50 protein-coding genes and 1 pseudogene (2 of these 51 cut by a window edge) are annotated in these 57,671 nt (G+C 58.3%); 22 read left to right on the top strand and 29 right to left on the bottom strand.

From position 1 onward, the window contains the following. Window positions 1-448 carry the 3' portion of an ISKra4 family transposase gene (locus tag IEX85_RS14570; RefSeq protein ID WP_188861351.1) on the top strand. Its footprint begins 1,004 nt before the window's first position, so only the last 448 of its 1,452 coding nucleotides appear in the window; the start codon falls outside the window, past its left edge; it ends in the stop codon at window positions 446-448. Here IEX85_RS14570 and IEX85_RS14565 read toward each other — a convergent pair. The 4 genes from IEX85_RS14565 to IEX85_RS14550 form a co-directional block, all read right to left on the bottom strand. Continuing rightward, window positions 445-669 (bottom strand): AbrB/MazE/SpoVT family DNA-binding domain-containing protein, encoded by a 225-nt coding sequence (locus IEX85_RS14565; protein ID WP_188861350.1) that lies wholly within the window; start codon window positions 667-669, stop codon window positions 445-447. The two genes, IEX85_RS14570 and IEX85_RS14565, sit on opposite strands and share 4 nt — an antisense overlap. A gap of 170 nt (window positions 670-839) precedes the next feature. Further along, complete coding sequence (locus IEX85_RS14560) at window positions 840-1,283, bottom strand: YybH family protein (RefSeq protein ID WP_188861349.1); 444 nt, start codon at window positions 1,281-1,283, stop codon at window positions 840-842. 29 nt (window positions 1,284-1,312) lie between these two features. After that, complete coding sequence (locus IEX85_RS14555; RefSeq protein WP_188861348.1) at window positions 1,313-1,696, bottom strand: c-type cytochrome; 384 nt, start codon at window positions 1,694-1,696, stop codon at window positions 1,313-1,315. Next, window positions 1,693-3,252: a flavin monoamine oxidase family protein gene (locus IEX85_RS14550; protein WP_188861347.1), complete on the bottom strand. Its 1,560-nt coding sequence runs from the start codon at window positions 3,250-3,252 to the stop codon at window positions 1,693-1,695. Before IEX85_RS14550 ends, IEX85_RS14555 begins: the two co-directional genes overlap by 4 nt. A gap of 87 nt (window positions 3,253-3,339) precedes the next feature. Here IEX85_RS14550 and IEX85_RS14545 point away from each other — a divergent pair, with 87 nt between their 5' ends. After that, window positions 3,340-3,954, top strand: coding sequence for a TetR/AcrR family transcriptional regulator (locus tag IEX85_RS14545; RefSeq protein ID WP_188861346.1), 615 nt, complete (start codon window positions 3,340-3,342; stop codon window positions 3,952-3,954). Window positions 3,955-4,164: 210 nt separating this feature from the next. On the opposite strand, the gene IEX85_RS14540 is transcribed toward IEX85_RS14545, so the two are convergent. From IEX85_RS14540 to IEX85_RS14530, 3 genes are all read right to left on the bottom strand, one after another. Next, window positions 4,165-5,580 carry an aldehyde dehydrogenase family protein gene (locus IEX85_RS14540; protein WP_188861345.1) on the bottom strand — a complete coding sequence of 472 codons (1,416 nt, stop codon included), beginning with the start codon at window positions 5,578-5,580 and terminating at the stop codon, window positions 4,165-4,167. Between the two features lie 55 nt (window positions 5,581-5,635). Then, window positions 5,636-6,976, bottom strand: a complete 1,341-nt coding sequence (locus IEX85_RS14535) for an alginate export family protein (RefSeq protein ID WP_188861344.1) — start codon at window positions 6,974-6,976, stop codon at window positions 5,636-5,638. Between the two features lie 755 nt (window positions 6,977-7,731). Next, window positions 7,732-8,013, bottom strand: coding sequence for a ParC-related protein (locus IEX85_RS14530; RefSeq protein ID WP_188861343.1), 282 nt, complete (start codon window positions 8,011-8,013; stop codon window positions 7,732-7,734). 256 nt (window positions 8,014-8,269) lie between these two features. Here IEX85_RS14530 and dhiT point away from each other — a divergent pair, with 256 nt between their 5' ends. Together dhiT and dhiA are read left to right on the top strand one after the other, a co-directional pair. Then, window positions 8,270-8,530, top strand: coding sequence for a type II toxin-antitoxin system toxin DhiT (dhiT, locus tag IEX85_RS14525; RefSeq protein WP_188861342.1), 261 nt, complete (start codon window positions 8,270-8,272; stop codon window positions 8,528-8,530). Continuing rightward, a complete protein-coding gene (gene dhiA, locus IEX85_RS14520) occupies window positions 8,527-9,057 on the top strand; it encodes a type II toxin-antitoxin system antitoxin DhiA (RefSeq protein ID WP_188861341.1) in 531 nt (176 codons plus the stop codon). The genes dhiT and dhiA overlap by 4 nt, the downstream gene beginning before the upstream one ends. 71 nt (window positions 9,058-9,128) lie before the next feature. Here dhiA and IEX85_RS14515 read toward each other — a convergent pair whose 3' ends face one another. Next, the gene (locus tag IEX85_RS14515; RefSeq protein ID WP_188861340.1) at window positions 9,129-9,875 is read right to left on the bottom strand and encodes a GntR family transcriptional regulator; all 747 of its coding nucleotides are present in this window, start codon (window positions 9,873-9,875) and stop codon (window positions 9,129-9,131) included. 163 nt (window positions 9,876-10,038) lie between these two features. Between IEX85_RS14515 and IEX85_RS14510 the strand changes: the two genes are divergently transcribed. Genes IEX85_RS14510 through pcaB form a run of 3 tightly spaced genes read left to right on the top strand, consistent with a single transcriptional unit; the run spans window position 10,039 to window position 14,514 of the window. After that, a complete protein-coding gene (locus IEX85_RS14510) occupies window positions 10,039-11,022 on the top strand; it encodes a TAXI family TRAP transporter solute-binding subunit (RefSeq protein WP_188861339.1) in 984 nt (327 codons plus the stop codon). A gap of 13 nt (window positions 11,023-11,035) precedes the next feature. Then, window positions 11,036-13,171 (top strand): TRAP transporter permease, encoded by a 2,136-nt coding sequence (locus IEX85_RS14505; RefSeq protein WP_229721938.1) that lies wholly within the window; start codon window positions 11,036-11,038, stop codon window positions 13,169-13,171. Continuing rightward, window positions 13,168-14,514: a 3-carboxy-cis,cis-muconate cycloisomerase gene (gene pcaB, locus IEX85_RS14500; protein ID WP_188861337.1), complete on the top strand. Its 1,347-nt coding sequence runs from the start codon at window positions 13,168-13,170 to the stop codon at window positions 14,512-14,514. Before IEX85_RS14505 ends, pcaB begins: the two co-directional genes overlap by 4 nt. A gap of 511 nt (window positions 14,515-15,025) precedes the next feature. Here pcaB and IEX85_RS14495 read toward each other — a convergent pair. Both IEX85_RS14495 and IEX85_RS14490 read right to left on the bottom strand, forming a co-directional pair. Continuing rightward, window positions 15,026-18,391 carry an adenylate/guanylate cyclase domain-containing protein gene (locus IEX85_RS14495; protein ID WP_188861336.1) on the bottom strand — a complete coding sequence of 1,122 codons (3,366 nt, stop codon included), beginning with the start codon at window positions 18,389-18,391 and terminating at the stop codon, window positions 15,026-15,028. A gap of 123 nt (window positions 18,392-18,514) precedes the next feature. After that, window positions 18,515-19,684 carry a dihydrodipicolinate synthase family protein gene (locus IEX85_RS14490; protein ID WP_229721936.1) on the bottom strand — a complete coding sequence of 390 codons (1,170 nt, stop codon included), beginning with the start codon at window positions 19,682-19,684 and terminating at the stop codon, window positions 18,515-18,517. A gap of 254 nt (window positions 19,685-19,938) precedes the next feature. Between IEX85_RS14490 and IEX85_RS14485 the strand changes: the two genes are divergently transcribed. From IEX85_RS14485 to IEX85_RS14470, 4 genes are all read left to right on the top strand, one after another. Further along, the gene (locus IEX85_RS14485; RefSeq protein WP_229721935.1) at window positions 19,939-21,063 is read left to right on the top strand and encodes an acyl-CoA dehydrogenase family protein; all 1,125 of its coding nucleotides are present in this window, start codon (window positions 19,939-19,941) and stop codon (window positions 21,061-21,063) included. A gap of 18 nt (window positions 21,064-21,081) precedes the next feature. Beyond that, entirely contained in the window at window positions 21,082-21,849 is a 768-nt protein-coding gene (locus IEX85_RS14480; RefSeq protein WP_188861334.1) for a 3-ketoacyl-ACP reductase, read from the top strand. A 22-nt stretch (window positions 21,850-21,871) separates the two neighbouring features. Next, a complete protein-coding gene (locus IEX85_RS14475) occupies window positions 21,872-22,717 on the top strand; it encodes a sugar phosphate isomerase/epimerase family protein (protein ID WP_188861333.1) in 846 nt (281 codons plus the stop codon). Window positions 22,718-22,913: 196 nt separating this feature from the next. Continuing rightward, entirely contained in the window at window positions 22,914-23,558 is a 645-nt protein-coding gene (locus IEX85_RS14470; protein WP_229721934.1) for a TetR/AcrR family transcriptional regulator, read from the top strand. Between the two features lie 74 nt (window positions 23,559-23,632). On the opposite strand, the gene IEX85_RS14465 is transcribed toward IEX85_RS14470, so the two are convergent. The 7 genes from IEX85_RS14465 to IEX85_RS14435 form a co-directional block, all read right to left on the bottom strand. Beyond that, window positions 23,633-24,472, bottom strand: coding sequence for an aldo/keto reductase (locus IEX85_RS14465; RefSeq protein ID WP_188861331.1), 840 nt, complete (start codon window positions 24,470-24,472; stop codon window positions 23,633-23,635). Between the two features lie 100 nt (window positions 24,473-24,572). Beyond that, the gene (locus IEX85_RS14460; RefSeq protein ID WP_188861330.1) at window positions 24,573-26,246 is read right to left on the bottom strand and encodes an electron transfer flavoprotein-ubiquinone oxidoreductase; all 1,674 of its coding nucleotides are present in this window, start codon (window positions 26,244-26,246) and stop codon (window positions 24,573-24,575) included. A 121-nt stretch (window positions 26,247-26,367) separates the two neighbouring features. Further along, on the bottom strand, window positions 26,368-27,297 hold the full coding sequence (locus tag IEX85_RS14455) for an electron transfer flavoprotein subunit alpha/FixB family protein (RefSeq protein ID WP_188861329.1): 930 nt from the start codon (window positions 27,295-27,297) through the stop codon (window positions 26,368-26,370). A gap of 1 nt (window position 27,298) precedes the next feature. Continuing rightward, the gene (locus tag IEX85_RS14450) at window positions 27,299-28,048 is read right to left on the bottom strand and encodes an electron transfer flavoprotein subunit beta/FixA family protein (RefSeq protein ID WP_188861328.1); all 750 of its coding nucleotides are present in this window, start codon (window positions 28,046-28,048) and stop codon (window positions 27,299-27,301) included. A gap of 205 nt (window positions 28,049-28,253) precedes the next feature. Continuing rightward, on the bottom strand, window positions 28,254-29,840 hold the full coding sequence (locus tag IEX85_RS14445; RefSeq protein ID WP_188861327.1) for a GMC family oxidoreductase: 1,587 nt from the start codon (window positions 29,838-29,840) through the stop codon (window positions 28,254-28,256). A gap of 22 nt (window positions 29,841-29,862) precedes the next feature. Continuing rightward, window positions 29,863-31,380: an aldehyde dehydrogenase family protein gene (locus tag IEX85_RS14440; protein ID WP_188861326.1), complete on the bottom strand. Its 1,518-nt coding sequence runs from the start codon at window positions 31,378-31,380 to the stop codon at window positions 29,863-29,865. 22 nt (window positions 31,381-31,402) lie between these two features. Further along, a complete protein-coding gene (locus IEX85_RS14435; RefSeq protein ID WP_188861325.1) occupies window positions 31,403-32,164 on the bottom strand; it encodes an enoyl-CoA hydratase/isomerase family protein in 762 nt (253 codons plus the stop codon). A 165-nt stretch (window positions 32,165-32,329) separates the two neighbouring features. Here IEX85_RS14435 and IEX85_RS14430 point away from each other — a divergent pair, with 165 nt between their 5' ends. After that, the gene (locus IEX85_RS14430; RefSeq protein WP_188861324.1) at window positions 32,330-32,977 is read left to right on the top strand and encodes a TetR/AcrR family transcriptional regulator; all 648 of its coding nucleotides are present in this window, start codon (window positions 32,330-32,332) and stop codon (window positions 32,975-32,977) included. Between the two features lie 10 nt (window positions 32,978-32,987). Here IEX85_RS14430 and IEX85_RS14425 read toward each other — a convergent pair whose 3' ends face one another. Continuing rightward, window positions 32,988-34,505, bottom strand: coding sequence for a CoA-transferase (locus tag IEX85_RS14425; protein ID WP_188861323.1), 1,518 nt, complete (start codon window positions 34,503-34,505; stop codon window positions 32,988-32,990). 284 nt (window positions 34,506-34,789) lie between these two features. Between IEX85_RS14425 and IEX85_RS14420 the strand changes: the two genes are divergently transcribed. Both IEX85_RS14420 and IEX85_RS14415 read left to right on the top strand, forming a co-directional pair. Further along, window positions 34,790-35,809, top strand: a complete 1,020-nt coding sequence (locus IEX85_RS14420; protein WP_188861322.1) for an aldo/keto reductase — start codon at window positions 34,790-34,792, stop codon at window positions 35,807-35,809. Window positions 35,810-35,905: 96 nt separating this feature from the next. Then, on the top strand, window positions 35,906-36,349 hold the full coding sequence (locus tag IEX85_RS14415; protein ID WP_188861321.1) for a GlcG/HbpS family heme-binding protein: 444 nt from the start codon (window positions 35,906-35,908) through the stop codon (window positions 36,347-36,349). Between the two features lie 117 nt (window positions 36,350-36,466). On the opposite strand, the gene IEX85_RS14410 is transcribed toward IEX85_RS14415, so the two are convergent. The 4 genes from IEX85_RS14410 to IEX85_RS14395 all read right to left on the bottom strand — a co-directional run bounded on the left by IEX85_RS14410 (window position 36,467) and on the right by IEX85_RS14395 (window position 41,178). Further along, a complete protein-coding gene (locus tag IEX85_RS14410; RefSeq protein WP_229721933.1) occupies window positions 36,467-37,486 on the bottom strand; it encodes an ABC transporter permease in 1,020 nt (339 codons plus the stop codon). Window positions 37,487-37,501: 15 nt separating this feature from the next. Then, window positions 37,502-39,007, bottom strand: a complete 1,506-nt coding sequence (locus IEX85_RS14405; protein WP_188861320.1) for a sugar ABC transporter ATP-binding protein — start codon at window positions 39,005-39,007, stop codon at window positions 37,502-37,504. Window positions 39,008-39,014: 7 nt separating this feature from the next. Next, window positions 39,015-39,977 (bottom strand): ABC transporter permease, encoded by a 963-nt coding sequence (locus IEX85_RS14400; protein ID WP_188861319.1) that lies wholly within the window; start codon window positions 39,975-39,977, stop codon window positions 39,015-39,017. Between the two features lie 91 nt (window positions 39,978-40,068). Further along, window positions 40,069-41,178, bottom strand: a complete 1,110-nt coding sequence (locus tag IEX85_RS14395) for a sugar ABC transporter substrate-binding protein (protein ID WP_188861318.1) — start codon at window positions 41,176-41,178, stop codon at window positions 40,069-40,071. A 305-nt stretch (window positions 41,179-41,483) separates the two neighbouring features. Between IEX85_RS14395 and IEX85_RS14390 the strand changes: the two genes are divergently transcribed. The 5 genes from IEX85_RS14390 (at window position 41,484) to IEX85_RS14370 (ending at window position 46,234) form a co-directional block, all read left to right on the top strand. Then, entirely contained in the window at window positions 41,484-42,266 is a 783-nt protein-coding gene (locus IEX85_RS14390; protein ID WP_188861317.1) for a 3-ketoacyl-ACP reductase, read from the top strand. Between the two features lie 37 nt (window positions 42,267-42,303). Next, a complete protein-coding gene (locus IEX85_RS14385) occupies window positions 42,304-43,131 on the top strand; it encodes a shikimate dehydrogenase family protein (RefSeq protein ID WP_188861316.1) in 828 nt (275 codons plus the stop codon). A 259-nt stretch (window positions 43,132-43,390) separates the two neighbouring features. Beyond that, window positions 43,391-44,362 carry a TRAP transporter substrate-binding protein gene (locus IEX85_RS14380; RefSeq protein ID WP_188861315.1) on the top strand — a complete coding sequence of 324 codons (972 nt, stop codon included), beginning with the start codon at window positions 43,391-43,393 and terminating at the stop codon, window positions 44,360-44,362. A 63-nt stretch (window positions 44,363-44,425) separates the two neighbouring features. Beyond that, window positions 44,426-44,926, top strand: a complete 501-nt coding sequence (locus IEX85_RS14375) for a TRAP transporter small permease (protein WP_188861314.1) — start codon at window positions 44,426-44,428, stop codon at window positions 44,924-44,926. Between the two features lie 27 nt (window positions 44,927-44,953). Continuing rightward, window positions 44,954-46,234 carry a TRAP transporter large permease gene (locus IEX85_RS14370; protein ID WP_188861313.1) on the top strand — a complete coding sequence of 427 codons (1,281 nt, stop codon included), beginning with the start codon at window positions 44,954-44,956 and terminating at the stop codon, window positions 46,232-46,234. 652 nt (window positions 46,235-46,886) lie between these two features. Here IEX85_RS14370 and IEX85_RS14365 read toward each other — a convergent pair. The 4 genes from IEX85_RS14365 to IEX85_RS14350 all read right to left on the bottom strand — a co-directional run bounded on the left by IEX85_RS14365 (window position 46,887) and on the right by IEX85_RS14350 (window position 51,738). Beyond that, window positions 46,887-47,855, bottom strand: coding sequence for a porin (locus IEX85_RS14365; protein ID WP_188861312.1), 969 nt, complete (start codon window positions 47,853-47,855; stop codon window positions 46,887-46,889). Between the two features lie 774 nt (window positions 47,856-48,629). Continuing rightward, a complete protein-coding gene (locus tag IEX85_RS14360) occupies window positions 48,630-50,141 on the bottom strand; it encodes a tripartite tricarboxylate transporter permease (protein ID WP_188861311.1) in 1,512 nt (503 codons plus the stop codon). 14 nt (window positions 50,142-50,155) lie between these two features. Then, window positions 50,156-50,662, bottom strand: a complete 507-nt coding sequence (locus IEX85_RS14355; protein WP_188861310.1) for a tripartite tricarboxylate transporter TctB family protein — start codon at window positions 50,660-50,662, stop codon at window positions 50,156-50,158. 56 nt (window positions 50,663-50,718) lie between these two features. Continuing rightward, window positions 50,719-51,738 (bottom strand): Bug family tripartite tricarboxylate transporter substrate binding protein, encoded by a 1,020-nt coding sequence (locus tag IEX85_RS14350; protein WP_188861309.1) that lies wholly within the window; start codon window positions 51,736-51,738, stop codon window positions 50,719-50,721. Window positions 51,739-52,556: 818 nt separating this feature from the next. Between IEX85_RS14350 and IEX85_RS14345 the strand changes: the two genes are divergently transcribed. Next, window positions 52,557-54,092 (top strand): sulfatase-like hydrolase/transferase, encoded by a 1,536-nt coding sequence (locus IEX85_RS14345; protein WP_188861308.1) that lies wholly within the window; start codon window positions 52,557-52,559, stop codon window positions 54,090-54,092. Between the two features lie 153 nt (window positions 54,093-54,245). Here IEX85_RS14345 and IEX85_RS14340 read toward each other — a convergent pair whose 3' ends face one another. Continuing rightward, window positions 54,246-54,686 (bottom strand): acyl-CoA thioesterase, encoded by a 441-nt coding sequence (locus IEX85_RS14340; RefSeq protein WP_188861307.1) that lies wholly within the window; start codon window positions 54,684-54,686, stop codon window positions 54,246-54,248. A 356-nt stretch (window positions 54,687-55,042) separates the two neighbouring features. On the opposite strand from IEX85_RS14340, the pseudogene IEX85_RS24025 reads away from it, so the two are divergent. Together IEX85_RS24025 and IEX85_RS14335 are read left to right on the top strand one after the other, a co-directional pair. Then, window positions 55,043-55,484 (top strand): annotated as a pseudogene (locus IEX85_RS24025) (transposase); the annotation flags it as partial. A 32-nt stretch (window positions 55,485-55,516) separates the two neighbouring features. Then, window positions 55,517-56,131: a tyrosine-type recombinase/integrase gene (locus tag IEX85_RS14335; protein ID WP_188861506.1), complete on the top strand. Its 615-nt coding sequence runs from the start codon at window positions 55,517-55,519 to the stop codon at window positions 56,129-56,131. Window positions 56,132-56,274: 143 nt separating this feature from the next. Here the strand turns inward: IEX85_RS14335 and IEX85_RS14330 are convergent, their stop codons facing one another. Further along, window positions 56,275-57,042, bottom strand: coding sequence for a DUF5677 domain-containing protein (locus IEX85_RS14330; RefSeq protein WP_188861306.1), 768 nt, complete (start codon window positions 57,040-57,042; stop codon window positions 56,275-56,277). Window positions 57,043-57,313: 271 nt separating this feature from the next. Continuing rightward, window positions 57,314-57,671: the 3' portion of an ETEC_3214 domain-containing protein gene (locus IEX85_RS14325; protein ID WP_188861305.1), read on the bottom strand. The gene runs 272 nt beyond the window's last position; only the last 358 of its 630 coding nucleotides appear in the window; its start codon lies off the right edge, out of view; the stop codon is at window positions 57,314-57,316.

Below are 57,671 nucleotides of genomic sequence, written 5' to 3'. Positions count from 1 at the left end.
CGCGCTCGAGAGTATCAAGTGGTATCTCTGGCACGGCCACGTGTTCCGAGCGCTGCAAGAGATCCAATCAGTCGAAATGGACCTGGAAGCGGCGACGTTTGAAAGCCAAACCGATGCCGCGCGCAAGCTGCTGAAAATGGTCGAGGCATTCCACACCTACATCCAGAACAACCGCCCGTTCATCCCCAATTACGGGGAACGCTTTCGCCAGGGCGAGACGATCTCCACCGCGTTCGTCGAATCGACGGTCAATCAGGTGGTCAGTAAGCGGATGGTGAAGAAGCAGCAGATGCAGTGGAGCGAACGCGGTGCCCATCTGCTGCTGCAGGTTCGCACCCGCGTGCTGGATGACGACCTCGAGGACGTCTTCCGTGACTGGTATCCGGGATTCCGGCCGCCAGACTCACGCCAATCGCCGCCACAGGAGATCAGACCCCCCGCTTTTTAGCGCTCTCCGGTATCAGCAGTTAATCCTTTGAGTAACTGAGCTTCACTGAACGGCAACTGCAAGCGTTTCTTAGTCTTTTCGGGCGCCGCCTCAATTACGATTTTCCCCTCTTGTACCGTCAGCGAGAGTTCGCTGCTTACATCCAGGTGGGCGGCAGCTAGAAGCTTGGACGGGATTCTGACGGCGGCGCTGTCACCCCAGCGTTTAATTTCGGTTCTCATAGCGAGCAACCAAGGGTAGATACAATTAGTATCTACAATAGAGAGGCACACTGAGGTATCAACATCTGTATCTACATGCAGTGCCGTTATCTCTCAAGTGACCACCTGTGCTTCCTTTTCCGCAACTAGCTGCCAGACCAAAGTATACCGACTCTGAAATTCCTGAATTTTTACATGTTCCCCATACCATACATTTCGGCGATTACCCGCCAACCAACTTTCTGCTGCTCCCAAACATAGAGGGCACGAACCTGGTAGGGTTCGCCTTCCACAGGCGTGCAGCTCCAAGTAGCAAAGGTCGAGGCCTGCTCCGCGCCGACAACGGCATCGTTCATTTCGATCGAGCAGGATTGCGCGCCGGCCACTATCTCTTCCATCACCGGCAACAGTGCGGCCAAACCTCGAATCGGCTGCTGGCTGCCCTCCCCTACGACGACGACGTTATCAGCGTACATCGCCTCGGCCCAAGCCTTCGCGTCCTTGGCATTGACGGCATTCTCGGTTGCTTCGAATCGCTGCGCCAGTACCGAAGCGTCGCCTGCGATCGCCATTTCCGTGCCCAAAATAAGGGTTGCAGCCACAGCCAGGCCACGCAGGGTCTTTACGTTTATCATGGATTCTCTCCCATTACAGAAAGTGGAAATCAGTTGAGTTGTTGCAGGAAGCAGATCAGATCCTGTCGTTGCTGTTCATCCTTAATACCGCCGAATGCCATGAAGGTACCCGGAACTCGCTCCGCAGGGCTCTTCAAAAAGGCGTCGAGCTCTGCAATAGTCCAGTCGTGGGTCAGCTCCTCGAACGCCGGCGAATAAAAGAATCCTTCGGCACTGCCTGCTTCACGGCCGACCACGCCCCACAGGTTCGGGCCGACCATGTGACTTCCTGCCGCGTCTGCTGTATGGCAGGTCTTACAGGTGGCGAAGGACTTCTCGCCTGCAACCGGATTGCAATCCGCCGCTAATACGACACTGCTGAAAATAAGTGAAATCAGGGTCCCGCCTACTCCCTGGAGATAGCGGTGTTTCATGCCGTCACCTTTTCATTCTTAAGCGATTCGGTTACCAGCTCGGCGGCACGGGCCCCGGACTCGATGGCGCCGTCGATAAAGCCGCGCCAGCCATTGGCGATATCCGACGTGGCGAAGTAGACATGACCTTCGGGGCGCTGCAGCTCCTCCAGCGCGCCGGTCAGCACGCCCGGGCGATACATGCACCAGGTGCCGAGCGCAAAGGGGTCGGCGTTCCAGTTGTAGCTGGCCGATTCCAGCACCTCCGCGTCGGGTAGAAATTGCTTGAGGGCGTCAGCAACAGCGTCCGGATCGGCGGTATCGAGTAGCTCCGGCGACGCCCCGAACCCGACCAGGATCTGGCTGTCGTCGTCGTCGTATTCGGTCCAGAGGAAGGTAAAGGGCATTTTTTGCGTCCCCTGACCGAACATCAGCGGCTGCTTGCCTTTGATACGGGCATAGGCCTTGACGCCGGATCCGGTATGACGCTCGCGGCTGACTTCGGTCTTGGTCTGCGAAATGGCCGGGGCGAACTCAATTTTGTGGATCACGTTCAGCGGCACCGCCAGTATCACTTTTTTGCCGACGAAGGTCTCTTTGCGGGCGGTCGTGACCTGAACCCTGTCACCATTCTGTTCGACACGGGTCACCGGCTGACCGCGTTTGAACTCGGCCTTGCTGTCTTCGTGGATTTTAGTCAATAGCGATTGAGTACCGCCCTCGAAACGGAAGCGCCCGAGGTTGTCCCACATGAAGGACTGGCTGAAGCCCCCCAACGCGATCCAGCGCAGCTGATCAAGATAGCTGCTCTGGTCGGAGAAGCTATGCCCATTAATGGCCGCGAAGGCATGTAGCAGGCTCTTCTGCTCAGCTGTAACGTCCAACGCCTCGATCGCTGCAGCCGCACTCATCTTGTCGAGGTTCTTGTCGTCCGCAACTAAAAGCGGGTCATAGGGTCGCGGAAAAGCATCGCGCGCCGGCCCGTAAAAGACATCGTTGGCAGGTCCCATGATGCTCCAAAAGTCGTCCGGCGTGCCTTCCTTGCGGGCGCCATTCTCGTCGAACCAGACGTAGTGCGAAGCCGAGTAGGCAGCGCTTTCAACGACCGGCACGTCGTAACGCATTTTTTCGGCCCAGACATGCGGCTGCCCCCAGCCGATCCAGGTGCCGCCCAGGTCGACATCGTGATGCCCGAACTTGCTGGTGAAGGTACGCCCGCCGAGGCGGCCGCTGGCTTCTAGATGCAGCACTTTGAGACCGGCTAGGCTGCTGTCGCGCGCAGCGGTGACGCCGGCGAAGCCGCTACCAACGACAATGACATCATATTCATCATCCTCGGCCTGCGCAGCCATCGCCTTCGCGCCCAGGCCCAGAGACAGACCGGTTCCGGCTACCGCACCGGCCACACCGACGGAACGCAGAAATTGGCGGCGGGAGTTAGGGGTAGTATCCGTTTTCTTGTTTTTTGACATGGAGTCACCTCTTCGCGACTGTGTGTTTTTAGTATTGCAAGCGTTGTCGTCTAGACGGCGAGGACACTCGCTATAGGTCGTTTGACCGATAGCGAGTATCGACACTATCGGTCTATCGACCTACAATGTCAATAGTCTATTTGCACGATTGATGATAAGGGTTTCATTTTGTCATAAGGATGCTTCAACCTGATGAGTACAGATAAAACTGCGCCGAAACGTATTCGAAAATCTCCTGATGAACGGCGCGCGGAAATAATTGAGGCCGCTACATATATTTTCATCCACGAAGGGTATGCTGAGCTTACTCTTCGCAGAGTCGCCCGGGAGGTCAATATTCGCCTGAGTACAGTCCAACATTATTTCAACTCTCGCGATGCCCTGATTAATGCACTGCTTGAAAAGCGAATCCTTTTCTACACAGACCAGTACGCTGCCCTGACATCGACGCTTGACGGAAGTGCCGAGGATCAAGCGCGCGCCATTCTCTGTTTCCTGCTGGATGACAGCCGCAGCCAGGATACCTGCGGTTTCTTCACTCAGCTGTGGGCCATGGGCTTTCAGTCCGAAGAATGTCGATCACAACTATTTGAAATGTATAGAGTTCACCGCCAGGACCTTGCTGACATCGTCGCCATGCTGCGCCCCGAACTCGATGAAACGGAGTGCCTTCAGCGCGCCACCATGATCTCGTCGATGATAGAGGGCTCTCTGGTGCATCTCGGCCATGGACTGCCGATTGATAACCGACTCTCCGATCTTCGTGAACGGATATGCGACCACTTGATTGCATTGATAAAGTCCTGAATGGCAGTAAACCCTGACTAGACCCAGTTGAAAATGGGGTTCTTTGCGAGCCCCAAATAACCGCACCCCTATTCCGTGTGAAATCAACAGTGCCATGTGCTCTGGAAAATCAAGCAAACGTTCGCCCAGCCAATCTATTCAAAAACTTTTTACCTGATAACAATCATTTAGAAATCACCAGTACGTTGGCTTTTAATAGTGCTACTCCCTCTAGCCCTTGCTGATATTTAACAGCTGAACCTGAGTATATTCCAACAGGCCGTCGGTGCCGAACTCGGTACCAATACCGGACATCTTGGCACCGCCGAACGGGCAGTGCGGTAGCACTTCGGAGTGATTGTTGATCCAGACCGTTCCGCACTCCAGGCGTGACGCCACGGCTTTCGCCTGCTCGATATCGCTACCCCAGACCGAGCCGCCAAGGCCATTGGGGTTGTCGTTGGCGCGGCGGATGGCGTCCTCGACATCGCTGTAGCGGACCACCGGCAGCGCGGGGCCAAACTGCTCCTCGTCAACCAGGCGGGTGCCGTCGGTGATATCGGCGACGATGGTCGGGGCATAGAAATAGCCCTTGTCGCCGACGCGCTCGCCGCCGGTGACAACGCTGGCGCCGTTTTGGCGCGCATCCTCGACCAGCTCGGCGACCAGATCGAACTGGTCGCGGTTCTGCACCGGGCCGAAGTTCACGCCCGGCGTCATGCCGGACCCGACCTTCTGAGCCCGCGCCTGCTCGGCCAGCTTTTCGACCAGGGCATCGTACTGGGAATCGTGCACGTAAAGACGCTTCAACGCCGCGCAGGTCTGACCCATGTTGATGAAGGCGGTCTGGAAGATCGCCGGCGCCAGCGTGTCGATGTCGGCGTCCGGCAGCACGATGCCGGCGTCATTACCGCCCAGCTCCAGTGTCAGGCGCTTCAGGTTGTCGGCAGCACTACGCATGATGGTCTGACCGGTCGGTGTGGAGCCGGTGAAGACGATCTTGCGGATACCCTCGTGTTTGACCATCCTGCTGCCGATACCGCCCTCGCCGGTGACCACGTTGATCACGCCGGCCGGCAGCACTTCGTTCATCAGCTCGACCATACGCAGGGTGTTGAAGGGCGTCATCGACGAGGGTTTGACCACCACGGTGTTACCGGTGCGAAGCGCCGGCATGACGTGCCAGATGGCGATCATCAGCGGCCAGTTCCAGGGCGTGATGGAGCCGACTACGCCCAAAGGCTTCCTGTGCAGCTCGGCGCGGCGCACATCGCTGTCCTCGACCACCTCGACCGGGATCTCCAGTGACGCCGTGTAGCGCGTCCAGGCGATCGCGCCACCAACCTCGAAGCGAGCCAGATCCAGCGGCTTGCCCTGCTCCAAGGTGATGAACTCGGCCAGCTCTTCGGCGTGCACCTCGAATTTGTCGGCGATGGCATTCAACGCCGCAACACGCGTCTCGTCGGAGCTGTACTGCCAGCTATTGAAGGCTTCTTCCGCGGTTTTCACCGCTTGATCCACCTGCTCCGGCGATGCAAAGGGACACTCGGCGACTACTTCCTCAGTGGCCGGGTTAAGCACCTTGAAGGTACCGCGCTCGCCGGCCAGGGACTGGCCGCCGATGGTAAGGAAAAACTGTGTATTCATTGTTCAGACTCCTCAAATAGCGCTAAATCGCCTGAAGCTCTGGCTATCAAAGTGCTTAGAACAGCACGATTGCCAGTAGCTGAGTGTAAACATTGGTGTTGTCGTTATCGAACTGGGTCCCGCCCGTGGCCGCACTGTTCTCCGGCTTGTAAAAGCCGATAAGTGGACTAACAATCAGGTTGTCGTTCACCACCCACTCGGCATAGAGATCCAGCTCCTGGGCATCGACTGCGCCGGAGCCCCCGGCAGTATCGGAGAAGTCGAACAAGAGCGCGCCCAATTTCCATGTCTCGCTCGGAGCGACCCTCAGCGCCAGTTGCTGAATATCGGCATCGCTATTGAACGGGCTCGCATAGCTGCCGGCGACCTCCCCCTGGAACCAGGTGCCATAGCCGCGGTTGAATCCGTAGAACAGTGGATCGAAGCCTTCATCAAAATTCGCGTAGCGGTAGCTGATACTGGGCGCCCAGGGCAGAGCGGCAAAGGTCCATCCGGCTTCCAGATACCAGGCATCCGCATCCGGCCGGCTGTTGTCCCCCTGGTGCTGGTTCACCAACTCGCCGGAAAGAAACAGGTTCTCAATGCCAGCGTTGCCCTGGTAACGAAAACTCAGGGTCTCCTGCCCATTGCGATTGGTCAGTCCCAGGGCATTGGCGTAACGATCATTGACATCCAGCCCCTCGAGGTACATCAGGCCGAATGTCCCGGTGTCGCCGACATACTCGGCATTGAGTCCACCCAGCTCGGTTTCCGCCTGCCCCTTGTTATCCGATTTCAGCCAGAACAGGTCCGCGCGCAGCCCGTCTTGACCACCAATACGGGCAACAGCCGTGCGATCGAACGACTTGCGCGCCGCAATCCAGTAGACGCCTCCACGGTCAAAGTGGAGGACACCGTCATTGAAAGTGTCCCCCAGATTCAGTGCATCGCCATTGATCAGGAAGCCATCACCAATGGTGACATTCTGTCGGCCAAACGACAGTTCCAGGCCGTTTTCACCGAGAGCCGGCAGCAGCTTCCCCGAACGCCATGCAAGATAGGCATCCTCGAGGTCGGTTTCGCGCTCGTCTCCTGAAGTGAAGCCACCTGAATCGCCATCGCCCCAGGTCGCCGACGACAGCAGGTTGACGGCCCCGAACAGAGCGGAATCGGACGCCAGGCCGTAATGTCCCGAGAAACCGTACTTAATGTACCCCTCCTGCCAGGAGGCGCCGTTACGATCGTTGTCGAAAAGATAATTTTCTTGGCTGTGAAAGGTGCCAGCGATCGCCTCGAGATCGAAGTTCAGTTCATGCCCACTATCGGCATAGAGGTTGTACCCGAAGGCAGGGCTAGCGAGCGCCGCCGCAAAGGCGGCGCCGAGTAGAGAGCGGGAAAGCGTATTGTTCTTTTTCATGCGCTTGATTCCGGATTTGACTTGATAATGCCACCGATATTTATCGGTCATATGACCTATAGTGCAGCAACATCTGTAACCGGATTCGCACTTTATGTATTTAATCGTTCGAATTTGTAACAGCTTGTAAGAATGGGAGACGTCACTACGAACCAGGGACAACATGCTCAGAATTGTCCAACGGCGGATTCACCCAAGCATGTCGCTAAGGAAATGGGATTGACTCCGCCCCCTTGTGGGGGTCTGGTCGGGACTACCTCGAATTCAACAGTTGTGCGGCATTACAGCAGGCTCCCTTACCGTCTACATGGGGTAAAACAAGCAGCCGTGTCACCAGTCGCCATCGGGTGACACCACCCCATCATTCGGCGTCATCTAGATCCATGCAGGACAGACTCTCGGGGACAACGCCGTCATCCGCATTCTTCTAGCTGCTCATCATGTAGGGCACCTGCTGGTCTCGGTCGCCTTCCAGCTCGAACAGGTCGAATACTTGGCTGAGCGAATCCTCATTGATGACCGCCATCGCCCGTTGATGCGGCTTCAGCCGGTCGGGATGAAGGTGGGATGCATGGCTTATTCCCCGTCAGTAAGATCGGCGTGCCGTGCGGCCTCGATCGACAGCTCGCAGCCGCGAATGCGTCGTGAAATTCTCGGGGGACAGCGTGTCCCACGCGTCATTGGCGATGCATGGCAGCCCTGTTTCGGCGCGTAGCTCGCCCGTACTGTGCGGCTACGTGGCGGCTGGATCCGCTTCAGCTGAGCAGCGGCGCGGTGCCCGGCGCGAACTCGTTCATGTGCAGCGCGATCCGGCTGATACCCATCGATCGCAGCAGCTGGGCGGGCGCATCGAGGCTCTTAAACGTCCTCGAGCCACCACGCTTGAGCTTGAGGCGGTGATCGACGCCGCCGGTCGAGCGGCAGACGATGTGGAAGCGGCCATCGCCGTCCTCGATGATGTAAGCGGTGAGGATGGCCCCGGCCGCGACCAGGTCCGCCAGGGTGGATTCAAAAACGTAACGTGTCTCTCGAGCCATTTGCGGGAACCCAAAAAAGGATTTTGGGCATCATAGGCCGTCCGGCGGGGGACCGCCACCCGGGCCCTGGGCGCGGCGATTGAACATAACAGGGATTATCACTAGCGCCACGACCAAACTTCCCAAGCAAACCGAACCACCCCATCCTTGCAGATAAGCCCAGGTCGAATGACACTATGGTATCCCACAGGATACAAGCCGCTTGTATCCTGTGGGATACAAGTCTAAGATTAACCGAAGTTAATAAGGTACACGGATGCCCCATATCAGCGACTACTTGGGCTTGGTTTTCTACATCTACTTTCACGATCACAAACCGCCCCATGTCCATGTGCGCTTCGGGGAGTTCAATCTGGTAGTAGAGATACAGACAGCTGCGATCCGAGAGGGCTACCTGCCTAGCAAGAAGCGGAAGCTAGCTCAACAGATCGTCGAGCGCTACCGAGATGAGTTACTGGAAAAGTGGAACCAGGCTCAAGCGGGCCAACACCCTGGGAAACTGGAGATTACATTATGATACGTGTTGTCGATGTCGATTACATTGATGGTTTCCGCCTCCACCTGGTATTCAGTGACGGGTTTGCCGGAGAGGTCGACCTAGCTGACGAGTTCAGCAAATCACCTTTTGACGCCTTTGCGCATGACTTCAAGCGCTTTGCGCTTGCCGATGGGACGTTGTGTTGGGGTGATGACGGGCACATCGCGCCGGAGTACCTCCGCGAGGTTGCTAGGGGAGATTTCACTGACGCGGAACTGATCAACCCCACAGACCCTGCTTCCGTGCTGAGCGCCGCCTTTCGTGACAGCATTGAAGAAGGTGACATAACCATTCTCCAGGCCGCCATTCGAGGCTTCTCGGATGAGCTAGGTATGGCTCGAATTGTCGAGGAGGCCGGAATCAAAAGCCGTCCGAGCGCCTATAAGACGATCAGCAGCAGCTCGCCGAAGCTGGAGACCATCGTTAAGATGTGCCATGCAATTCTGAAGATCGACGGCCACGAAGAGCGCCATGTTCACAGGGCAAACGCAGGCAATCACGTATAGTGATTGCCTACATGTTGATCACCTGAGACCTCTCTTGATCTGTCGGTGTTACATCCTGACTGTCTCTGAGACTAACGCTTCATCCGCATCTGATATTCGAACAGGCTGGACGGGAACACCGTTTCACTGGCCTCGAACACCTTCCCCTCGGTGTTGTAGAACTTGCGCCGCAGTCGAAGCGCCGCCTGCCCCGGCTCGACATCGAGCTGGGCGGCTACCGAATCGGGGATGATGACCGCGGCGATGGATTGCTGGACTTCCGCAGTCTGCTTACCGAACCGGTTTTCCAAAATGCCTATGATGGACCCGTGCACCTCACCTAGTAGCTCCCGTATCGCCATAAAGTCTTCGTGTATCCAGACATCCAGGGTACAAAGCGGTCGCTCCTGGGCCTCCCCTGGCGGGGTAAAATAGCGCAGAGCCCGTACCTGCAACAGTCGCTGTCCGGCAGCAAAACCCGTTTTGGCAGCAATGTCTTCGTCGGCCAGGACTTCTGCTGACGATTCGATGCGCACGCGTACCTGTTCGGCATGCTCCAGCAGCTCGTCGACCGTGGACCAGGCGCTTCTGAATACGGACGGTCTGGCGTTCAGAACCACGCTGCCGCGCCCCTGCTGGCGTTCGATCAGACCTTTATCTTCCAGGATCTTGAGCGCCGACCGCGCGGTAAAGCGGCTGACGTCGTAGTCCTGACACAGCACGGCTTCCGTTGGCAGCAGACTGCCGGCCGCGTACTGCCCTTCGGCGATTTGACGTTCGAGATCCTGCGCGACTTCGGCGTAACGCGTCGTTCGTGTGCCCAACAGCTGTTCCTTCATGGCTCATTTCGGCTTTACCCCAATGCTATCGGAAAGCCCCCACCCAGGACAGAAATATTTGTCTGGACAAATAGAAGTCCTTCCGCTAGATTTGTCCAGACAAGTCAAGTTGTCCGGACAAATGACCTGCTTGTGCGCCGATAACAACAACCGGAGATAACCGATGAAATTCCGTCTTACTGCCATCGCAACGCTCTTCACCGCCGCCGTCGGCCTGGCGACCTCTGCCCAGGCGGAGGACCGCAGCGGCTGGCCGTCAAGTATCAAGATCGGTACCGCTTCCCAGGGGGGCACCTATTTCATCTACGGCAGCGGTATCGCCAAACTGATCCAGGAGAAGCTCTCGATTCCTTCCAGCGCCGAAGTCTCGGGCGGGCCGATCCAGAACCTCGCGCTTGTCGATGCCGGTCGCCTCAACCTCGGGCTGACCAGCACCGGCCCGGCACAGCAGAGCGTCGAGGGGCGCAATCCCCTGATCCCGGGCGCCAAAATCGACAATGTGCGGGCGCTGTTCCCGATGTACCAGTCGGCATTCCAGATTGCGGTGCTTAAGAGCACCGGCATCAACAACCTGCAAGGGCTGAACGGGAAATCCATGGGGGTCGGACCCAAGGCCGGCACCACCGCCACCTATCTGCCGGAAATCCTTTCGGAGGTCGGCGTCAAGATCGATGCGCGCTTTGGCGGTGCCGGGGATCAAGCCGGCCAGTTACAGGACGGGATGATCGACGCCCTCGGCCTGGCCGCGGGTATCCCGGTCACTGCCTTCACCCAGATCGAGGCGCAGAATGCCATCACCCCGCTGGGCTTCAGCGACGACGAGATTCAAACGTTGACGCAGAAATATCCCTCGCTGTCGCGGCTGGTCATCAAGGATGGCACCTACAAAGACCAGCAGGGCGACCTACAGACGGTTTCGATGTGGAACTTCGTCGTCGCCAGCAAGAGCATGCCCGACGATCTTGCCTACGCCATCACCAAGGCGGTGCTCGAAAGTAATGAAGAAATGAAGCAGGTCCACCGTGCTGCCGCCGAATCGCTGGCGCAGAACGTGCTCTATAACGCCGTTCTGCCGCTGCATCCCGGCGCAATTCGCTACTACAAGGAAGTCGGCATCGAGCTGCCCGCCAACGCAATGCCCAACTGAACAGGTGTGAATGATGAAATCCTCATCCGAACATCCATCCATGGATAAATCCGGTGTCACCGAGCCGGCGGCGATCGATATCGACGCGGCCGACACTGCGCATGAAACCATGGGAGGGCCGAAGCTGATCGTTGCCGCCAGCGCGCTCTACGTGCTGCTGCAACTGCTGGCGCTGAACCTCTATCCGATGGAGGCCTGGAGCCAGCGTATTCTGCATATGACCGGCGGCCTGGCGCTTGGCGCGCTGATCTTTTCCGGCGCCAGCTACCGCGTGCGTGGCGGCTCCCGAACGGGGACCGCACTGGGTGCAGTGGCGTTGCTGATGTCCGTCGCGACCGCCGCGAGCTACCTGCTGGTCGACCGGACACTGCTGGATCAGCCGGGCATGAATCCGTTCTCCTGGCTGCTGATCTTCACCACCTTGACCACCATCCCCGCGACCTGGCTGGCCAATCGCGGCCAGTCCTGGCGTCCGGCGGATATCGCCGTGGCGATCCTGTGCCTGACGGTGGGCGGTTATCTGATCGAATATCTCGATATGCTGCAGTTCCGGGCCGGTGCTTTCCCGACCACCACTGATGCCATGGTCTCGGCGGCGGCCATAGCTCTACTGCTGGAGATCACCCGCCGCACCACCGGCATGGCCATGGTCATCATCGCCGCGGTATTCGTGGTCTACGCCTTTGTCGGCCCCTGGATGCCCGGCATCCTGCAACACGAAGGCTATGACTTTGCCCGTCTGATTTCGTATCTGCTGACCGATAACGGCGTACTGGGACCGACGCTCGGTGTTTCGGCTACCTACCTGATTCTGTTTATTGTCTTCGCGGCCTTTCTTCAGGCCTCGGGCGCTGGCGACTATTTCGTCAAGCTCGCCTTTGCCGTTGCCGGCCACAAGCGCGGCGGCCCGGCGAAGGTCGCGGTACTGGCGTCCGGGTTGATGGGCACGATCAATGGCTCCTCGGCGGGCAACGTAGTCTCGACCGGTGCCTTTACCATCCCGCTGATGAAAAAGGTGGGGTACAAGCCGAGTGTTGCGGGTGCCATCGAGGCCGCCGCTTCGTCCGGCGGTCAGATACTGCCGCCGATCATGGGCGCCGGCGCCTTCATCATGGCCGACGTCACCGGCATCCCCTACACCGATATCGTCATGGCCGCCGTAATCCCGGGCATTCTTTATTTCCTGTCGGTCTACTTCATGGTCGACTTCGAGGCGTCCAAGACCGGCATGACGGGCTTGGCGAAAGATCAGTTGCCGGATCGTGCGAAGCTGATGCGACAGCTGTATCTGTTCTCGCCCATCATCATCCTGATCACTTGCCTGGTGATGGGCTACTCAGTGATCCGGGCCGGCACCTTGTCGGGACTTTCGGTCATCGTGGTGAGCTGGCTTGGCGCCAATGCCATGGGACCGAAGCGGATCTTCCACGCCCTGGCGCTTGCCGGAAAAATGGCGATCCCGCTGATTTCGGTCTGCGCCACGGCGGGCATCATCGTCGGCGTCATCAGCATCACCGGCGTTGGCCTGCGTTTCTCGGCCATTCTGCTGGCGGTTGCTGATAGCAGCCAGTTACTCGCGCTGCTGTTCGCCATGGTGATCTCGGTCGTGCTGGGCATGGGCATGCCGACGACTGCGGCGTATGCCGTCGCCGCGGCGGTGATCGCACCGGGATTGACGCAGCTGGGTATCGAACCGCTGGTTGCACACTTTTTCGTGTTCTTCTTTGCGGTGATGTCGGCGATCACGCCGCCGGTCGCACTGGCGGCCTTTGCCGGCGCGGCGATTTCGGGCGCGAACTCGATGCAGACCGGCGTGCAGGCGTTCAAGATCGGCATCTCGGCGTTCCTGGTGCCGTTCATCTTCTGCTTCAACCCGGCGCTGCTGATGCAGGGAACCCTGATCGAAATCGTAATGGCTGCCATTACCGCCACCATCGGCATCTACCTGCTGAGCGCCGCGGTGCAGGGCTGGTTCTTTGACCGGGCCGGCCCCCTGACACGTCTGCTGCTGCTCTTGACCTCGATCCTGATGATCATGGGCGGTTGGGAAACCGACCTCGCGGGTGCAGTACTGACTGTCGCTCTCTTTGTTTGGAAAAAAGGCGGTTCCTACCGCGACCGTTTCACTGCCAAGGTAATTTCAAAATGACCGCATCTATTCTGGACTCCCGTCTCTTCGCACCGCTGTTCCACTCCGACACCATGCGCAGTCTGTTCGACGATGGCGCGCGGGTGCAAAGCTATATCGATGTCGAAGCGGCGCTGGCCCGCGCTCAGGCCAGAATCGAGATGATTCCGGCCGAGGCGGCACAGCAGATCAACCAGGCCGCCCAGACGGTGGCCATTGACATGGAGCGCCTGGCGCAGGATACCGGTACCGTCGGTTACCCGATTCTCGGCCTGGTAAGGCAACTGGCACAGGCCGCGGGCAAAGACGCCGGCGGGTATGTGCACTGGGGTGCGACCACCCAGGACATCATGGACACCGGCAGCGTCCTACAGGTACGCGCGGGCCTTGATCTGATCAATCAGGACCTGGCGCGCGTCGAGCGGGCGCTGGAGTCCTTGGCGCGCGAACATCGCGATACCGTGATGGCGGGACGCACCCATATGCAGCACGCGTTGCCCGTCACCTTCGGTTACAAGGCCGCGGTCTGGCTCGATTCGCTGCGCCGGGCACAGCAACGGCTGAACGAACTGCGCCCGCGTGTGCTGGTCGCGCAGCTCGGCGGTGCAGCCGGCACCCTCGCGTCCATGGGGCCTGGTGCCGAAAAAGCGACCGCGTTGCTGGCGGAAGAGCTGGATCTGCGTGCCCCCGACATCCCCTGGCACTCGACCCGGGACACCCTGGCCGAAGCCGGCTGCGCGCTGGCGATCATGACGGGCACGCTGGCTAAAATCGCTTTCGATATCATGATCATGTCGATGACGGAGCTGGGCGAAGTGGCCGAGCCCTTCGTCAAGGACCGCGGCGCTTCCTCCACCATGCCGCAGAAACGCAATCCCATCTCCTGCGAGGTCATTCGCGGCTGCCACAAGGCCGTCAGCGAGTCGGCGCACCTGCTGCTGGGCGCCCAGGAAGCCGACCTGGAACGGGCCACGGGTCCCTGGCATGCGGAGTGGATCGCCCTGCCCCAGTGCTTCGTGCTGTCCCACTGTGCAGTATCTCAGGCCGCCTTCCTCCTGGAAGGACTGGTCGTCAATGCCGAAAAGATGCGCGAAAACCTGCAAATCACTCAGGGCCTGATCGTCGCCGAGTCCGCCATGATGGCGCTTGCCCCACATCTCGGGCGCCAGGCAGCACACGACGTGGTATACGAGGCCTGCCGCACGGCAGAGCAACGCAACCGGACCCTGTTCGACGTGCTGGCAGAAGATGAGTGCGCAACCCGGCATCTGTCCCGTGAACAGCTGGAACAGGCGCTGGCACCGGAAAACTACCTCGGGCTCGCGCAGTACTACGTCGATCAGGTGCTGAGCGCTACGAAATGAGGTAACGAAAAGTCACATATCTGGCTTATTAGAACTAATTTTGGGGCTGGTATTTGAATAAATGCCAGCCCTTTTTTACCTGAATACGCTATATCAATCTGCCTTTATCGGCACAATACGTTTTCTTACACCTTTAAGGCCCTATAAATTCTACCGATTGCATCCACAGTCAGTTACCGGCACAGAGCGGTCATTAGAACTGGACAGGCAAAAGGCAAGACCTGGCCCTGCTTACTACTCTTCTTTACGATCGGTTGCTTCAACTTCCAATCGGGTCATAGCGGACATAGCGCTTCATTCCAGATGTTATAGCGCAATGGCGCTGCCGTACTGTGATTTGAAAGCCAGCCTCAGCCGAGGTGAACCGGTTCGTGGCAAAGGGCAGATGAAGAAAAACGTGTTGTCTCAGCTCCGTTCTCTCCATAAGCAACCGGAGCGCGTTCAGTCATACTTCGAGGCGGAAAAGATACGCTATGCGGCCGCCTGAAAATCACGGTATTAATCTGCCGGGTTAATAGTCGCCTCCTTTACCAGCTTTTTTATTTACTTGTTTAAACCGTCGAAATATCCGGTCAGCCTCCCGGATATCCGGATTGCCCTTACCTTCCGGTATTCTCTGAATCAGTTTTCCCAATCGTTCAAGAGAGTACCACATACGCTCGCCGTTTCGATCAAGATTCACCAGATCCCGCAAGGTCCGGAGCTCGATTATCAGCATGCCCTCCTGCCGGGCAAGCTCAATCGATTTGTCGAACGCCAGCTGTGCCGGCAAATTCCAGCCCCCATCCTCCCCGGCGATCAGCAGTTTTCCCTTGAGCCGGAACAGTTCAGCGGCGTAAAAGCCTTCCCCGGTGCCGTCGACCAGTTCCAGCGCTTCCCTGAGACTTGTGCGGGCTTCATTCAAGTGGCCGTTGTCGAGCAGCACTTCGGCGAGCAGGCCAAGAAAATAGGGCCGCAACACCCTCGCACCGGTTGCTCGGTAGTCGGCCAGCCCCTGCCGCATCAGACTGATCCCCTCGCCTTCGTCACCTTGGTTGGCCAGCGCCCAGCCGCGAATCACCATGCCACGCGCCTGCCAGTAGGGAAAGCCCTGCTCTGCGGCCAGTTCGATGGCCGCTTCAGCCCAGGTCCGGGCATCCGCGGGCTCATGTCGCAACTGATGCAGCTCGGCCCGGAATACCAGCGGGTCGGCCAGGCTGAAGGGGATTTTCGATGCCCGCGCGACGTCCAACACCCGGTCCGAAAAGCGCAACGCCTGCTCGGGAAAGCCCTGATACCATAGCCGCCAGACCTCGAACACCATCGCCAGCAGCCCCGGATCCACGCCATAAAGGAAGGCATGTTCCTGATGCACCTCCGGTTCGTAGAGCTCGATTGCACGCTGCAGGTGCGATCTGGCGGCTCGCAGCCGCCCCTGGAAGAACAGGGTGGCGCCCAGCGCACTGTGCGCCTGCAGCCGCATGTCGGAGTCCCGAGTACTCTCTGCCAGCTGCAGCATTTGCTGCGCCAGCTCCAGTGCGGTGGGATATTCCGCCTGCAGCACATAGTAACGACGCAGGCCCACCAGCACCGGAAACAGTTTCGAGGAGTCTGAAAGGCGACGACTGAGCGCAAGTGCCCTATTGTAGGTACGCTCCACTTCCGCCGAACCATAGCCCTTGACCGCCATCCAGGTCGGCCCCAGCAGACACTGCAGCTCCAGTTCACGCTGATCGCGCTGCAATGAGTCAGGGAGGGTCCCGAGCAGCTCGACCGCTCTGCCGAAATGCGCCAAGGCCTCCATGCTGGCACTGCGATGCATCGCCTGCTCGCCGGCGATACGCAGGAAATGTAAGGCTTTGTCAGTGTTGCCACTTTGGCTGAAGTGGTGCGCGAGCGCGTTGCAGTGCTCGTCGAGGTTTTCCCGAGACAGGGCCTCGATCGCCGTCGCCGTGGATTCATGCAACGCCCGTCGCTGAGCGGACAGCAACGAACCGTAGGCCACTTCCTGCGTCAGCGCATGCTTGAAGCAGAACTCGATCTCCGGATAGGCAGGCCGCTGATAGAGGAACTCGCCATCTTCGAGATGTGACAGCCATCGCCGCAGCTTGACTTCCGGCTGGCCGGACACCTGTTGTATCAGGCTCCAGGGCGCCTCCCGGCCGATCACCGCAACGGTTTGCAGCAGCGACTTCTCGGCGGGCCCAAGCCGGTCGATACGGGCGCTCAGAAGGCCCTGCACGCTGCTCGGAATCCGCAGCGTGGTCAGCGACTTCTGCAGCGACCGCCGTCCCGCCGGGCCGCTGAGAACCCCTTCCTCGATCAGTGACTGCACGACTTCCTCGATAAAGAACGGATTACCCTCTGTATCGGCCATGACCCTTGCCTTGAGTGCTACCAGGACAGGATCCAGCCCCAGCAACGCGTCCAGCAGCACGCCGGACTCGGCAGCCCCGAGCGGATCGAGCCGCAACAAACTGACGCCCGGCGACTCTGCCCAGCGAAAGTCGTACTCCGGCCGGAAGTTCACCAGCAGCAGTACCGGCGCCTGCCCGATGCTCTCGAGCAAGCATGCCAGAAAAGCTTCGCTTTCGCTGTCGAGCCACTGCAGATCCTCGAAGACGATCACCAGAGGCTGGCGCCGACATTCGGCCAGCAGCAACTGCACCACTGTCTCCAGAGTACGCTGGCGCCTAAGTGCCGGCGCCATCTGTTGGAGCCTCCGCCCCAGTTCGCCGATGCCCAGCAGAAAAAGCAGAAGCGGAAGCCGGTCTTCGAGCGCCGGCGCGACAGCAAGCACTTTATCGGCAATTTTTTCACGCCGGCGCCAGTCTTCATCGTGATTGCCGATCTGGAAATAGCCCTTCAGCAGCTCGATCAGCGGCAGATACGCAAATGCCTTGCCATGCGACAGCGAATAGGTTTCGAGCACCAGGCTCTGTGTGCGGGCGCTATGCTTGAACTCATGGAACAGGCGCGACTTGCCGACACCCGGCTCGCCGGCAACCGCGACCAGCTGGCCGTGACCTTGCTGTGACTTCAGCAGTGACTGCTCGAGCACCCGCAACTCGGGCTCTCGTCCGACAAAATGGGCCAGGCCACGGCTTTGGGCGACCTGCAGCCGCGTGTGCCAGGGACCTGGCCCGAGGAGTCGATGGACCCGCAGCGGCTCGGGGACACCCTTGACTGAGACCGCCCCCCGGGATTCAAAGCTGAAATACCCCTGCGCCAGGCGATAGGTGGCGTCGGTAGCGAGGATGGAATTGGGCTCTGCGAGCGCTTCCAGCCGGGAGGCGATATGGATCGTTTGCCCGACCGGATCGTACTCCGCGTGCAGGTCCTCGGCGCGGACCTCGCGAACCACCACTTCCCCGCTATGGATACCGACCCGGATTCTGAGCAAGCGTGCCGGCTGACCAGCCTGCCGTGCGGCGTGCCGGACCAGGTTATCCCTCATCCTAAGGGCCGCGAACAGTGCCCGCTGCGCATGATCCTCGCAGGCCAGGGGCGCGCCGAAAAGGGCCAGGATGCCGTCCCCCAGCGTTTTGGCGACATAGCCTTCGTAGTGATGCACTGCCTCCATCATCAGGCCGAGAGCCGGATCGATCAGCGCCTGCGCCTCTTCCGGGTCGCAATCGTGAATCAAGGCGGTCGAGTCGGCGATATCGGCGAACAGTGACGTGACCGTCTTGCGCTCTCCGCCGGGAGGGAGATGATGAAGCGCATTCTGGCGCTGCGCCAGAATGCGCTCGATCAGATGGGACGGCGTGTAATCGATGGGCGCCTGGTCCTGCAACCCTGCCGACGTTGCCTTTGCGGGTACATCGATTTGACTTCCACACTGGTTGCAAAACCGTGCGGTCTCGGGATTGTCAGCCCCACAGCGGGTACATCGCATAGGCCCCCCGTACTATGTGCAGTGCTCGCCATCAGGCTGCCACTGTCAGCATAGCTCAGGGGGGTCGCAGATACCCGACCGGTATCGGGGGTTGTCGGCGCGGGCCCGAAGCCAGCAGAAGGTTTACTGGATACCGTGCAAGGCCAGCAGCGACTGCATCCGGCCTGCGGCCAGGGCGCGGTCGGCCAGCAATCCGGCCTGATCGGCCAGCTCGAACACCCGTGCATAGTGGCTGATCTCACGGGCCGACTGCATGCCGCCGGCCATGACGAAGTGTTCCTGATGGCCGTTGAGCCAGGCAAGGAACACGACACCGGCCTTGTAGTACTGGGTCGGCGCCTTGAAAATCTCGCGCGACAGCGGGACGGTCGGTTCGAGCAGGTCACGATAGGCCTGCGTCTGCCCCTGCGTCAGCTTCGTCAGCGCCGCCGAAGCGACCGGCGCAATCGCATCGAAAATGCCGAGCAGTGCGTGGGAATAGACCCCGTCCTGGCCTTCGATCAGTTCCGAGTAGTTGAAGTCGTCACCGGTATACATGCGCACGCCTGCCGGCAGGCGGCTACGCAGCACCAGCTCCCATTCTTTGCTCAGCAGCGAGATCTTGATGCCGTCGACCTTGTCGCGGTGGGTTTCGATGATCCGCAGAACCGTATCCATCGCCTCGGCGACATTTTCGCTGCCCCAGTAGCCTTTCAGCGCCGGGTCGAAGACATCCCCGAGCCAGTGCAGGATCACCTTGCCCTGCGCCTGCGTCAGCAACCGGTCGTAGACGCGGATATAGTCATCGGCGTTCCGGGCGACGGCGGCGAGGGCGCGGCTGGCCATCAGGATCAGGCGCCCGCCCTTCGATTCGATGGCTTCCATCTGTTCTTCGTAGGCGGCGATGACGTCGTCCAGCGAGCGGGCATCGGCAACGTTCAGCTGATCGGTACCGCAGCCGGCCGCCAGGTCCGCGCCCTCGACGCTACGCGCCTCGTCCAGGCTGCGGTGAATCAGTTCTTTCGCCGTCGGCCAGTCCACGCCCATGCCGCGCTGGGCGGTGTCCATTGCCTCGGCGATCATGAAGCCCTGGCGCCAGAGGTGGTGGCGGAACGCCATGGTGGCGTCCCAGTCGATGCTCGGTCGCTGCAGCCAGTTGCAATCCTGGCGCAGGGGGTCAACCACGACATGGGCGGCCGCATAGGCGATGCGGTTGAATTCGGGGTTCTCCGGCGCCAGCACCGGGTCTGCGTCACTGAGCTGGTATTTTTTCAGGCTGCCATCGACCTGAGGAAGTGCAATCGTCGTCATCATTCACCATCCATATTCCCATCAGGTATCCAATGGGTTATTTATAAGTATCCGGATAGTTACTTAACGCGCCCGCGTTGTCAAGTCTGCGCCACGAGGATGGCGACGCCGGCCGACTCCTTTACTCGCCGGTACTTGACCGCTCGGTCGCTCATGTATAACCTAACCAGTTAGTTACTTATTGTCGTTTGTACAACCGCCCTGCACCATCGCGATCGCGGCCGGGCGCACCGAAAAAAAGAGGAAATCCTATGTATATGACCGAAATACATGCCCAGATCCGCGAAATGACCCGCAAATTCGCAGACGAGGTCATTCGTCCCGTTGCCGAAGAGCTGGACCGCGACGAGCGCTTCCCGGCCGAAATCTACAGCCAGATGGGCGAGCTTGGCCTGTTCGGCATCTCCATTCCGGAAGAGCACGGCGGTATCGGCCTCGATGCCGTGGCCTATGCCATCGTGATGGAGGAGCTGTCCCGCGGCTACGCGTCGGTCGCCGACCAGTGTGGTCTGGTGGAACTGCTCGCCACCCTGCTTTCGCAATATGGCAATCAGGAACAGCGCGACGCCTACCTCGGCAAACTGCTGCGCGCCGAGAGCCGCGGCGCCTACTGCATCACCGAAGCCGGCGCCGGTTCCGACGTTTCCGGCGTCAAGACCACCGCCACCCGCACCGAAGACGGCTGGCTGCTCAATGGCGCCAAGCTGTGGATCCATAACGCGCCGGTCGCCGATGTCGCCTTCGTCCTGACCCGTACCGACAAGGATGCAGGCCACCGGGGCATGAGCATCTTTATCGTCGACTGCAACCTCGAGGGCGTTTCCAAGGGCCCGAAAGAGCACAAGATGGGACAGCGCGCCTCCCAGGTGGGCGAGCTGCATTTCGACAATGTGAAATTGCCCGCCTCGGCGCTTCTGGGCGAGGAAAACCGCGGCTTCCACATGATGATGAGCGTACTCAACAAGGGCCGGGTCGGTATCGGCGCGCTGGCCGTGGGCATTGCCCGCGCCGGTCTCGAAGCGGCCGTCGACTACGCCAAGCAGCGCAAGCAGTTCGGCAAGAACATCGCCGAGTTCCAGGGCGTACAGTTCATGCTGGCCGACATGGCCAAGGACACCGAGGCTGCCCGCCTGCTGGTTCACAGTGCCGCCCACAAGATCGACAACGGCGAAGACGCGACCGCCGCCTGCTCGATGGCCAAGTGCTTCGCCGGCGATACCGCAGTCCAGCACAGCGCCAACGCCGTGCAGATCTTCGGCGGCAGCGGTTACATCCGTGGCTTCGAAGTCGAACGCCTGTACCGTGATGCCAAGATTACCCAGATCTACGAAGGCACCAACCAGGTGCAGCGCATGATCATATCCCGCCAGCTGCTGGCCTGATGACCGGAGATCACGATCATGACCAAACCTGTAGCTCTGGTCACCGGCGCATCCGGTGGTATCGGACAGGCCATCGCCATGGCGCTGGGACAGGCCGGTTTCAACGTCGCGCTCAACGCCCTTCCCGGTGACGAAGCCCTCGAAAGCGCTGCCCGGGCCGTCCGGGAAACCGGCGCCGAAACGCTGACCGTACCCGGCAACATTGCCGACCTCGACAGCCACGACGCCATGCTGGAGCGGGTTCAGACCCGCTTCGGCCGCCTGGACTGCCTGGTCAACAATGCCGGCGTCTCGGTGCTGTCCCGCGGCGACCTGCTGGACGTCTCGGTCGAGAGCTTCGACCGCTGCCACGCGGTCAACACCCGCGGCACCTTCTTCCTGACCCAGAATGCCGCGCGGCGCATGCTGGCGGCAAAGGCGGGCCAGCAGCACCGCTCGATCATCAACATCACCTCATCCAATGCCGTGGCGGTATCGGTGGCACGGGGCGAATACTGCATGTCGAAGGCCGCCTTCTCAATGGGCAGCCGCCTGTTCGCCCAGCGCCTGGCCGCGGCCGAGATCGGGGTGTACGAGATCCAGCCCGGATTGATCGAAACGTCGATGACGGCCCCCTCCAAGCCCCGATACGACGCTCTGATCGAACAGGGCCTGACCTCGATCCCGCGCTGGGGCCAGCCCGAGGAAGTCGCCAGAGTCGCCGTATCCATGGCCAGTGGCGCCCTGCCCTACACCGTCGGGCAGGAAGTCCGGGTCGACGGTGGCCTCATGACCCCAAAATTCTGACCGAACGGGAGGCAACACCGGCATGAGAGATCTCAAGGGTCGCCTGGACCTGCTATCCATCAATACGGCCACTTTCGGTTACCAGACCGGACTGGATGAAACCGTCGAACTGCTGGCACGCCAGGGTGTCGGCGGGATTGCGCCCTGGCGAAAGGAAGTGGAGGCGCTGGGCGCCGACCGGGCGGCCCGGCTGATACGCGACGCCGGTCTCAAGGTTAGTGGCTACTGCCGTACCAGCTATTTCCCGGCGGCTACCCGAGCGCTGCGTAAGGCTGCCATCGACGACAACCTGAAAGCCCTGGAGGATGCGGCGACCCTCGGCGCCAGTTGCTATGTAGCGGTTGTCGGCAGCATCGGCAGCGATAACCCGAGCCTTGCCGATGCCCGCCAGCAAACGCTGGAAGGCCTGCTCAAGCTGGCCGAACGGGCCCGTGAGCTCAAGGTGCCGATCGCGCTCGAGCCGCTGCATCCGATGTACGCGGGCGATCGCAGTTGCCTTTGTACGCTGGCGCAGGCGCTGGACTGGTGCGACATCATCGATGCCGAGCAGCCAGGTTCGGTGGGCGTCGCTGCCGACGTCTACCACCTCTGGTGGGACCCGGCGCTGGAAACGCAACTGGCCAGGGCCGGGGAACGGTTGCTGGCCTATCACGTTTCGGATTGGCTGGTACCCACCGAAGACCTGTTGACCGACCGCGGAATGATGGGTGACGGAGTCATCGAGCTGCCGGCCATTCGCAACCAGGTCGAGAAGGCCGGTTATACCGGGCTGGTCGAGGTAGAAATCTTCTCCAGCAAGAACTGGTGGCAAAAGCCACCCGAGGAAACACTGCAGGTCTGCATGGAACGCTTCCAGACCTCTGTCTGATAGGCGGTTGAAATGCTCTCTGCGTTGCCGTTTCAGCGTTAAGAGCGATTTTCAACGGCCTGCCAAGCCGCCAGGTGCCGAGCCATGGCCGGCACCACAAGTAACCAACTATACAGTTACTTAACGGCAGGTTACAATGGTCGACTCCATCGGCCATTGCCTGCCGAGCCCAGCAACTCGATGTCGGAGCGGAGCCTTGGACAAAATTGCCACACAAAGTCCCCGCCAGAAGCGGGACCCGGAAGAAACCCGCAAACGCATTCTCAAGGCGGCGAAAAAAGAGTTTGCCCAGCTCGGTCTCGCAGGCGCACGGGTCGACACCATCGCCGATCGTGCCAAGGCCAACAAACGCATGATCTATCACTATTTCGGCAACAAGGAAGATTTGTTCCAGGCGGTGATAGAGGAAGCCTACCTGGATATTCGCGCCGCCGAGCGAAAGCTCAAACTCGAGCTGCTCGAACCCGTCGAGGCGATCAAGGCACTGGTGCGCTTTTCCTGGGATTACTACCTGAAAAACCCCGAGTTTCTCGCGCTGGTCAACAGCGAAAACCTGCACCGCGCACGCCATCTCAAGAAGGCGCAGACGATCATCGAGGTTCACGGGCGCTTCATCGGCATGGTCGAGGAAATCCTGCAGCGCGGCGTCGGACAGGGTGTATTTCGTCCCGACGTGGACCCGGTCCAGCTGGTGATCACCATCGCCGGCATCAGCTACTACTATCAGACCAACCGCTATACCGGCTCGATCATCTTTCAGCGGGACCTGATGTCGGACGAAGCCCGGGAAGAACGCCTGAACTTCAATATCGATACGATTCTGCGGCTGCTGCGCCCCTGAGCCTGGTCACTTTGGCGGCTCAGCTACCAAAGTCCCCGGGCCCAGTGCTCACCACTTGAGAGCCTGCCCGGCCCTTACTCCTTATCACCCTCCGCCGGACCGTCCCACTCCGGTGCCCATTGCGCAGGCGACACCAGGCGCCGATGCGCCTGACGCAAGGCACCTATGGCCTTCATTTCATCGTCCGACAACTCGAAGTCGAAAACGTCGAGGTTGCCCCGTGCATTCTCCAGCCTGGTCGACATCGCGATCGCCGCGACCCCTTGCTGGATGATCCAGCGCAATGCGACCTGGGCAACCGATTTGCCATAAACCCTGGCGATGGACTGCAGCGTCCGGTCTTCCATAAAAGCGCCCCGGGCCAGAGCGCAATAAGCGCTGAGGATGACACCCTGTTCGCGGCAAAGCCGCTGCAGCGGACGCTGATCGATCAGCGGGTGAAACTCGACCTGGTTGGTGGCGATTTCACCCGGCAGCAAACGCCCCGCCTCTCGCAACTGCGCACAGGTAAAGTTGCTGACGCCTATATGCTGTGAATACCCTCGACTCCTGGCTTCAGCCAGCAGCTCCAGCGTCTGGCCCAGCGCACGCTCGCGACTGGGCCAGTGCAACAACAGATAATCGACCGAGTCGATCCCGAGATCTTCGAGACTGCGCTCGACCGACGGCAGAAAGCGCTCAGGATCCATATTCGACGGGTCGACCTTGGTCGTCACCATCACTTCGTCCAGTGCCAGTCCGCAAGACCGCAGTGCCTGGCCCACGGCCTTCTCATTGCCGTACATCTGGGCGGTATCGATATGGCGATAGCCAAGCCCGATAGCCATTTCGACCGCCTGCTGCGCTTCACTGCCTTGCAGCGGGTAGGTACCGAAGCCTATCGCGGGTATCCGTGTCTTGCCGATATGATGCATATCTTGCCTCTCTGCTGCTCTGTCACTGGACGAAAGCCCCGCGGACACGGGGCTTGAAGCTGTTTCTGTTAACTCCAAACTGTTAACTCAAGACTGGCTTTTACATGTTCGGATAATTCGGACCGCCGCCGCCTTCGGGCACGACCCAGGTGATATTCTGCGACGGGTCTTTAATGTCGCAGGTCTTGCAGTGGACGCAATTCTGGGTGTTGATCTGGAAACACTTGCCCTGCTCGTCCTCGACCACTTCGTAAACGCCGGCCGGGCAGTAGCGCTGCGCCGGTTCTGCCCACTTCGGCAGGTTGGTCGACAGCGGAATCTGCACGTCCTTCAGCTGCAGGTGGCTCGGCTGATCCTCTTCGTGGTTGGTGTTCGACAGGAACACCGAGGACAGCTTATCGAAGCTCAGCTTGCCGTCCGGCTTCGGGTATTCGATCTGCTTGCACTCGGACGCGGGCTTGAGCTCGGCGTAGTCCTTGCGGGTATCGTGCAGCGTCACCGGGATCTTGCCGCCGAAGAGGTTCTGGTCGACGAAGTTGAAGGCGCCACCGAGAATGGTGCCGAACTTGTGCATCGCCGGGCCGAAGTTGCGGCTGCGGAACAGATCGTCGTAGAGCCAGGAGGCCTTGAATTTCTCGGTAAAGGCATTCAGGTCCTTGCCGCCCTCGTCTCCTGCTGCCAGGGATTCGAACACCGCCTCGGCGGCGATCATGCCGGATTTCATCGCGGTGTGGGTGCCCTTGATCTTGGAGAAGTTCAGGGTACCGGCGTCACAGCCAAGCAGCAGCGCGCCGGGCATGGTCATCTTCGGCAGCGAGTTGAAGCCGCCCTTGGCGATGGCACGGGCGCCGTAGGACACACGCTTGCCGCCTTCGAGATACTGCTTGATCAGCGGGTGGTGCTTCATGCGCTGGAACTCGTCGAACGGGCTCAGCCAGGGGTTCGAGTAGTTGAGGTCGATGATCAGACCCACCACCACCTGGTTGTCTTCGGCGTGGTACAGGAAGAAGCCACCGTTGGTGCCCTTCTGCCCGTCACCGGATAAGGGCCAGCCGGCACCGTGCAGCACCAGGCCCGGCTTGTGCTTGGCCGGGTCGATGTCCCAGAGTTCCTTGATGCCTAACCCAAAGTGCTGCGGATCGGAATCCTTGTCCAGCGCGAATTTTTCGATCAGCTGCTTGCCCAGATGGCCGCGGCAGCCTTCGGTGAACAGGGTGTACTTGGCGTGCAGTTCCATGCCCGGCATGTAGTTCGGACCCTGCTCGCCGCTGTGAGTGATTCCCATGTCGCCGGTGGCAATACCCTTCACACTTCCCTTGAGAGGGCCGTCGTCGTGGTAGAGCACTTCGGCGGCGGCAAAGCCCGGAAAGACCTCGACGCCCAGCTCTTCGGCACGCTCGCCGAGCCAGCGGCAGAGGTTGCCGAGGCTGGCCACGTAGTTACCTTCGTTGTGCATCGTCTTCGGCGCCAGGCCGTTGGGAATACGACGAGCGTTCTCGGCGTCCTTGAGCAGATAGATCTGATCCTCGGTCACCGCGGTCTTCAACGGCGCACCCTGCCCGGCCCAGTCCGGGAAGAGTTCGTTGAGCGCCCGCGGCTCAATGACGGCACCGGACAGAATATGGGCACCGACTTCGGAGCCTTTCTCGACGACGCAGACCGTCAGTTCCTGCTCAGCGGCCTGGGCCTGTTGCATCAGGCGGCAGGCGGCCGACAGACCGGCAGGGCCGGCACCGACGATGACGACATCGAACTCCATTGATTCGCGAACCATTATCAGCAACCTCCTCAAACTAAAAAAAAGCCCCAGGCGAACCTGGGGCAAAAGAGCCGCCTTCCGAGAATACCTGTTGGAGAAGTGCGGCAGTGCCAGACCTGTACTTCCGGCAACCCTCTTACAGCTTGCCTTCCAACTCGGGAACGGCTTCGAAGAGATCCGCGACCAGGCCGTAATCGGCTACCTGGAAGATCGGGGCTTCTTCGTCCTTGTTGATCGCGACGATCACCTTGGAGTCCTTCATGCCGGCCAGGTGCTGGATGGCACCGGAGATACCGACGGCAATGTAGAGCTCCGGCGCGACGATCTTGCCGGTCTGACCGACCTGCATGTCGTTCGGCACGAAGCCGGCGTCGACGGCGGCACGGGACGCACCGACGGCGGCGCCCAGTTTGTCGGCAACCTTCTCGATCAGCGCGAAGTTCTCGCCGTTGCCCATACCGCGGCCACCGGAGATGACGACGCGTGCAGCGGTCAGTTCCGGACGCTCGGATACGGCGACTTCTTCGCCCACGAAGCGGGACTTGCCAGCGTCGTGTGCGGCGCCAACCGCTTCAACGGAAGCCGAACCGCCTTCAGCGGCAGCGGCATCGAACGCGGTACCGCGAACGGTGATGACCTTGATCGCATCGAGCGACTTCACGGTGGCAATGGCGTTGCCGGCGTAGATCGGGCGCTTGAAGGTATCGGCACCTTCAACGGCGACGATCTCGGAGATCTGACCCACGTCCAGCAGCGCAGCGACGCGCGGCAGCAGGTTCTTGCCGGTAGTGGTGGCCGGCGCCAGGATGTGGCTGAAGTCCTTGCCGAGCTCTGCGACCAGCGGTGCGACGTTTTCCGCCAGCTGGTGACCGTAGGCGGCGTTGTCCGCCAGCAGTACCTTGGCGACACCGGCAACCTTGGCGGCTTCGTCGGCCACGGCCTGGCAGCCTTCACCCGCAACCAGCACGGCGACATCGCCACCGATCTGAGCGGCTGCGGACACGGCGTGGAGGGTAGCGCCTTTCAGGGTGGCGTTATCGTGTTCTGCAACAATCAGGATGGCCATCTCAGATCACCTTCGCTTCGTTTTTCAGTTTCTCGACCAGCTCCTCGACCGAAGCCACCTTGATACCGCCCGCGCGCTCGGCCGGCGGCTCGACTTTCAGCAGTTCGGTGTGAGCGCGCAGCTCGACACCCAGGTCTGCCGGGGTCTTGACGTCCAGCGGCTTCTTCTTCGCCTTCATGATGTTCGGCAGCGAAGCGTAGCGCGGCTCGTTCAGACGCAGGTCGGTGGTGACGATGGCCGGCAGTTTCAGGCCAACGGTCTGCAGGCCGCCGTCGACTTCGCGGGTCACCAGCACTTCTTCGCCCTCGACCTTGACTTCGGAGGCGAAGGTGCCCTGACCCATGCCGGTCAGCGCCGCCAGCATCTGGCCGGACTGGTTGTTGTCGGAGTCGATCGCCTGCTTGCCGAGAATGACCAGGCCCGGCTTCTCGTCTTCGACGATCTTGGCCAGCAGCTTGGCGACGGAGAGGGATTCCGGCATCGCGTCGGTTTCGATCTGGATGCCGCGGTCGGCGCCCAGTGCCAGCGCGGTGCGGATCTGCTCCTGAACCGCTTTAGGGCCGATGGAGACGACGACGACCTCGGAGGCGATACCCGCTTCCTTCAGGCGCACGGCTTCTTCGACGGCGATTTCACAGAAGGGGTTCAGCGCCATTTTGACGTTGGTCAGATCCACGTCGGTCTGATCCGCCTTGACGCGGACCTTGACGTTGTAGTCGAGCACACGCTTGACCGTTACCAGTACTTTCATTGCCACTTCCCGAAGTTGAATGAATTTACATCTACACAACAATAAGTAACTAACTGGTTAGTATGCTAGCAACAAGATCGAAAGATGGCAACAACTTGTAATGATCACTTTCACGCCCGCCATCACCAAAGCCCGACAGAATAAAAAAACGCCCGGTTCGCGAACGAGCCGGGCGCAAAAAATGAAACAGGACAAGCTTAAAGCGCTACACGGCCGCGCGAATCAGGTCGCTGGCCTTTTCGCCGATCATGATGCTCGGCGCATTGGTGTTGGAGCTGACCAGGCTCGGCATTACCGACGAGTCCGCTACCCGGAGACCCTCGATGCCCCGAACGCGAAGCTCGGGATCGACCACCGCCATCTCGTCCACGCCCATCTTGCAGGTGCCGACCGGGTGGTAGCAGGTGCGTCCGTACTGCCGGATGTAGTTCTCATAATCCTTGTCGCTACGGAGATCCTGACCCGGCATGTGTTCGCCGCGGATAAAGGGAGCGAAGGCGCTTTGCGCCATGATGTCCCGCATTTGCTTCACGCCCTGCACCGACATCTGCAGATCGTAGGGGTCGGCCAGGTAGTTCGGATCGACCACCGGCGCAGCGGTCGGATCGGTGCTGCTCAGCGTCACCGATCCGCGGCTGCGGGGCCTCAGGAAATAACTGTTCATCGTCACACCGGCGCCGGACGGCACCGCCGGTATACCCTCTTCGACACCCGCACCGGCCAGGAAATGGAACTGGGTGTCGACCGTTTTCGAGGCCTTGTCGGCAAACCAGAAGGCACCGCCCTCGACGATATTCGAGGCAACAGGGCCTTTTCGGAACAGCATGTATTCCAGACCCGCCCACAGCATCCAGTGCGGCTTGGCATACTTGTCGAAGCTGTACTGACCGTTCAGCTCGTAGATGATGTCGGTGCCGAAATGGTCCTGCAGGTTCTGCCCCACGCCCGCAAGATCGGCGCGTACTTCGATACCGCGGGAGCGCAGGTGATCGGCCGGACCGATGCCGGACAGCATCAGCAGCTTGGGCGAACCGATGGCACCGGCTGCCACTATAACCTCCCGGGACGCCCGCACCTGCTCCACCTGCCCCTTGCGCTCGAACTCGACGCCAACCGCCCTGCCATTCTCGAGCAGAATCCGGGTGGTTTTGCACTCGGGCCAGATATCCAGGTTCTGACGCTTGCCGGTCCCGTTGAGGTAGCCGACCGCCGCCGAACAGCGACGCGCGTTACGCGTTGTGGTCTGGTACAGGCCGCAGCCATCCTGGCGTGCGCCATTGAAATCCGGGTTATAGGGCAGTCCGGCCTGCTGGCAGGCCTGCACGAAAACCTTGCTCATGCGGTTCGGACTGATGGGACTCGAAACCCCCAGCGGACCGCCGGTACCATGGTACTCGTCGGCAAAGATTTCGTTGTCTTCCGATCGCTTGAAATAAGGCATCACCTCATCGTAGGACCAGCCATCGCAACCCTCAGCCCCGGCCCAGCGATCGTAATCCTCCCGCGCACCGCGGGTGAAGACCTCGGCGTTTATCGAGCCGCCGCCGCCGAGCACCCGGGCCTGCGCGAACGGAATTTCCCGATTGTTGACATGGCGCTGCGGCGCCGTCTTCAGCCCCCATGTCAGCGGGCCACCGGTCATCTTGAAGAAGCCGACGGGAATGTGAATGTAGGGGTTGCGGTCCTTCGGCCCCGCCTCCAGCAGCAACACGCGGGCATCCTGCATCTCGCTCAAACGTGCGGCCAGCACGCACCCGGACGACCCGCCGCCAACGATGATGTAATCGTACATAGCAAACTCCACCCTACTTTCGTTAATCGGCGAGCCACTTGGCCCGCTTGCCCAGATGAATGTGCACCGCTTTCACCTCGGTGTACTCGTCCAGGCCGTAGGTGCCGGTCTCGCGGCCGTAACCCGACTCCTTGCAGCCACCGACCGGCAGCTCTGGACCACCGCTGATGGTGGTGTTGACCCACAGCCGCCCGGCCTTCAGATCACGGAAACCGCGAATGGCATTGTCCAGGTTGGAGGTCCAGACGCTCGCGGCGAGCCCGAAGCAGGAGTCGTTGGCAATGCGGATGGCTTCATCATAAGTATCGAACGGTGTGACGCAGAGTACAGGGCCGAAAATCTCTTCGCGGAAAATCGACATATCGGCGTCGACACCATCGAAGATCGTCGGCTGAATGAACAGTCCCGGTTTCTCGCCAAGGGCCTCGCCACCGGTCAGCAACCTGCCCCCCTCGTCCCGCCCCAGACCGATATAGCGCATGATGGTCGCATACTGGCGCTCGTCGATGATGGCACCGACCTGGGTTTCGTCGTTCAGCGGATCGCCGATCTTCACCTTCGCCGCGCGCTCGAGCAAGCGCTCGCAGAACTCGGCATGGATGGAGCGCTCGACGATCAGGCGGCTGCCACTGACGCAGCATTGGCCGCCGTTGAACAGCAGGCCGAACAGGGTGCCATCGAGCGCGGCATCGATATCGGCATCGGCGAACACCACCTGCGGATTCTTGCCGCCCAGTTCCAGCCCGAGCTTCTTGATGTTGGCAGCGGATGCCGCGATGGTGGACTGACCGACGGCTGTCGAGCCGGTGAACGACACCATATCGACCGCCGGATGCTCGGTCAGCGCCTGGCCGATCACCGAGCCGGGGCCGGTCACGACGTTGAAGGCGCCGTCCGGCAGACCGGCTTCCTTGAGCAACCCGGCCATCATCAGCGTGGTGCCGGAGGTGATTTCGGCGGCCTTGGCGACAATCGTGCAGCCCGACGCCAGCACGAAGGGGTAACGCTCGGAAGCGATAAAGAACGGGAAATTCCAGGGCGTGATCACGCCAACGACCCCGACCGGCTCGCGGGTCACCAGACCGAGCATCGAGTCGCCCAGATTATTGAAACTCTCGCCGTGGATGGCCCGCGCCATGCCGGCGGCATACTCCCAGCAACCGGCGGCGCCGAGAACTTCTCCACGCGACTGCTGAATCGACTTGCCGGTTTCCAGCGTTTCGACCAGCGCCAGCTGCTCGGCGTTCTCGCGAATCAGATTCGCCGCCTTCAGCAGCACGGCGGCGCGCTCGGCACCGCTGATACGCGACCAGACACCGGAGTCGAAGGCTCTGCGCGCGGCCGATACAGCGTTTTCGACGTCGGCCTTGCCACCGCGCGGATACTCGCTGACCGGGATGCCGTGAGCCGGGCTGTTGCGTACAAAAGTGCTCTCTGCACTGCCGTCGGTCCATTGCCCGTCGATAAACATGCGGTAACGCGTAGCGGTCTTGGGCAATCTTGGATCGGCCATGTTGACCGGGACAAAGTTGAAGCTCATAGGTGCGATCTCCGTACTGTTGTTATGTAAACTTCGGGGCGCGTTTTTGGCGAAAGGCTTCGATTCCCTCCTGACCATCCGCGGAACCCCGGCAAACCGTTGCGGCCAGCTCGTGCACCGGTGCAAAGCTGTTGGCGCTACTCATTGCGCCGAATACCTGCTTGGCTGCGGCCATGGCCGTACCGGAACGGCGCCCGAGGCGCCCGGCCCAGGCGTAAAGCGCCTGCTCCAGGTCCTGTGGCGGCACGACCTCGGACACCAGCCCGGACTCCAGCAGCGTCGCGGCATCCAGCAGCTCGCCCGACAGCACCAGGCTGCGCGCCCGCGCGATGCCCAGACCCTCGGCTAGGCGGGCGCAGCCGGTCCAGCCGGGAATCGCCCCTATCGAGGTTTCGGGAAAGCCGAATTCGACATCCTCGGTGGCGATGCGGATGTCCGCCGCCAGCGCCAGCTCGGCGCCACCGCCCAGCGCGCGCCCCCGCAGGCCGCATACGACCGGTACCGGCAACTCGGCCAGACGCTGAAACACGCGATTGCCCTGCCGGATCCAACGGTGCCCCATCGCCTGCGCATCCAGATCACCCCAGTCGTCGATATCGGCGCCGGACGAGAAAAAGCGTTCTCCCTCCGCACTGATCAGAACCACCCGTACCTGCGGGTTCGTTTCGATGTGACCCAGCGCCTGGTTCAGCTGCTCCAGCATCGATGCAGTCAGCGCATTGCAACGCCCGGCCCGGCGAATCTCCAGCCGGGCGATACAATCCGCTACCTCGAATACAATCACACCATCACCATAAGTAACTATCTGGTTAGTATACTATCACGAGTTTTCAGAGGTCTCCAGCCTGCCGTGCGGAAGATTTCGCCAGAGCGATAACCTTGCAAAACCGCCACAAGAACGGTATCAAGCATGCTTTGAACCACGAGCTGAAGGGACAGAATCACAACCATGGCGACGGACACTCCAGCAGCTAAATCGAGATCCCGGGACCCGGAAGCGACGCAGAAACGCATCCTTCAGGCGGCCAAGAAGGAATTTTCCATAAAAGGCTTCGGCGGTGCCCGCATTGACGAAGTGGCCGATCGCGCGAAATCGAACAAGCGCATGATTTACCACTACTTCGGCAATAAGGAGGAGCTGTTCCAGAAAGTCATCGAAGATGCTTATCTGGATATCCGGACCGCCGAAAAAAAGCTCAACCTGGAGCAGCTTCCGCCGCGCGAGGCAATCGAAAAGCTGGTGCGCTTTACCTGGGAGTACTACCTGAAGAACCCCGAGTTTCTGACCCTGGTCAACAGCGAGAACCTGCACCGGGCCAAGCACCTGAAGAACTCCCAGGTCATCCGCGAGGCCCACAGCAATATGGTCAGCATGGTGGGCGACATTCTCGACCGGGGCGCGCAGGAAGGTATTTTCAGGGCCGATGTCGACCCGGTTCAGCTCAACATCACCATTGCGGCCGTCGGTTACTATTACCTGACCAACCGCTTTACCGGATCCATCATCTACGACCGCGACCTGATGGACCCGGCGGCGCTCGAAGCACGCCTGCAGTTCAATATCGATACCGTACTGCGTTCACTGCGGCCCGACTGAGGCGGGCGTCTCAGCAACCTGCGAGCGCAATCTCGGCGACGTCCCGCACCAGCGGTCGGAACGCCATGCGCTCGATGACATCCCGCTGCACATCGACGCCCTTTACCACCGCCACCAGCTCCACGCCTTCTCCGGTCAGGCGGAATATGGCCCGCTCGGTCACGTAGAACACCTCCTGCTCGCGCCGGATTGCCTCGGCGCCGCTAAAGGTGACATGCCGTACCTGGTCCACCAGCTTGGGAATCTCCCCCATCGAGTTGAACCTCAGCGCACCGTTTTCAACGGCGACATCCAGCCCCTTGGCTTCGAAGCTGCCGCAGAACACGACCTTGCGGGCGCCCTGGGTGATCTCCACGAAACCACCCGGGCCGACCACAGACGCGCCCAGCTGGGAGACGTTGACGTTGCCCTGCGCATCCATCTCGCCCATACCGAGAAAGGCGATATCGAGACCGCCACCGGCGAAGAAATCGAACTGTTCCAGCGAGCTGACGATCGCCTGCGGATATCGGGCGGCACCGAAGAGCGCACCATCGAGCAGCTCGCCGTTGTGGATGCCCTGCTCGACCATCTCCCAGCAGTTACTGATCACCTGAGGGTCGCTGACCGCCGAAATACCACCGGGAATACCGAAGCCATAATTCACGGTCATCCCCGCTTTCAACTCCCGCGCCGCCAGGCTGGCGATAATACGGCGTATCCCGCTCGGTCCCTCCTTGCGCTCGGCACGACCCTTCGGCAGCGCCTGGCCCGAAATGGCCGGGTCATATTCACCGGCGTAGCTCTGGCGCTGTTCGGGGTGATGCACCAGCACATTGACCATAACGCCGGGGATTGTCACCTGGCGCGCCGGCACGAAGGGACCGTTCTGTATCTCCTTGACCTGGCCGATCACGAAGCCACCGCAGTTATGCGCGGCCAGCGCCACGGCATAGGCATCCATGTCGGCCGGCTCGTCGGCGGTGGATATATTGCCGTGCAGATCGGCACGGGAGCCGCGAACGATGCCGACATCGACCCTGATCGGCTTATAGCGCAGATAGGGACGACCATCGAGCTCGATGCGCTCGACTATATCTTCGCTCGCGGCAGGACCGACTTTTCCGCCGCCGTGCTCCGGATCGGCAAAGGTCCCCAGTCCGATCGGCGTGATCACGCCCGGGCGCCCGGCACCGACTTCGCGCAACAGCGTTGAGATAACACCGGCAGGCAGTGTGTAGGCTTCGATTTCACCCTCCCGCGCCATGCGCTGGAGCTCGGGCGCCCAGGACCAGTGACCGCCGATGATGCGCTTTACCATCCCCTTCTGGGCGAAGTGGCCCAGACCGCCGCCCTTGCCGTCACCGATACCCAGCGCATGGACCAGGGTCAGGTCGCGCGGGTGGCCTGTACGGCGAAAACGCTCGGCCAGCGCCGCAAATACCAGATCTGCCTCGAGCAACCCGCCGCCCGAGCCGGTCAGCGCGATGGTCGCGCCATCGGGAATACGGGCAACCGCCTCGTCCACGTTCAACTGCTTGGTCTTCATTTCTTATGCCTCCGTAACTGAGCCAGGACCGCTGCGACCCAACAGTCATCGCACGCCGATCAATACAGCAGCAGATTACTAACTGGTTAGTTACTTTGTCAACCGGAAAGAAATGTTACGCAGAAAAGGGATCCCGGACGCGGAGACAATGACAGGCCTGGAAGAAGCACCGCTGCTCTGCCAGTCCCGCCAGCACGCAACAGGTATCTATCTCCTTGCCACAAAGTATCTATTTGGTTACATTGCAATAGAATAAAGCCGCGATCGTCCACAGGAGACAAGATATGAAGCCTGCCACGCCACAGCGGTTCGGCCGAGTGGAGCTGAACGTCAGCGCCATGGGCTATGGCGCTGCCCCCATCGGAAACATCTTTCAACCCATTACCGAAGACGTATCAAGAGGCATGCTGAAAGCCGCCTGGGACGCCGGCCTGCGATATTTCGATACCGCGCCGATGTATGGCCACGGCCTGAGCGAGGCACGGGTTGGCGAGGCGCTGCGCTGGTATCCTCGTGACGAGTTCGTGCTCTCCACCAAGGTCGGACGCCTATTGACGCCCCGGCCCCGAAACGAGATCGATTTCTCGCCCTGGGTCGACGGGCTGCCATTCGCCATGCACTTCGATTACTCCTACGACGGCGCCAAGCGTTCAATCGAGGACAGCATCCAGCGCATGGGGCTGGAGCGCATCGACATCGCCTTCATTCATGATATCGATATCTTCACCCACGGCCCCGACGCGCAACCCGCCAGGTTTCGAGAAGCGATGGAGGGGGCCTACCGGGCGCTTGAGGACCTTCGACGCGAAGGTGTCGTCAAGGCAATCGGTGTCGGTGTCAACGAATGGGAAGTCTGTCATCGGGCACTGCAGCAGGGCGATTTCGACTGCTTCCTGCTGGCCGGTCGCTACACTCTGCTGGAGCAGGAGTCGCTGAACGAATTCCTGCCACTGTGCGAGCAGCGCAATGCCGCGGTGGTAGTAGGCGGCGGGTTCAACAGCGGGATTCTGGCAACAGGCGCCCGGCCCGGCGCCAAGTACAACTATGCGCCCGCCTCCGACGAGATCCTGCAGCGCGTATCCAGCATCGAAGCCGTGTGCAGCCGCTTCAACGTCTCGCTGCCGGCCGCGGCTCTGCAGTTCGTGCTGGCCCACCCGGCGATTCCGTCGATCATTCCCGGCACACGTTCGGTCGAGCAGCTGCAACAGAACCTCGCCTGGATCGCCGAGGAGATTCCGGCCGACTTCTGGCAAGCGCTCAAAGCGCAGAAGCTGATTCGCGAGGACGCACCCGTGCCGGGCTGACCCAGGTCTGAAATACCTCCCCGCCCCGCCGCCAAGGCGCGGCGCCTTCGGCGGCCTGCCCCCAGCGCCGCCTTTTTTTCAACTGCTGGAAACCCCATGAATTCTTTTGTCACCCATTACTTCATCAAGTCAGAGCTCGCCGGTAAGCTGGCCCAGGCCGCCATCGAGCACGCCCGGTCAACGAATATCGAAATCTGTGCCACCGTCTGCGACCCCGCGGGCCATCCGGTCGCCCTGTTGCGGACCGATCGGGTACGCCCACCCGCGATCGGCTTCGCCATCGACAAGGCCTATACGGCGGCGACCCTTCATACCTCTACCCAAGCCTTTCACGAGAGAGCTGCCAGCCGCCCGGCCCTGGCCATGGGGCTGGCGAACAGGGAACGCATACTGGTCTTTCCCGGCGGCCTGCCGATCTACGGCGATGGCCAGCTGATCGGCGGCATCGGCGTGTCGGGAGCAACCGAAACTGAAGATGTCGAATGCGCTCGCGCCGCCCTTGCAGCGCTCGGCCTGGCTGAATCACCCCAGGGAACCTGAGGTTGTCGATGAAAAAGCGCCGGTATTTGCCGGCGCTTTTTTTTTGTTCAGCGGGAACGAAAAAGCGGGCTCCATCCTTCGACAGAACCCGCCGCAAAGCCTGCAGATTATGGGCCGCTACTTGACTACCTTGACCTTGGAGCGGTCGATGGTCAGCGCGATGGCGGCGATCAGTACCACACCGAAGAAAATCTGTTGCGCCTCGGCCGGCACTTCCAGATAAGTCATGCTGGTACGAATCACCGCAACGATCAGCGCACCGATCAGGGTATTCAGCACCCCGCCAACACCACCGGTCAGCGGCGTTCCGCCGACCAGCACCGCAACTATCGCCGGCAGCAGAAACTGATCGGCCATGGTCGGGGAGCCGCCGGAAAGGCGGGTCGCCAGCATGACACCGGCCATGGCGGCGAAGGCTCCCGACAGCGCAAAGGTCATCACCTTGATCTTGGTCACCTTAAGGCCGCTGGCGACGGCCGCCAGCTCGCCCGAACCCACCGCCTTGAGGCTGCGGCCGAACACCGTGCGCCGTTCGATGAACAGCGCGATCAGCAGCAGCGCAAGGGCGACGAAGATCTCGTGGGGGATACCGGCAGTATTGCCGACCATCCAGCCCATGCTCTGCTCACGCAGGTCCGCGGGCATATAGGTCGAGCGCTGACCCGACACCACCTGACCGGTGGCATAGGCGATGCCCCCGACCGCGAGCGTGGCGATGAAGGACGCGATCTTGAACCGGGTGTGCACCAGGCCCGAAGCCATGCCAAAGACGGCACCAATGATCACTGCGGCCAGCGCGGCACCGATGCCGAAGCTCGGCAACAGCAAGGCCACGATGACGGTCGTCATGCTGGCGACGGACTGCGAGGACAGATCGATACCGGCAATATAGATTACGAAGGTCATCCCCAGCGCCATGATAAAGAGCGTCGAGATGTCCTGCGCCGTCTGCAGCAGGTTTTCGAGTTTCAGGAAGGCGGGATCGTAGAGACTGATCAGCGCCACCAGGCTGAAAAGCGTAATGTACGGCAGGTATTTGGTGACCTGCTCTTTCGAAATCGATTTGCGGCCACCGGCCGCTCTTTCTTCAGCTGAGACATTCATATCCGGAGCCTGCAGTATTTTATCTTTAGTCATCTTTCGCTCCAACATTCAGATCATGTAATGCAAAAGGTCGTACTGGTCGGGCTGGTGATCACCACCGCTTTCGAACCACTTCTGAATTTCGCCATCCTTGAAGACTGCGATGGTATGGGCCAGTCCAAGCGCTTCTTCGAGTGTATCGGCGATCAGAATGACACCGCAGCCGTCGTCGCACATTTCCCGCACCATGTCATAAACGTCTTCCTTGGCGCCGATATCGAGGCCACGGGTCGGATGGTCGAGCAAAATGATCTTGGCGCCGGCGCTGCGCCATTTCGAGAGCACAACCTTCTGCTGATTGCCGCCGGAAAGATTGCCGCAATGGGTGTCGATGGTGGCGGTCTTGATCGAAAGCTTGCTGACCCACTGCTCGGCCAGCTCGCGCTCGACACCTGATTTGAAAACGCCCCAGGTGCTGTAATCCTGCATGTTCGCCAGGGTCATGTTCTCGACCACCGACATGCCACCGACAATACCTTCGATCTTGCGCTCCCTGGGGATATAACCGACGCCACTGCGCACACCATTGAATGCGCTGAAGGCGCGCACCGGCTCACCATTTAAATAAAGCTCGCCGGCCGTGGGCTTATCGAGGCCGAAAATGCTGCGGATCACCCCTTCGGTACCGCAACCCTCGGTACCCACCAGGGCCAGCACCTCACCGGCACGAAGCTTCAGCGATACATCGCTGAACTCGCCTTCCTTGCCGAGATTGCGTGTCTCCACCAGCACCTTGTTCTGCTGGTAGGGATGCTTTTTGTCTTCGCGGTAATAGCGCTTGTCGATTTCACGACCGACCATCTTGTGCTGAATGGCATCGACGTCACAGCCGTCACTGTCGACGACATCGACCACTTCACCGTCCTTCATTACATAGATACGGTCGGAGAGCTCGATGACCTCGTCCATGCGGTGCGATACGAAAACGAAAGAGGCGCGGCTGCGCAGCTCACGGACCAGGTCGAACAGCAGTTCGATCTCCTTGCGCGGCAGCACCGAGGTCGGTTCGTCCAGCAGTATCACCAGATCACCTTCCACGCGCTCTTCGAGCGTCAGCACCTTGGCCAGCTCCACCAGCTGGCGCTGAGTGAAGGACAGCTCCGAGGTCGTGGTATAGGGATCGACGTCAAGCTTGACCTTCTTCAGCTGCTCGCACGCCGCCTGGGCCATTTTGCGCCAGTTGATGATGCCGAACTTCATGAACTGGGCTTCGAAGCCGAGAAAGATGTTCTCCATCACCGTCAGGTTGGTGATCAGCGACTGTTCCTGAAACACCATGCCGATGCCGTTTTCCATGGCATCGCGGGGATTCCTGAAGACCACCGGCGTGCCGTTGATCAGAACCTCGCCGCCATCGTGCTGGTAGGCACCGTAAATGACCTTCATCAGGGTCGACTTACCGGCACCGTTCTCGCCCACCAGGCCGACGATCTCGCCGCGCTTGATCTCGAAATCGATACCCTTGAGGGCCCGCACCCCGGGAAAGGTTTTTTCTACTTTTTTGAATTCCAGCATGGCACCCTCACTTCACGAGCTGAATGGCTTTACGGTTGGTGGCCAGGGCGACCGCAAGAATGACCAGCACCCCGAGCACTCCCTCCTGGATGTATGTCGGCAGACCGACCAGCACCATGCCGTTGCTGATAACGGCAACGATCAGCACGCCGACCAGTGTTTGCCAGACGCCGCCGATCCCGCCCATCAGCGCGGTTCCGCCGACGACCACTGAGGTAATCGACACGAACATGAAGCCGGTACCGAGGTTGCTGGCGACCGAGCCGATCTGAGCGACCGCGAACATCGCACCCAGGGCATAGAAGGCGCCGGCCAGCGCAAAGGCGATAATCCGAACTCGCTCGACCTTGACACCCGACGCGTGCGCCAGCTCTTCGCCGCCGCCAATGGCATAGAGGTTGCGGCCCAGAGCGGTCTTTTTCTGAATGAAATAGGCCAGTAGCAGAGCGGCAAATGCCACATAGACCATTAGCGGAAAACCAAAGAATCTTTCCGTCAGCAACAGGCGGAAAGCTTTATCGCTGGCAGAAACACGGACGCCACCGGTCATAACCATCGTCAAGCCGATACAGGAAAAACCGATACCGAGGCTCACCAGAAAGGATGGAATTTTGAGCTTGACGTGTATCAGACCGTTCACGAAACCGATCGCGACACCGAAAACAATGGCCACCGGAATCGCCAGAAAGCCCCACTCCACAAAACTGTTGAACTGGAGCATGACCACGGCCAGTGATGCACCACAGAAGGCCATTACCCCCTCCATGGAGAGGTCGATAGAACCCATGATGATGATGAAAGTGACGCCTATCGCCAGCATCAGCGGCGCTGCCGAGGACGTTGCCAGCCGCGCAAAATTACGCACTGAGAGGAAGTTGGGGTTGATAATCGATACGATGATACAAAGACTGAAAAGGACAATAAGAGGTGCCCATCTTTGCAGAAATTCTTTACTAAGTACCTTTGACATCTTATTGCCTCCAATACTGCATTTAGATTTATTGAATACAGGCAGCGAAAAATTGCGCATACGCTGCCTGCAGCAGCTATACCGCGGGATTTCAGACCTTGTCGTAAGTCATCTGCCCGCTGGAGTATTTCCAGTAATCCTTCCAGTCATATTCCGGAGTCTGCGCGATCTGATTGTCGTACCAGGCCTGGGCGTCCTGCTGGGTAATCATGATTGCCGGACCGAGGAACTCGCGGTGCGCATGCGGCTCATCCGACGGCTTGAAGCTGCCGACCGCGGCATGGTAGGCCAGTGACAGCGCGATTCCGCCGGCCCAGTAAGGGTTGGTGCTGACGGTGCAGAGTACTTCGCCCGCCATCACCAGCTTGACCACATCCGCGGTGCCGTCGTACGACACGATCGGGATCTCGCCGGCCAGGCCTTCGGCGCGCAGCGCCTCGATAATGCCCAAGGTCATGGAATCGTTGGAGGAAAAGACGCCCTTTATCTCGTCACCGAAGCGGGTCAGCATCGTGGACATGACGGTGTTGGCCTTGGAGGTACTCCAGTCAGCCGCCTGCCAGTCCAGCAACTCGACGTCCGGGTACTCTTCCAGCACCTTCATCAGACCCGCCTTGCGCTCGATGGCCGGCACGTTCGACGCGATGCCGCCGATACCGACGATACCGCCCTTGCCGCCGATCGCCTCGAGCAGAAGCCGGGCGGTATCCTGGGCAGGCTGGTAGTCGGACCAACTGATATGGCAGACATAGTTGTCGCCATAATCCCAGGGATGCAGATCGTCGGTCTTGTTCCAGATGGTGCTGACGAAACCGCCCTTGTCGGCGCAGGCCTCGACAATCGAGCGGGCATTCGGCGAGTCGTTGGCGTCGACCGCCAGAGCCAGATTACCGCCGGTCTTCGACAACAGCGCCTTGACGTCGGCAAGGATCTTCTCGTTGTTGCCGCCGTGAATCAGGTGCGTCAGATCCTGCCCCACCGACCTGGCGAAGCTCTCACCGCCGGAAACAATGGAATTCCAGTAAGGGTTATCGGGCGTGCGGTAGCCCCAGGCGAGCGTCGGCTTGGTCGATGCCACGGCGACGCCCATGGGGCCCAGCGCTGCAGCGGCCGCCACGCCACCGAAACCCATCGCACTGTTGAGAAGGAACTTGCGACGCGACAGGGTGCTTTCTTCGACGAACTTCTTGATAAACGACATGGTGGTTATCCTTTTTTTTCTGAACCACTCGGCCCCGATGGCTCCGGCGCGGAACCATCAGAAATCTACCAATAAATAACTAACCAGTTATTTAGATGTTTGCATTTATAGCACTCTGAAACGCGGTTATCAACACCCGTGAGGCGCTAACGCAGCTGCTGCGGTGTCATGTCCACAAGCGCCAGCGGCAATCGCCGGGCTTGACAGTATCACGGAATGATTATTATATAACTGGTTACTTACTTATTGATCGGCAGCCTGGATTGGTACAGGTGTACACGGCAATCTAATTGAGGGTTCAACTGATGACGAAGGTTACTCGACAGGTCGCATTCATAACCGGCAGCAGCCGAGGCATCGGCCGCGGCATTGCCCTGGCGTTGGCTGAGGCCGGCTTCGATATCGCCCTCAATGCCCGCAACGAAACAGCAGAGCTCGCCGCCACGGCTCGGGAGATTACCGACTGCGGCGTCAAAGTGGCGTGTGTCACCGGCGATGTCGGCCAAATTGATGCACACGAGGCCATGCTCGACCAGGTCGAACGCGACCTGGGCCCGCTGACCACGCTGGTCAACAACGCCGGCGTATCGGTATTCAGCCGAGGCGACCTGCTCGAGGTAACTGAAGCGAGCTACGACCACTGCCAGAACGTCAACGCCAAGGCGGTTTTCTTTCTCTGTCAGGCTTTCGCCCGCAGGCTGCTGTCACGCGAACGCACCAGCGACCTGGAGTACAGCCTCGTCAACATCAGCTCGTCCAACGCCGTAGCGGCGTCCATCGTTCGCGGCGAGTATTGCGTATCGAAGACAGCCGCGAGCATGACCTCCAAATTGTTCGCCGCGCGCCTTGCCGAAGACGGCATCGGCGTCTTCGACGTGCAACCGGGACTGATCGAAACGGACATGTCCCGCCTGGGCAAGAACAGCTACCAGAAACGTATCGACGAAGATGGCCTGACGCTGATCCGCCGCCTGGGCCAGCCCGAGGATATCGGTCGAATTGTACGCACCCTGGTGACCGGAGGCCTGCCCTATACCGCGGGCCAGGCCATCTCGGCCGATGGCGGCCTGCTGCTGCCTCGATTCTAGGCCGTGTAGCTGCCAAGCAATGATCAAGGAGTCCTCCATGAGTCTTACGGGTCCTGCCCTTTTGCATATTACCGGCACCACGCGGCTGTATCTGGTGGTGGGCGATCCCATCCGTCAGATCCGCTCCACCGAACTGTTCAACCGACTGGCGGCCGAGGGCGGCCACGACGCCGTGTTCGTCCCCCTGCAGCTGCCATCCGAACAGCTGAAGGCGGCGGTTCCTGTGCTTCGCAGCTGTCCCAATCTGGCCGGCATTATAGCCACCATTCCGCACAAGCCGGCCCTGCTGAACCTGGTTGACCAGGCTTCAGAGCAGGCCCGGCTGGTGGGCGCGGTGAATGCCATCCGCCGCGATTCCGACGGTCGTTGGATCGGTGAAATCTTCGACGGCGAAGGCTACCTGAACGGTCTGCTGGACTGCGGCGTCGAGCCGGCCGGCAAGTCCGCCCTGGTGGTGGGAACCGGCGGCGCCGGTTGCGCCGTCGCCGTATCGCTGGCGCGACGTGGCGTGAACAGGCTCTGCCTGGTCGATACCGACGACGACAAGGTCGAGTCGCTGGTCCGGCGCCTTCGCAGCGCCTTCCCGAGCCTCGATATCCGCAGGGGCTCTTCCGATCCCTCCGGCTTCGACATCGTCACCAACGCCACGCCACTGGGGATGCGTGCAACCGACCCGTTGCCCCTTGACGCTGACAAGCTGACCGCCGGCCAGGTCGTCGCCGACATGATCATGGCTCCGCCGGTCACGCCGCTGCTGTCACAGGCCCGAGCCACCTGCTGCACGGTCGTCGAGGGTCATAAGGCGCTGCTGGGACAGGCAATGGCCATCAGCCGGTTTTTCGGTATGGAACCGGCCCGGAGCTGAGCGTTTTTACCGGCCGTGAAGGCAAGACGCCCCGACGAGGCCATCCTGCAGACGCCTGAGGCCGGACGCCGAAATCATCAACCCGCCCCAGTGGCAAACTCATGAAGCAGGGAGGCTTCATCATTGGCCGCAAGCCAATGTGAACGCCATGGACACGCGCACCTGCGCGCGTTTCTGTGGTGTGGCGTGCCAGCAGGCAGGGAAGCTGTTGGCACGCCCGGTCAATAGCAGAAACCAAGTGCACTCAAAGGAACACAATATGAAAAAAATCCTTCGCATGCTCCCCGCCGCCGTCATCGGCCTTTCGCTCTCCACCCTGGCCGGCGCGCTCGAGCTAACCGTTGCCCATGTCAACCCACCGGGCGAAGCCTCTCACGAGGCCTTCAACGAGCTGGCCAGGCAGTTGCAGGATAGCAATGCCGGTATCGAGCTTAAGATCTTCCCGCAGGGTCAGGTCGGCGGCGAAAAAGACGCCGTCGAGCAGGTTCAGATCGGCGCCATTTCGATGACCACCGTCGCCAACGCCAACCTTTCGGCTTTCGCACCCAGTGTCGGCGTCTTCGACATTCCGTTTATTTTCCGCGATGCCGACAGTCACCCCTGGGCCGTGGTCGACGGCCCCATCGGCGACGAGGTCTCCAGCAAGGTCGAGGCCGAAGCCGGCGTCGAGGTACTGGGCTGGTGGAGTGCCGGTATGCGTCACCTCTTTACCCGGGAAAAAGCCGTCGAGTCCCCTGCGGATCTGAAAGGTCAGAAAGTCCGTGTCATTGGCAGCCCGGTTTATATCGACACCTTTAACGCCCTCGGCGCCAAGGCGACACCGATGCCCTACGGCGAGGTCTATACCGGGCTGGCAACGGGTGCCATCGACGGCGCCGAGAATGACAGCTCCGGCTATCGCAATATGCGTTTCTACGAGCAGGCCCCGAACTATACCCTGACCGGCCATTTCTTCCTGTTCAAGCCGGTGGTCGCCAACAAGGCCGCGCTGGAAGCGCTGTCCCGAGAGCAGCGCGCTGAGTTCGACCGGATCTTTGCCGACGTCACCGCCTATCAGCGCAAGCTGGCGGTCGACAACTTCCAGCAGGATATCGAAACCCTGAAGTCTCAGGGCGTTAAGGTGGTCGAGCCGGATCGCAGCGCCTTTATCACGGCGGCCCAGCCGGTGATCGACCAGTACGCCGAGAAATTCGGCACGGACCTGGTACAGCGCATTATCGCCACACACTGATGCCCGCCACTGCGACCGGCGCACTCTGCGACGGTCGCGACACCTTTACAGAGGTATCGCACATTGAAAGCTCTTGCCAACTCTCTCAACTGGCTCGAACACCGCATTCTTCATCTTGAGGGGCTGTTCATCGCCCTGGCCATGACGGCGTTGATCGTGGATCTGTTTCTGCAGGTACTTTTCAGGTTTCTGCTGGACCAGCCCCTCGACTTCACCGAAGAACTGGCGCGTATCCTCTTCGCCTGGCTGGTTTTTGTCGGCGCCGCCCATGCGCTCTATCACGCCCAGCACTTTGTCGTCGACCTCGTGTATGACGCCCTGCCTCCACGCGCCCAGTCAATCGCCGGCTACCTGGTCGACGGCGTTGTCGCACTCTTTGTCCTGACCCTGGCCTGGGTCGGGTTCAGGGCAGTGCTGTCGGGCTCGGGGGCGATCCTGCCGGTACTGCAGATACCCGCAAGTGTACAGACGCTGGCAATGCCTGCGGGAATGGCACTGATGGTCTTCCATACCCTTGTCATGCTGTTCAACCGACGCCATGTCGGCGACGCCTTAGCGACCTGACGGCACTGTCCACGGAGATTCCGAATCATGTTCGAACCCACCAGCCTCGTCTTTATACTGACCGTCGCGCTATTGCTGCTGCGAGCACCGATCTTCGTCGTACTCGGCACGCCCGCGATCTATTACCTCTGGAGCAAGGGCATCCCTCTGGCCCTGGCACCGCAGCGCCTGATCGGCACCGTCAACGAATCGATCCTGCTGGCCGTGCCGATGTTCATGCTGGCCGGCCGGCTGATGAACCAGTTCGATGCGACAACCCGCATCTTCGACCTGGCTCAGGCACTTGTCGGTCATATCCGGGGCGGGCTAGGCTTTGTCGCAGTCAAGGCATCGATGATCTTCTCCGCCATGTCCGGCTCCGCGGCCGCAGACGCCGTTGGTGTCGGCACCATTACCGTACGGGCAATGAAAGACCGTGGCTACGACCCCTCATTCGCCGCCGCCGTGACGCTGTCGTCCGCGACGCTGGCGCCTGTAGTCCCCCCCTCCATCATCATGATTATCTACGGCGCCAGTGCCAACGTCTCGATCGGAAAACTCTTCGTCGGTGGCGTACTGCCGGGCCTGCTGATGTCCAGCTTTCTGCTGCTGACGGTGGCCTATCTGAGCTGGCGGCGCCAGTACCCCAAAGGAGAGGCCTTCTGCTGGCGACGCCTGGCGACCGCGTTCAGCCGGTCGCTACTGGTGCTGATGACGCCGATCATCATCATAGGTGGCATTTTCACAGGCCTCTTTACCCCGACCGAAGCCAGTGTCGTCGCCGTCGTCTACGTGCTGCTTCTCGGTCTCGTCTATCGCAAGATCGAGTGGAAGACCCTGTATCAAACCCTGCTCAGCACCGGTACCGCGGTCGGCGCCCTGATGCTGGTGGTCAGTATCTCCGGTCTGGACGCCTGGGTGATCGCGCGCGAACAGATTCCCCAGCTGCTGGCGGCTTCGGTCACCGAACTGACCGACAGCAAGACGGTGGTGATGCTGCTGATACTGGCTGTGGTGCTGTTTCTGGGACTTTTCATGGATGCGACACCGATCATTCTGATGCTGGTTCCGGCGGTGATGCCGCTGGTCACGGCCTTTCAGATCGACCCGATTCATTTGGGCGTTCTGTTCTGCATCATGTGCGTCGTCGGACTGATCACGCCACCCGTCGGCATCGCCCTCTACGGTGTGGCCATGGTCTCCAACCTGCCGATCGAACGGGTGTTCTGGGCCTCGCTGCCCTTCTTCGTCATGCTACTTTTATCTCTTGGGTTGATGCTGCTTGTCCCGCAGATCATCACCTTCCTGCCCAACCTGCTTATCAGCTAGTAGAAACGCAGCCTCGAGGCTTGCCCCTTGGTACCGGGCAAGCCTCCGTGTGGTGATCAAGCATTGTGCCCTCTGGAAGGGTTCTACAGGCGCCTTGCCGAAGAGAGTATCGGTCGAATTGTACGCACCCTGGTGACCGGAGGCCTGCCGAGCAATCACCAAGGAGCCTGAATGAATCTTATGGGCCCCGCTTTTTTTGCACATTACCCGCGCGACACGGGTGTCTCTCGTGCATCCGTCAGATCCGCTCCACCGAACTGTTCAACCGACTGGCGGCCGAGGGCGGCCACGACGCCGTGTTCGTCTCCCAGCAGCTGCCATCCGAACAGCAGAAGGCGGCGGTTCCTGTGCTTCGCAGCTGTCCCAATCTGGCCGGCAATCACTCTACAACTTTGAAAATCAGATGCTGTGAGCACAGGGATCCTGGCTCGCTAGCGATGCATGGCAAACACTGAAAAAGACGACAGTTGTTTCGGCCAAACTTCTATATTATCTGCCGAAAGCTATGTCAAAAGAGCAGCACGGCAGGAATGATCCTGCCGTGCTGAGAAGGGAACAATAATTTTCGCAATTTTTAATAATCAGCAACAACTACCACTGACTATTACGCGAAAACGATAATATTTATTCTGATCCGCGCAAATGCAAATCGTTAGAATGCGAGAGCGTAGCTTAGCGTAATGTAATCAACGTCATCCTGGCTGGAGTTATCCAGATCCTTCACAGAGTACTCCGCTTTAACCGAAGCTTTTTTGCCCAACGCATGCGCGACCTGAAACGCATAGGTGTCGAAATCGTTGTTGCCACCTCCGGCAACGTAGTTCTTGTTGTAGCCGGCTTTGAGTTGGGTATTACCGATCGTATAGGCCGCACTCAGGAAGAACATTTCATCTTCGGCGCCGGCCTGCTCCTGATGTTCGTAGGTACCATACAGCTGCAGGTCGGCAATCGAGTACGTGGCGCCAACACCCCACAGTTCGATGTCATCGCCGCCAGAATGATCAATAGCACCGTTGTCGTAGTTGCCGTCTACCTCTGTGTAGGCAACAGACAGGTCCAGTGCAGAGAGACTATAGTTGAAGCCGAGCTGCCAGGCGTCGACATCACTTTCCTTGTCGCTACCCGCAGCGTCAATCACAAGGCCAGCATACCCTTCGAAACCACTCATTCTGGGCGTCACGTAATACGCCGCGTTGCCGACGCGGTCAGGCGATTTAGCATTATGCTTGGAGCTAATAAAGATATCGGCTTTCTTAATAGCCGCTCCAAGGTTGTCCTGCCTGCCTAACTCCACGATACCGAAATCCCCTTCCAGGCTGACGTTTGCTTTTCGCAATTGCACATCGTTCACAGCGTTGCCCTGGAAAGCGGCATCGTCATCACTACCGTTAGCGTCGAACCGCCATTCGATCTGGAATCGAGCCTCAACACCATCCCAGTTCTCCAGCGCATCAGCTCCCTTAACGCCCAACTGTGCCTTATCGACGTATAGGTTTGCATCCTGACCGTCTACAAACTGCAACCTTGTTTCAGTCACACCGTAGAGGGTAGCATCGGCTTGAGCTGTAACAGATGCCGACATCGCGCCAGCGACTGCAAGAGTGATTAGTGCCTTTTTCATCGGGAGTTCCCTTATTTATTTAATTTTATAAGTGGTGAGTTACAGCCTTTCACGGAACCTATTAGCGCTCTTAATGAAAAGCTACCGATACAGCCCCAACGACTAATGGAAAAAATATTAACGAGCAACGTTCGCAAGCTATCTATGCCTGATACTCGCAGTTACAGTTCCAACATCAGAGGCGCTGAATTTATAAATACCCTTTAAAAGCAACATATAACTAACTAGTTATTTCGTGCCGATATTTATAGCACTCTTAATAGCGGTTATCAACACCATAAACCTGACTTCCGATAAGTAATTAAGACCGGTATATCCCACCGATACCCAAAGCGGCCGGATTCGTTCTGGAGACATAAATAATGGAAAAAGGCTAATCACTAGGGCGCCGCGTCCTGTAAATAGGACACGAAAGCCACAGTCGATCAGTACACTGCCGTGATCGATTTACCGGTTGAAAAACCGCATCAACTGGTCGACCTGGCGCTGTCTGTAGTGTTGAATAGCCGACCTCGACGAGAAGGCGAGGATAAGGTGAAAACGCTGGCCAACAAGCATGACGTGCGGGATGGATGTACGGGATAAGAGCGAAATCCCCTGGTTGCAACCCCGCTGACGGCAGGTCGCATCAGTTCACAAACCCCGGGGGGGTGGTATTGGGTAATGCGCCTGCATCCGTATGCAGGCAACAGCCCGCCCGGCCTGAGTCGGGTCTGCTCAATCAACAACCACCGTCAAAGCGAGTGGTTGTTGATTTACGCAGTAATTTTCGATTCATGTCTTGCGACGAGCCATTTTCGACAGGAAATTAAGTGGTTTTAACTTTTTAGGCATAAAAATCAACATAAGAAGTGCAACATTAATAAGCATAACTGTCGCACTTATCGGTCGATCAAAAAATACACCATAGTCACCGCCAGAAAATATAAGAGATCGCCTCAGGTTTTCTTCGCAAAGCGGACCCAGAACAAGACCAATAACAACCGGCGCCAACGGGAAGTCATATTTTCTCAGAAAATATCCCACCACACCAAAAAGCAGCATGGTCCACAAGTCGAACATCGATGACTGTAGCGAATAAGTACCTACAGTTGACAGCAGCACTATGATCGGAATGAGGTACCTCTTTTTCAGGTTAACAACGGACGAAAATACAGGTGCCAACCAGATACCGATAAAAATGAGTACTATATTTGCAAAAATATAAGCCAAGAATATCCCGCCGACGACATCCCCATTTTTTTCGAACAAATCAGGCCCCGGGAAAAAGCCCAACAGGATAAGGGATCCCATCAGAACCGCACAGACAGCATCCCCTGGTACAGCCAAAGCGAGTGAAGGTATCAACGAACCGCCACAGCAGGCATTATTCGCCGACTCAGTCGCAATCACGCCACCTGCCTCACCCTCACCATAGTGCTCGCCGGGCTTGGCATGTGCTTTCGCTACTGCATACGAGGTGAAGGAGGAAATGACTCCACCTGCGCCGGGTAGGGCCCCAAAGAAGGTACCTATCAGACTAGACCGCGTCAGATTAATAGGATTCTTGATCACCTGTCTTATCGAAGAGAATGATACTCGCACCGACCCAACTTTCTTGCTTGTATTAAGGCCGCCACTCTCAATCTCACGAAACACTTCTGAAAACGCAAACAGCCCCACGATGATTGCGACAAGATGAAATCCAGCCAGCAAGAAATCCGAATCAAATGTAAAACGGTTAAACTGGGTAAATTTATCGGCCCCAACTGTTGCCAGCAACAATCCCAAACAAGCAGCCATTAAACCCTTCAATGTTGACTCACGGGAAACAACAGCAATACTGATCATTCCCAGCAGCGTGAGTGCAAAGTATTCAAAAGGACCGAAATTCAGTGCAAAATCCGCCAGGACCGGCGACAGCAATATCAACACCACACCACCAATCAAACCACCAAGGGCTGATGAAGATATGGCCAGACCGACAGCCTCGGCCGCGCGACCCTTTTGCGCCATGGGATAGCCATCCAGCAAGGTGGCTGCAGCGAGGGGCGTACCCGGAATACGCAGGAGAATGGCTGAGATTGCACCACCACAACTACCGCCAACATAGATGGCGATTAACAACCCCATACCGACTACCGGTTCCAAATAGAACGCAACCGGCGTCAGCAGAATAATTCCCATTAATGGCCCCAGACCTGGCAATACACCGATAACCAGCCCCAGAAAACATCCCAATGCTGTCAACGCCAGACCAGACGGCGTAAAAAACAACTCAAACCCAGAGGAGACATTATCAAACATGATCAGTCCAACCGCTAGAAATTAAAATTCAAACCCATAATTCCGACAGGCAATATGACATCCAGCGCCTGCTCAAAAAACAGAGACATTGCGATGGAAGAAAACAGGCCCAGCAGACATGAACTCCACCAGCGAGCTCCAAGGATATAGAAAAGCAACGCCATTAAAACCGGTGTCGCCACGTCGTAGCCCACGCTTTTTAATACAAGCAGATATACAACAAATACGACAACACACAAAAGTCCCTTTATTAAGTGATCAGGACTGATTTTATCATGCTCTTCAGAGTCAAACTCACCTGAACTCAGATCCCGGTTAAAAAATACTTTAATGATATTCACCAATGCTAGAAATATCATTATACAGGCAGCTATTCTCGGAAACAGAGCGCTATCAGAAAGAGCATCTCCACCCGCGACTCCAGCGTCATCAAAAGTCGTTAGAGTCTGGTAAATAACCCATACCCCCAACGCAAGGAAAAGAGTCGATACTACCGCCTCACCCGATCTTAATGATTTCACTTGTACCCCCAATACATAAACCCTGCAACTGGTTAGCCACAGGGTTTAATGTAGACTTACTTATTAAGTTCTTGAATTTTAGACTTTTCCCAACTGAGTGCAGCCACAGCAGTTTTCACTTGTTCCTCTGCGCTGGAAACAACATCTTCGTACTGGTCCGCGGTATAACCATTCAGCACAAAGCCTAGCTCGGAGACTTTCTTACGTACATCAGGACGATTCAGCGCTTTGGCCTGCGCATCACGAAGCACGGCTACAACGTTGTCCGGCGTGTCTTTTGCGACAAGCCACCAAGTCCAACCCAAAGAGCCTATTCCGGTGAGACCAAAGTCGATACCGTAATCCTTGATTGTCTTGGCACCGTTATACCACTCGCTAGAAGCAGGATTATCGGACAGTACGACCTCGACCCGAAGTTTCGATTCGTTGGCCTTATAAATCCCCGGTGTCACCACCATCCAGTCCAAGATACCGCTACGCAGATCTTTCACAGCATCGTTAGCCTCGGCATATGGCACATGTCGACTAACCGAGTCGGAATGCTGCATCAGCTTGGCCCCAACCATATGGGGCATTGCCACTTCGGGCCCACCAGAATAACGGGTTTCCCCAGGATGAGCTTTCACGTACTCGATAAAGGAGGTCAGATCGCTCCAGCGTGTCTCATCTGCCCGCGAAACCAGAGCCATACTGAAAGAATGCGAGAAATGCAACGGAGTGAAGTCACGGAATGTATAGCCCGCATCACCATTCAGCGGCCCCATGATCAATGGTGCCTGGTAACCATCGATAGTCGTATAACCATCTGCAGGCTCATTCATGGCTGCTTTAAAGGCATTCTGGCCGCTAGCGCCTGGCTTGGAAAGCACCACCATCTTTTCACCCAGCTCTTCCCCCATAGCCTCGGCGATGATCTGGCTAGCAGCGAATGTCGTTCCACTGGCATTCCAGGGGTAGTAGTGTTGGATTCGACGCTCTGGAAATTCATCTGCCTGCAGGGGACCACTTGCCAGTGAGGCCAATACCACTGTCGTTGCAGCACAAATACCTGTCGCGAAAATGTTTCTAATGCCCATACTTTTCTTCTCCTTATTAGCTATCGCCAAGCATCTAACCCAGTAGAAGCGCCCACCGGCTCCAGACCTAACTAACTAATCAGTTAGTTACTAATAGGTTGCCCTCCCTATGGTGAAATGTCAATACCTTACTTGATCATCCGTAGCAGTGGCCGTAGTCATGCCAACGCTACATTCACAATTATGGATGCAAGATCTCAGAAGATGCGGGCATCGTAAAAAGAGGGTTCAGGCAAAAGCTCTACCCTGCGGAGTCGTGCGGCAATGCACCGCTGGTACCAGGCAACGTCGAATGGCAACGCCATATAGCCTGCACCAAGCTGCCGCCGACCAACTGGCTCCAGGCCCTGCACCTGCCAACCCAGCGTAGGCCGGCAGGTCATCTCGGATATGGAGCTGAAGCGCTGCTTGACGGGCGTTAACGACGACGTCGCCTGGATGGCAGAACACAAGCGGCTCCCGGGGATGTCATACCGCCGACGACCGCAATCCCATCAGCGGTATTGTCCAGCTTGATGACGTGTACTGGGGCGAAGTGCGGCGTCTCGGATTGTCTGGCGCCACCCGCCGCCCGCCGCCCGCCGCCCGAGCAGCGGGAACCGGACACCTACGCTCAGTCCATCGTGACCACCAATACTGTCCCGTTTTAGCAACCCGCCTGCTTCTAACGCTTCAGGAATCTACACTATCCAAAAGTAAAGGTGACGCTTCGCTGATCTACCTGGATGACATGGCAACAATTGACACGACAGATCGATTCTGATAATAATGCACTAACTAGTTAGTTATTACTGACGAATGCAAACTGGAGTTCCCCGATGACGAAGCCCAATTTTATTTTCATTATGACCGACACCCAGGCCACGAACATGGTTGGGTCGTATTGTGGTCAGAACCTGCGCACGCCAAACATAGATAGACTTGCAAAGGAAGGTGTCAAATTTGAGCGAGGCTATACGACTAACCCACTGTGCACGCCTGCTCGAGCTGGAATTTTTACCGGGATTTATTCGCACAGCACAGGTTCATGGACCAATAACCTTTCGCTAAGTGATAACGTAAAGACGATGGGCGAGCGCTTTCGGGATCTCGGTTATCGTACCCCCTATGTAGGCAAGTGGCATCTCGAAGGTCACGACTATTTTGGAACCGGTGAAGTCGGTAGGGGCTGGGAGAGTGAATATTGGTACGATGGCAAGAACTACCTCGACAACCTTACGGAAGAAGAGATTACGTTCTGGCGTAAAGGTGGCGACACTCTGGAAAAATTGAAAAGTCGTGATGTCAAAGAGGACTTTACCTGGGGTCATCGTATTTCCGACCGGGGTATAGACTTCCTTAAGAACCATGATGGATCTGACCCTTTTCTGTTAGTACTTTCATATGATGAGCCTCATCATCCCTATACGTGCCCACCAGAGTTTGTCGAACCATTCAAAGATTTCGAATACGATATTGGTCCGGCCGGCAACGATGATCTGGCAGGAAAGCCAGCTCATCAGAGGGAATGGGCAGAAGCCGCTCCATGTAAGTATGATAGCGCCCAGCAAGTAGGGTCGAAGGTCCGTTTCCCGTTGTACTTTGGATGCAACAGTTATGTAGATTACGAAATCGGCCGAGTACTGGCCGCGGCCGAACGCTATGCTCCGGAAAATACCTATATTATCTACACCTCAGACCATGGCGAAATGATGGGAGCACATCAACTCTGGGGTAAAGGCAGCTGTAGTTACGAAGAGATTACCCATATTCCCTATATCATTCGGCCGCCTAAAACCGAGGCGAGCGGTACAGTTGTCAACACACCGGTAAGCCATATCGATCTTCTGCCCACCATGCTGGATCTTGCCGGCGCGGATATCCCCCCCATACTCCATGGACGAAGCCTGCAGCCGCTGCTTGGTAAGGATGCAGAGGAGCCGAATTGGGATGTATTTCTGGAGTTCAATCGATTTGAAATCGAGCACGACAGTTTTGGTGGCTTCAAACCTCTCCGCGCTATTGTGAGCGGTGACTATAAGCTGACGATCAATCTCCTCAGTACCGACGAGCTTTACGATCTAAAAACCGACCCGAGCGAGATGCATAATCTCATCGACTCCGAGGAACACGCCGACATCAGAAATGCGATGCATGAAAGGCTAATCGACTGGATGTACGAAAAACGCGACCCCTTCCGCGGGCCGGAATGGGAGCGCCGTCCGTGGCAACCCAAACGCAGCCTGAGGTGGATGGGTAAATTCCGTCCCCGTCCCGCCGACGGTTATGCGCCAGTGGTTCGTGACTATGATACCGGATTACCGACCAAGGGTATCAAGGTCGAATTCGAGAGTGGAAGTCCTGTTATAGAATGATTTTCATCTCAATACTGTAAAGGCTTGCAGCGTGAGCCAGAATCGCGGCGCAGTTTCGAAGGCAAGCTGTTGGCCAGTCGAGAAGCTGCAACAAAGCGTCCGGTTCGCGCTGCAAGCACCGCAGAGCACTATAGGGACTTGTTAATGGGTTTCTTAATCAAAGGATTCCGTAATGAGTCGATCGCTTTCCAGATGGGCGACGATGTCCGCTGGTAACGGCATCGACCTGATCTTTCCGTCATGGTCCTTCCCGGTCCAGACCCGATTCTCGGTGCACTCGACAGTAAGCTCGCCCGTCTCATTGAAGATCCGGTGCAATACTGCAAAGCTGCTTCTGCCGATCTTCACGATCTCACTGTCGATCCGGATCCGGTCACCGTATTGCGACGGTTCGAAGAATTTCGATTGCGTCTCTACCATCGGAAATCCGACCGCATCATAGCGCTGCAAAAGATCGATTTTCTTCATGCCGTCAAAGGCAAACATTCGTTCCGTCGATGTATTGAAATACTCGAAATAACGGGGAAAATAGACGATTCCCGCTGGGTCGCAATCGCCCCACTCCACTTCCAGCCGGCGGCTTCTTTTCAGCATCGAACGCGCTCCTTATTATGTCCAAGGCAGCTGTGCACAGGTCCCCGATCATATGCCATGCAAGCCGCTAGTGACATCAGGAACCGTCCCGGAGATAGCCATCGGGCGTCATGCCTGTCAAACGGCTGAGCGAGCAGTGACAGGTCTTGAAGCGCATCTGCCCCTGACGTTCGATGTCGGGTGGCAACCAGAAGCCATGTCCATCCACCTTCGTTCAAATCAGGTCGGTGGGTAGAGCAGCACCAGCCACGAACTGCGCGCGCCCATCAGCGTGATCCGCAACAACGTCGACCTGATGCGCAAGCTCCTGGACACCAGTGACCAGTCGGCTGACCCGCGCGAGCGGCAGGTGATCTTTCCCTTTGACGCGACTCGTTGCGCTGATGAATGTGCGTTTACATGTCATTCTGGATGCTCAGCTCAGCCCTTACCGACGCAGCGAACTACGCCTGGCTGATAACTTTCTCGCTCGGATACCGGATCACTCAATTACCCTCTTTGATAAAGGCTTTTGGGGCGTGGACTTTCTCTTGCGGCTTGCATCGCAGGGACAACAGCGACACTGGCTGATCCCGGAGCGCAAAGGTCTGGTGTCTGAGGAGGAAGAGGTGTACAGCGAGCATGATCGCCTGCTGCGCATGAAGGTCTCGCCTCACTCAGGCACGCAAGCGCAATCCGGCTTTGCCGGCAACCTGGACCGTGCGCGCGGTGAGCTATTGGCGCAAGGGGAAGCTGAAAACCGTATTTACCTCGCTGCTGGTCGAACAGTACAGTGCTGCCCTGACCTGCTACCTACACTTCATACCACCTACCTAACTAGGAGGTATGCCATGAACACTACATCTAAAGCCACCGCGTGGAACAAAGGCAAGCTGGTTGGACAAAAGCGCCCTCTTCAACTCCATGAGATCTGGGCGATCCGTATTCGCCTTCAACTGGCTGGCAATCTGCGGGAGCTTGCGCTGTTCAATCTCGCGATCGACAGTAAACTCAGGGGCTGTGATCTTGTCCGCCTGCGGGTTGTTGACATAGCACACGGGAGCGTAATTCAAACTCGCGCTAAAGTGCTTCAACAGAAGACCGGCAGTCCCGTTCAGTTTGAGTTGACCACACAAACGCGTGATGCGGTTTCAGCGTGGCTTGCTCAGTCGAACGCCGAACTGAACGATTTCGTGTTTCGCAGTCGTAAGCATAGGTCGCAACATATATCCACTCGGCAGTACGCCCGCATCGTGAAAAAATGGATAACTAGCATCGGCCTTGACGGATCAGCGTATGGTACTCACTCGCTCAGACGTACCAAGGCAGCTTTAATCTACAAACGCACCAGAAACTTGAGGGCTATTCAGCTCCTTCTTGGGCATACCAAGATCGAAAGTACCGTACGGTATCTCGGTATCGAAGTAGATGACGCGCTAGAGCTAGCTGAGCAAACTGAGGCATAGAATTAACTCTGGCACGACCAGGGAGGTCGTGCCACGGCACAAACCAGACATAACGGTGCCAGCAGCCGAGCGTAGCGAGATCAAGCGCATCTAGCGCAGCGATGTTGCTTGGCCATATTGGGCAACATTTAATTTCATGTATGTCATTTTATACCAAATTTTTTTTTCATCTCATCACAAGATGTATTGAGAAGTGACGCTACCAACGATAGACAAAACGATGTATAGCTTTCTTCGGTATCACTTAGCACTCCTCGGCCTCTATCCTGTACTCCCATTCGGTAGAAAGACATGGGAAAACCATGAACATGGCTTGATAGAAACTTGTACAACCACCTAAACGTATTTAAATCGACACCTGCTCTACTTGCGATATCTTCGAGTGAGCTGAGATACGCTTTATTTCCATTTAAAAACTGTTTTTTCTGATTATCGGGGATGGATATAAAGAAATCATTTTTTCTAAGGCGCTCTCGTAGATCATTCAACTGCTTTTCAAAACCTGCTATATTTTCTGGCGGCTCTGGAAACTCAGAAAACAAATGCATTCTACTTTTGCAGTCATGAATATTAAAAACATTCCATCTACAATTCCACTCATCCTCGGAGCATGACTCTATGCACAAGTAGAAAAAAGCGATTCTTATTTCCAATAAAGAGCGCGTTAGGCTTGCCATTGATGCATAGTCCCAATGTTCGATTAGCTTATGAGACCAAGGACTGTATGGGGCAAGTGTCGCAACGCTAACTGCTCGAGTGCAGAGTGATGTAAATAAAACTGACGCATAAAAATGAGCGCCCGTTGGCGAGGGAATACCAGCACAGGCTTGAGATACAGAAACGGAACGCCTAACAGCTTCATCTAATGCTGTGATGCATTTTTTATAATGCTCAGATGGTTGGTTACTCATTCATACACCGCAATAGGTTGCCGGAAGAAGCGTGCGTATTGAGGCCAATATGATAACCTTAAATTTTTCGCTTAAAACTTGTCTAGCATATTCACTACACACGCCATTAACCGCTCATGTTTGCCATGCCCCCCGTTATAACATCCTTTAATCTCCCTCATTCCTCTAGTGACCTTTATTCCTTTGTCTAGTCCAACGACTACCAACAAAGAGCGAACATTGATGAACTTAGAGGTAGCCATATTGCTCCCTGAAATCAGAATTCTTTGTATCAAATAAAACCAAAGTAACTAAAATAAGGAGGCTCATCTAGGTTCGTAACGCATACCCAGTTAACCTTCATTTTCGGAGGTATTTCACTTCGTTGATCTAGTTCTGGAGACCAGTGGTATTTATCAGTCGACACGCGAGGACACTCCAGTACTCCTACTGCATAATTCCAGTAGAAGCCAGGAAAACCATAGCTTTTGATTACATAAAAGTGATAAAACTTCGACGAGCTATCGAAATGTATCTCGTCGTCCGGATCAATAATTTTAGCGAAGGTTGTCTTCCCTAGTACAAGGTCGTTTATTGGCCAAACCTGAAACCGCTTCCAAAAACTTATATTAGCGAGCCCAACTGAAACT

The organism is Marinobacterium nitratireducens, from assembly GCF_014645375.1.
GTDB classification, from domain to species: Bacteria; Pseudomonadota; Gammaproteobacteria; order Pseudomonadales; family Balneatricaceae; genus Marinobacterium_A; species Marinobacterium_A nitratireducens.
The sequence above is the reverse complement of the archived record's forward strand: the minus strand, read 5'-3'. Positions and strand labels throughout refer to the sequence as shown.

What these genes read in the sequence shown, in the direction of transcription:
- IEX85_RS14565 (WP_188861350.1), bottom strand. Translation starts at nt 669, where the DNA reads ATGAGAACCGAAATTAAACGCTGGGGTGACAGCGCCGCCGTCAGAATC.
- IEX85_RS14495 (WP_188861336.1), bottom strand. Translation starts at nt 18,391, where the DNA reads ATGCGATGTACCCGCTGTGGGGCTGACAATCCCGAGACCGCACGGTTT.
- dhiA (WP_188861341.1), top strand. Translation starts at nt 8,527, where the DNA reads ATGATACGTGTTGTCGATGTCGATTACATTGATGGTTTCCGCCTCCAC.
- IEX85_RS14405 (WP_188861320.1), bottom strand. Translation starts at nt 39,007, where the DNA reads ATGCTGGAATTCAAAAAAGTAGAAAAAACCTTTCCCGGGGTGCGGGCC.
- IEX85_RS14385 (WP_188861316.1), top strand. Translation starts at nt 42,304, where the DNA reads ATGAGTCTTACGGGTCCTGCCCTTTTGCATATTACCGGCACCACGCGG.
- IEX85_RS14555 (WP_188861348.1), bottom strand. Translation starts at nt 1,696, where the DNA reads ATGAAACACCGCTATCTCCAGGGAGTAGGCGGGACCCTGATTTCACTT.
- IEX85_RS14475 (WP_188861333.1), top strand. Translation starts at nt 21,872, where the DNA reads ATGAGAGATCTCAAGGGTCGCCTGGACCTGCTATCCATCAATACGGCC.
- IEX85_RS14440 (WP_188861326.1), bottom strand. Translation starts at nt 31,380, where the DNA reads ATGAGCTTCAACTTTGTCCCGGTCAACATGGCCGATCCAAGATTGCCC.
- IEX85_RS14425 (WP_188861323.1), bottom strand. Translation starts at nt 34,505, where the DNA reads ATGAAGACCAAGCAGTTGAACGTGGACGAGGCGGTTGCCCGTATTCCC.
- IEX85_RS14420 (WP_188861322.1), top strand. Translation starts at nt 34,790, where the DNA reads ATGAAGCCTGCCACGCCACAGCGGTTCGGCCGAGTGGAGCTGAACGTC.
- IEX85_RS14530 (WP_188861343.1), bottom strand. Translation starts at nt 8,013, where the DNA reads ATGGCTCGAGAGACACGTTACGTTTTTGAATCCACCCTGGCGGACCTG.
- IEX85_RS14430 (WP_188861324.1), top strand. Translation starts at nt 32,330, where the DNA reads ATGGCGACGGACACTCCAGCAGCTAAATCGAGATCCCGGGACCCGGAA.
- IEX85_RS14455 (WP_188861329.1), bottom strand. Translation starts at nt 27,297, where the DNA reads ATGGCCATCCTGATTGTTGCAGAACACGATAACGCCACCCTGAAAGGC.
- IEX85_RS14335 (WP_188861506.1), top strand. Translation starts at nt 55,517, where the DNA reads ATGAACACTACATCTAAAGCCACCGCGTGGAACAAAGGCAAGCTGGTT.
- IEX85_RS14515 (WP_188861340.1), bottom strand. Translation starts at nt 9,875, where the DNA reads ATGAAGGAACAGCTGTTGGGCACACGAACGACGCGTTACGCCGAAGTC.
- IEX85_RS14360 (WP_188861311.1), bottom strand. Translation starts at nt 50,141, where the DNA reads ATGTTTGATAATGTCTCCTCTGGGTTTGAGTTGTTTTTTACGCCGTCT.
- IEX85_RS14445 (WP_188861327.1), bottom strand. Translation starts at nt 29,840, where the DNA reads ATGTACGATTACATCATCGTTGGCGGCGGGTCGTCCGGGTGCGTGCTG.
- IEX85_RS14490 (WP_229721936.1), bottom strand. Translation starts at nt 19,684, where the DNA reads ATGATGACGACGATTGCACTTCCTCAGGTCGATGGCAGCCTGAAAAAA.
- IEX85_RS14505 (WP_229721938.1), top strand. Translation starts at nt 11,036, where the DNA reads ATGAAATCCTCATCCGAACATCCATCCATGGATAAATCCGGTGTCACC.
- IEX85_RS14345 (WP_188861308.1), top strand. Translation starts at nt 52,557, where the DNA reads ATGACGAAGCCCAATTTTATTTTCATTATGACCGACACCCAGGCCACG.
- IEX85_RS14380 (WP_188861315.1), top strand. Translation starts at nt 43,391, where the DNA reads ATGAAAAAAATCCTTCGCATGCTCCCCGCCGCCGTCATCGGCCTTTCG.
- IEX85_RS14390 (WP_188861317.1), top strand. Translation starts at nt 41,484, where the DNA reads ATGACGAAGGTTACTCGACAGGTCGCATTCATAACCGGCAGCAGCCGA.
- IEX85_RS14365 (WP_188861312.1), bottom strand. Translation starts at nt 47,855, where the DNA reads ATGAAAAAGGCACTAATCACTCTTGCAGTCGCTGGCGCGATGTCGGCA.
- pcaB (WP_188861337.1), top strand. Translation starts at nt 13,168, where the DNA reads ATGACCGCATCTATTCTGGACTCCCGTCTCTTCGCACCGCTGTTCCAC.
- IEX85_RS14370 (WP_188861313.1), top strand. Translation starts at nt 44,954, where the DNA reads ATGTTCGAACCCACCAGCCTCGTCTTTATACTGACCGTCGCGCTATTG.
- IEX85_RS14350 (WP_188861309.1), bottom strand. Translation starts at nt 51,738, where the DNA reads ATGGGCATTAGAAACATTTTCGCGACAGGTATTTGTGCTGCAACGACA.
- dhiT (WP_188861342.1), top strand. Translation starts at nt 8,270, where the DNA reads ATGCCCCATATCAGCGACTACTTGGGCTTGGTTTTCTACATCTACTTT.
- IEX85_RS14460 (WP_188861330.1), bottom strand. Translation starts at nt 26,246, where the DNA reads ATGGTTCGCGAATCAATGGAGTTCGATGTCGTCATCGTCGGTGCCGGC.
- IEX85_RS14340 (WP_188861307.1), bottom strand. Translation starts at nt 54,686, where the DNA reads ATGCTGAAAAGAAGCCGCCGGCTGGAAGTGGAGTGGGGCGATTGCGAC.
- IEX85_RS14410 (WP_229721933.1), bottom strand. Translation starts at nt 37,486, where the DNA reads ATGACTAAAGATAAAATACTGCAGGCTCCGGATATGAATGTCTCAGCT.
- IEX85_RS14450 (WP_188861328.1), bottom strand. Translation starts at nt 28,048, where the DNA reads ATGAAAGTACTGGTAACGGTCAAGCGTGTGCTCGACTACAACGTCAAG.
- IEX85_RS14480 (WP_188861334.1), top strand. Translation starts at nt 21,082, where the DNA reads ATGACCAAACCTGTAGCTCTGGTCACCGGCGCATCCGGTGGTATCGGA.
- IEX85_RS14465 (WP_188861331.1), bottom strand. Translation starts at nt 24,472, where the DNA reads ATGCATCATATCGGCAAGACACGGATACCCGCGATAGGCTTCGGTACC.
- IEX85_RS14330 (WP_188861306.1), bottom strand. Translation starts at nt 57,042, where the DNA reads ATGAGTAACCAACCATCTGAGCATTATAAAAAATGCATCACAGCATTA.
- IEX85_RS14395 (WP_188861318.1), bottom strand. Translation starts at nt 41,178, where the DNA reads ATGTCGTTTATCAAGAAGTTCGTCGAAGAAAGCACCCTGTCGCGTCGC.
- IEX85_RS14545 (WP_188861346.1), top strand. Translation starts at nt 3,340, where the DNA reads ATGAGTACAGATAAAACTGCGCCGAAACGTATTCGAAAATCTCCTGAT.
- IEX85_RS14560 (WP_188861349.1), bottom strand. Translation starts at nt 1,283, where the DNA reads ATGATAAACGTAAAGACCCTGCGTGGCCTGGCTGTGGCTGCAACCCTT.
- IEX85_RS14535 (WP_188861344.1), bottom strand. Translation starts at nt 6,976, where the DNA reads ATGAAAAAGAACAATACGCTTTCCCGCTCTCTACTCGGCGCCGCCTTT.
- IEX85_RS14400 (WP_188861319.1), bottom strand. Translation starts at nt 39,977, where the DNA reads ATGTCAAAGGTACTTAGTAAAGAATTTCTGCAAAGATGGGCACCTCTT.
- IEX85_RS14540 (WP_188861345.1), bottom strand. Translation starts at nt 5,580, where the DNA reads ATGAATACACAGTTTTTCCTTACCATCGGCGGCCAGTCCCTGGCCGGC.
- IEX85_RS14415 (WP_188861321.1), top strand. Translation starts at nt 35,906, where the DNA reads ATGAATTCTTTTGTCACCCATTACTTCATCAAGTCAGAGCTCGCCGGT.
- IEX85_RS14485 (WP_229721935.1), top strand. Translation starts at nt 19,939, where the DNA reads ATGACCGAAATACATGCCCAGATCCGCGAAATGACCCGCAAATTCGCA.
- IEX85_RS14510 (WP_188861339.1), top strand. Translation starts at nt 10,039, where the DNA reads ATGAAATTCCGTCTTACTGCCATCGCAACGCTCTTCACCGCCGCCGTC.